General features: G+C 70.5%; 50 protein-coding genes and 2 pseudogenes (2 of these 52 running past the window's edge). 28 read left to right on the top strand and 24 right to left on the bottom strand.

Going from position 1 to position 56,482, the window contains the following annotated elements; all coding sequences use genetic code 11:
* Positions 1-1,779: the 3' portion of a glycosyltransferase gene (locus AB0D29_RS18715; protein WP_362855480.1), read on the top strand. It extends 297 nt beyond the left edge of the window; the window shows 1,779 of its 2,076 coding nt (coding positions 298-2,076); its start codon lies off the left edge, out of view; its stop codon occupies positions 1,777-1,779.
* A gap of 2 nt (positions 1,780-1,781) precedes the next feature.
* Complete coding sequence (locus AB0D29_RS18710) at positions 1,782-3,035, top strand: acyltransferase (protein WP_362855426.1); 1,254 nt, start codon at positions 1,782-1,784, stop codon at positions 3,033-3,035.
* 29 nt (positions 3,036-3,064) lie between these two features.
* Here AB0D29_RS18710 and AB0D29_RS18705 read toward each other — a convergent pair whose 3' ends face one another.
* Positions 3,065-3,748: a TetR/AcrR family transcriptional regulator C-terminal domain-containing protein gene (locus tag AB0D29_RS18705; protein WP_362855424.1), complete on the bottom strand. Its 684-nt coding sequence runs from the start codon at positions 3,746-3,748 to the stop codon at positions 3,065-3,067.
* 101 nt (positions 3,749-3,849) lie between these two features.
* On the opposite strand from AB0D29_RS18705, the gene AB0D29_RS18700 reads away from it, so the two are divergent.
* On the top strand, positions 3,850-4,572 hold the full coding sequence (locus tag AB0D29_RS18700) for a DUF4386 domain-containing protein (RefSeq protein ID WP_362855423.1): 723 nt from the start codon (positions 3,850-3,852) through the stop codon (positions 4,570-4,572).
* Here the strand turns inward: AB0D29_RS18700 and AB0D29_RS18695 are convergent, their stop codons facing one another.
* Positions 4,573-5,013, bottom strand: a complete 441-nt coding sequence (locus AB0D29_RS18695; RefSeq protein ID WP_362855422.1) for a hypothetical protein — start codon at positions 5,011-5,013, stop codon at positions 4,573-4,575.
* A 311-nt stretch (positions 5,014-5,324) separates the two neighbouring features.
* On the opposite strand from AB0D29_RS18695, the gene AB0D29_RS18690 reads away from it, so the two are divergent.
* The 3 genes from AB0D29_RS18690 (at position 5,325) to AB0D29_RS18680 (ending at position 6,555) form a co-directional block, all read left to right on the top strand.
* Positions 5,325-5,528: a hypothetical protein gene (locus tag AB0D29_RS18690; protein ID WP_362855420.1), complete on the top strand. Its 204-nt coding sequence runs from the start codon at positions 5,325-5,327 to the stop codon at positions 5,526-5,528.
* Positions 5,529-5,755: 227 nt separating this feature from the next.
* Positions 5,756-6,148: a YciI family protein gene (locus tag AB0D29_RS18685; protein ID WP_362855418.1), complete on the top strand. Its 393-nt coding sequence runs from the start codon at positions 5,756-5,758 to the stop codon at positions 6,146-6,148.
* A 140-nt stretch (positions 6,149-6,288) separates the two neighbouring features.
* Positions 6,289-6,555 carry a hypothetical protein gene (locus tag AB0D29_RS18680; protein ID WP_362855417.1) on the top strand — a complete coding sequence of 89 codons (267 nt, stop codon included), beginning with the start codon at positions 6,289-6,291 and terminating at the stop codon, positions 6,553-6,555.
* Here the strand turns inward: AB0D29_RS18680 and AB0D29_RS18675 are convergent.
* From AB0D29_RS18675 to AB0D29_RS18665, 3 genes are all read right to left on the bottom strand, one after another.
* Entirely contained in the window at positions 6,552-6,923 is a 372-nt protein-coding gene (locus tag AB0D29_RS18675; RefSeq protein WP_362855415.1) for a hypothetical protein, read from the bottom strand. The genes AB0D29_RS18680 and AB0D29_RS18675 overlap by 4 nt on opposite strands.
* Before the next feature lie 177 nt (positions 6,924-7,100).
* Positions 7,101-8,960, bottom strand: coding sequence for a serine/threonine-protein kinase (locus AB0D29_RS18670; RefSeq protein ID WP_362855413.1), 1,860 nt, complete (start codon positions 8,958-8,960; stop codon positions 7,101-7,103).
* 120 nt (positions 8,961-9,080) lie between these two features.
* Positions 9,081-9,458, bottom strand: a complete 378-nt coding sequence (locus AB0D29_RS18665) for an FKBP-type peptidyl-prolyl cis-trans isomerase (RefSeq protein ID WP_362855411.1) — start codon at positions 9,456-9,458, stop codon at positions 9,081-9,083.
* Between the two features lie 219 nt (positions 9,459-9,677).
* On the opposite strand from AB0D29_RS18665, the gene AB0D29_RS18660 reads away from it, so the two are divergent.
* The 8 genes from AB0D29_RS18660 to AB0D29_RS18625 all read left to right on the top strand — a co-directional run bounded on the left by AB0D29_RS18660 (position 9,678) and on the right by AB0D29_RS18625 (position 18,564).
* Positions 9,678-10,661 carry a hydroxyacid dehydrogenase gene (locus AB0D29_RS18660; RefSeq protein WP_362855479.1) on the top strand — a complete coding sequence of 328 codons (984 nt, stop codon included), beginning with the start codon at positions 9,678-9,680 and terminating at the stop codon, positions 10,659-10,661.
* Between the two features lie 112 nt (positions 10,662-10,773).
* Positions 10,774-12,078: a sugar ABC transporter substrate-binding protein gene (locus AB0D29_RS18655; RefSeq protein WP_362855409.1), complete on the top strand. Its 1,305-nt coding sequence runs from the start codon at positions 10,774-10,776 to the stop codon at positions 12,076-12,078.
* 199 nt (positions 12,079-12,277) lie between these two features.
* Positions 12,278-13,093: a sugar ABC transporter permease gene (locus AB0D29_RS18650; RefSeq protein ID WP_362855478.1), complete on the top strand. Its 816-nt coding sequence runs from the start codon at positions 12,278-12,280 to the stop codon at positions 13,091-13,093.
* Between the two features lie 128 nt (positions 13,094-13,221).
* Positions 13,222-14,013: a carbohydrate ABC transporter permease gene (locus AB0D29_RS18645; RefSeq protein WP_362855477.1), complete on the top strand. Its 792-nt coding sequence runs from the start codon at positions 13,222-13,224 to the stop codon at positions 14,011-14,013.
* Complete coding sequence (locus AB0D29_RS18640) at positions 14,014-15,633, top strand: glycoside hydrolase family 13 protein (protein WP_362855407.1); 1,620 nt, start codon at positions 14,014-14,016, stop codon at positions 15,631-15,633. It abuts the gene before it with no gap.
* A gap of 86 nt (positions 15,634-15,719) precedes the next feature.
* Positions 15,720-16,991: an alpha-L-fucosidase gene (locus tag AB0D29_RS18635; protein ID WP_362855406.1), complete on the top strand. Its 1,272-nt coding sequence runs from the start codon at positions 15,720-15,722 to the stop codon at positions 16,989-16,991.
* Positions 16,992-17,033: 42 nt separating this feature from the next.
* Complete coding sequence (locus tag AB0D29_RS18630) at positions 17,034-17,918, top strand: alkaline phosphatase family protein (RefSeq protein WP_362855404.1); 885 nt, start codon at positions 17,034-17,036, stop codon at positions 17,916-17,918.
* Positions 17,919-17,940: 22 nt separating this feature from the next.
* Positions 17,941-18,564, top strand: a complete 624-nt coding sequence (locus AB0D29_RS18625; protein ID WP_362855402.1) for an HAD family phosphatase — start codon at positions 17,941-17,943, stop codon at positions 18,562-18,564.
* A 60-nt stretch (positions 18,565-18,624) separates the two neighbouring features.
* Here AB0D29_RS18625 and AB0D29_RS18620 read toward each other — a convergent pair whose 3' ends face one another.
* The 4 genes from AB0D29_RS18620 to AB0D29_RS18605 form a co-directional block, all read right to left on the bottom strand.
* Positions 18,625-21,027: a polysaccharide lyase 8 family protein gene (locus AB0D29_RS18620; RefSeq protein ID WP_362855401.1), complete on the bottom strand. Its 2,403-nt coding sequence runs from the start codon at positions 21,025-21,027 to the stop codon at positions 18,625-18,627.
* Positions 21,028-21,150: 123 nt separating this feature from the next.
* Positions 21,151-22,269: a substrate-binding domain-containing protein gene (locus tag AB0D29_RS18615; protein WP_362855399.1), complete on the bottom strand. Its 1,119-nt coding sequence runs from the start codon at positions 22,267-22,269 to the stop codon at positions 21,151-21,153.
* A gap of 164 nt (positions 22,270-22,433) precedes the next feature.
* The gene (locus tag AB0D29_RS18610; RefSeq protein WP_362855398.1) at positions 22,434-23,522 is read right to left on the bottom strand and encodes a substrate-binding domain-containing protein; all 1,089 of its coding nucleotides are present in this window, start codon (positions 23,520-23,522) and stop codon (positions 22,434-22,436) included.
* 149 nt (positions 23,523-23,671) lie between these two features.
* A complete protein-coding gene (locus AB0D29_RS18605; protein WP_362855397.1) occupies positions 23,672-24,067 on the bottom strand; it encodes an Imm7 family immunity protein in 396 nt (131 codons plus the stop codon).
* Positions 24,068-24,504: 437 nt separating this feature from the next.
* Here AB0D29_RS18605 and AB0D29_RS18600 point away from each other — a divergent pair, with 437 nt between their 5' ends.
* Together AB0D29_RS18600 and AB0D29_RS18595 are read left to right on the top strand one after the other, a co-directional pair.
* Positions 24,505-25,017 (top strand): MarR family transcriptional regulator, encoded by a 513-nt coding sequence (locus AB0D29_RS18600; protein ID WP_362855395.1) that lies wholly within the window; start codon positions 24,505-24,507, stop codon positions 25,015-25,017.
* Positions 25,014-25,865, top strand: a complete 852-nt coding sequence (locus AB0D29_RS18595) for an alpha/beta hydrolase (RefSeq protein WP_362855393.1) — start codon at positions 25,014-25,016, stop codon at positions 25,863-25,865. Before AB0D29_RS18600 ends, AB0D29_RS18595 begins: the two co-directional genes overlap by 4 nt.
* 6 nt (positions 25,866-25,871) lie before the next feature.
* Here AB0D29_RS18595 and AB0D29_RS18590 read toward each other — a convergent pair whose 3' ends face one another.
* Positions 25,872-26,030, bottom strand: a complete 159-nt coding sequence (locus AB0D29_RS18590) for a hypothetical protein (RefSeq protein WP_362855392.1) — start codon at positions 26,028-26,030, stop codon at positions 25,872-25,874.
* A 17-nt stretch (positions 26,031-26,047) separates the two neighbouring features.
* Here AB0D29_RS18590 and AB0D29_RS18585 point away from each other — a divergent pair.
* Positions 26,048-26,796, top strand: a pseudogene (locus AB0D29_RS18585) (transposase).
* Between the two features lie 47 nt (positions 26,797-26,843).
* Here AB0D29_RS18585 and AB0D29_RS18580 read toward each other — a convergent pair.
* The 8 genes from AB0D29_RS18580 to AB0D29_RS18545 form a co-directional block, all read right to left on the bottom strand.
* Complete coding sequence (locus tag AB0D29_RS18580; protein ID WP_362855391.1) at positions 26,844-27,581, bottom strand: heparin lyase I family protein; 738 nt, start codon at positions 27,579-27,581, stop codon at positions 26,844-26,846.
* Positions 27,582-27,684: 103 nt separating this feature from the next.
* On the bottom strand, positions 27,685-30,120 hold the full coding sequence (locus AB0D29_RS18575; RefSeq protein ID WP_362855390.1) for a polysaccharide lyase 8 family protein: 2,436 nt from the start codon (positions 30,118-30,120) through the stop codon (positions 27,685-27,687).
* Positions 30,121-30,210: 90 nt separating this feature from the next.
* The gene (locus tag AB0D29_RS18570; RefSeq protein WP_362855388.1) at positions 30,211-31,395 is read right to left on the bottom strand and encodes a substrate-binding domain-containing protein; all 1,185 of its coding nucleotides are present in this window, start codon (positions 31,393-31,395) and stop codon (positions 30,211-30,213) included.
* A gap of 12 nt (positions 31,396-31,407) precedes the next feature.
* On the bottom strand, positions 31,408-32,001 hold the full coding sequence (locus AB0D29_RS18565; protein WP_362855387.1) for an ATP/GTP-binding protein: 594 nt from the start codon (positions 31,999-32,001) through the stop codon (positions 31,408-31,410).
* Positions 31,982-32,356 (bottom strand): DUF742 domain-containing protein, encoded by a 375-nt coding sequence (locus AB0D29_RS18560; RefSeq protein WP_362855385.1) that lies wholly within the window; start codon positions 32,354-32,356, stop codon positions 31,982-31,984. The genes AB0D29_RS18565 and AB0D29_RS18560 overlap by 20 nt, the downstream gene beginning before the upstream one ends.
* Positions 32,349-32,777, bottom strand: coding sequence for a roadblock/LC7 domain-containing protein (locus tag AB0D29_RS18555; protein WP_362855383.1), 429 nt, complete (start codon positions 32,775-32,777; stop codon positions 32,349-32,351). Before AB0D29_RS18555 ends, AB0D29_RS18560 begins: the two co-directional genes overlap by 8 nt.
* On the bottom strand, positions 32,774-35,122 hold the full coding sequence (locus tag AB0D29_RS18550) for an ATP-binding protein (RefSeq protein ID WP_362855381.1): 2,349 nt from the start codon (positions 35,120-35,122) through the stop codon (positions 32,774-32,776). Before AB0D29_RS18550 ends, AB0D29_RS18555 begins: the two co-directional genes overlap by 4 nt.
* Complete coding sequence (locus tag AB0D29_RS18545) at positions 35,122-35,928, bottom strand: MHYT domain-containing protein (protein WP_362855379.1); 807 nt, start codon at positions 35,926-35,928, stop codon at positions 35,122-35,124. Before AB0D29_RS18545 ends, AB0D29_RS18550 begins: the two co-directional genes overlap by 1 nt.
* A 564-nt stretch (positions 35,929-36,492) precedes the next feature.
* Between AB0D29_RS18545 and AB0D29_RS18540 the strand changes: the two are divergent.
* The 3 genes and pseudogenes from AB0D29_RS18540 to AB0D29_RS18530 form a co-directional block, all read left to right on the top strand.
* Positions 36,493-37,148: pseudogene (locus AB0D29_RS18540) on the top strand (lipase family protein); the annotation flags it as partial.
* Between the two features lie 210 nt (positions 37,149-37,358).
* Complete coding sequence (locus AB0D29_RS18535) at positions 37,359-38,780, top strand: DUF5685 family protein (protein ID WP_362855377.1); 1,422 nt, start codon at positions 37,359-37,361, stop codon at positions 38,778-38,780.
* Between the two features lie 281 nt (positions 38,781-39,061).
* A complete protein-coding gene (locus tag AB0D29_RS18530) occupies positions 39,062-40,561 on the top strand; it encodes a DHA2 family efflux MFS transporter permease subunit (RefSeq protein ID WP_362855375.1) in 1,500 nt (499 codons plus the stop codon).
* Positions 40,562-40,619: 58 nt separating this feature from the next.
* On the opposite strand, the gene AB0D29_RS18525 is transcribed toward AB0D29_RS18530, so the two are convergent.
* Positions 40,620-42,140, bottom strand: a complete 1,521-nt coding sequence (locus AB0D29_RS18525; protein WP_362855373.1) for an IMP dehydrogenase — start codon at positions 42,138-42,140, stop codon at positions 40,620-40,622.
* 508 nt (positions 42,141-42,648) lie between these two features.
* Here AB0D29_RS18525 and AB0D29_RS18520 point away from each other — a divergent pair.
* The 3 genes from AB0D29_RS18520 (at position 42,649) to AB0D29_RS18510 (ending at position 46,783) form a co-directional block, all read left to right on the top strand.
* Entirely contained in the window at positions 42,649-43,212 is a 564-nt protein-coding gene (locus tag AB0D29_RS18520) for a dihydrofolate reductase family protein (RefSeq protein ID WP_362855372.1), read from the top strand.
* Between the two features lie 186 nt (positions 43,213-43,398).
* Positions 43,399-44,115, top strand: coding sequence for a DUF6333 family protein (locus AB0D29_RS18515; RefSeq protein WP_362855370.1), 717 nt, complete (start codon positions 43,399-43,401; stop codon positions 44,113-44,115).
* A gap of 211 nt (positions 44,116-44,326) precedes the next feature.
* Positions 44,327-46,783, top strand: coding sequence for a hypothetical protein (locus tag AB0D29_RS18510; protein ID WP_362855368.1), 2,457 nt, complete (start codon positions 44,327-44,329; stop codon positions 46,781-46,783).
* Between the two features lie 189 nt (positions 46,784-46,972).
* Here the strand turns inward: AB0D29_RS18510 and AB0D29_RS18505 are convergent, their stop codons facing one another.
* Positions 46,973-48,076 (bottom strand): NlpC/P60 family protein, encoded by a 1,104-nt coding sequence (locus AB0D29_RS18505; RefSeq protein WP_362855367.1) that lies wholly within the window; start codon positions 48,074-48,076, stop codon positions 46,973-46,975.
* Between the two features lie 132 nt (positions 48,077-48,208).
* On the opposite strand from AB0D29_RS18505, the gene AB0D29_RS18500 reads away from it, so the two are divergent.
* From AB0D29_RS18500 to AB0D29_RS18480, 5 genes are all read left to right on the top strand, one after another.
* A complete protein-coding gene (locus AB0D29_RS18500; RefSeq protein WP_362855365.1) occupies positions 48,209-49,177 on the top strand; it encodes a GlxA family transcriptional regulator in 969 nt (322 codons plus the stop codon).
* A 318-nt stretch (positions 49,178-49,495) separates the two neighbouring features.
* Entirely contained in the window at positions 49,496-50,626 is a 1,131-nt protein-coding gene (locus tag AB0D29_RS18495; protein WP_362855363.1) for an adenosylhomocysteinase, read from the top strand.
* The gene (locus AB0D29_RS18490) at positions 50,623-51,192 is read left to right on the top strand and encodes an NUDIX hydrolase (RefSeq protein WP_362855362.1); all 570 of its coding nucleotides are present in this window, start codon (positions 50,623-50,625) and stop codon (positions 51,190-51,192) included. Before AB0D29_RS18495 ends, AB0D29_RS18490 begins: the two co-directional genes overlap by 4 nt.
* Before the next feature lie 32 nt (positions 51,193-51,224).
* On the top strand, positions 51,225-52,631 hold the full coding sequence (locus AB0D29_RS18485; RefSeq protein ID WP_362855476.1) for an MFS transporter: 1,407 nt from the start codon (positions 51,225-51,227) through the stop codon (positions 52,629-52,631).
* Positions 52,628-53,293, top strand: a complete 666-nt coding sequence (locus tag AB0D29_RS18480; RefSeq protein WP_362855360.1) for an HAD-IA family hydrolase — start codon at positions 52,628-52,630, stop codon at positions 53,291-53,293. The genes AB0D29_RS18485 and AB0D29_RS18480 overlap by 4 nt, the downstream gene beginning before the upstream one ends.
* 199 nt (positions 53,294-53,492) lie before the next feature.
* Here AB0D29_RS18480 and AB0D29_RS18475 read toward each other — a convergent pair whose 3' ends face one another.
* From AB0D29_RS18475 to AB0D29_RS18460, 4 genes are all read right to left on the bottom strand, one after another.
* Positions 53,493-54,377, bottom strand: coding sequence for an ABC transporter permease (locus AB0D29_RS18475; protein WP_362855358.1), 885 nt, complete (start codon positions 54,375-54,377; stop codon positions 53,493-53,495).
* Positions 54,374-55,009 (bottom strand): ABC transporter ATP-binding protein, encoded by a 636-nt coding sequence (locus AB0D29_RS18470; RefSeq protein ID WP_362855357.1) that lies wholly within the window; start codon positions 55,007-55,009, stop codon positions 54,374-54,376. Before AB0D29_RS18470 ends, AB0D29_RS18475 begins: the two co-directional genes overlap by 4 nt.
* Positions 55,010-55,101: 92 nt before the next feature.
* Entirely contained in the window at positions 55,102-56,364 is a 1,263-nt protein-coding gene (locus AB0D29_RS18465; protein ID WP_362855356.1) for a cytochrome P450, read from the bottom strand.
* A gap of 46 nt (positions 56,365-56,410) precedes the next feature.
* Positions 56,411-56,482: the 3' portion of a beta-ketoacyl-[acyl-carrier-protein] synthase family protein gene (locus AB0D29_RS18460; protein ID WP_362855355.1), read on the bottom strand. Its footprint extends 1,152 nt past the window's final position; 72 of the gene's 1,224 nt are visible here — the last part of the coding sequence; the start codon falls outside the window, past its right edge; its stop codon occupies positions 56,411-56,413.

The following is a 56,482-nucleotide window of genomic DNA, read 5'->3' as shown; positions in this document are numbered from 1 at the left end:
GTGACCGGCGGGATGACCGCGCGCCATCCCGAGCTGATCCGGCAGATCGTCGCGGACGGCCACGAACTGGGCGTGCACACCTTCACCCACCCCGACCTGGTGTACCAGTCCCACACCCGGACCAGCTGGGAGCTGGCGCAGACGCAGCTGGCGCTGGCCGGCGTCGCGGGTGTCCACAGCTCGTTGTTCCGCCCGCCGTACTCGTCCAACGCCGCGGCGCTGGACGACTGGACCTATCCGGTGATCAAGTACGTGGGCGCGCGCGGCTACCTCACCGCGTTCATCGACCGCGACACCGACGACTGGAAGCGTCCCGGCGTAGAGGAGATCGTCAAGGCGGCGATGCCGTCCGAGCCCGGTGCGGGCGAGATGATCCTGCTGCACGACGCGGGTGGCGACCGCAGCCAGACCCTCACCGCGCTCGTCCAGATCATCGACAGGCTGCAGGCCCAGGGCTACCGCTTCACCACCATCTCCGAGGCGCTCGGCGCCTCCAGCGCCACCACGCCGGTGCACGGTTTCCAGCTGTGGGCGGGCAAGGGATATATCTGGGCCACCCAGTTCGCCGTGCTCACCCTGCCGGTGCTGATCGGGCTGCTGGCCGTCGTCGGCTTCCTCAACTTCGGCCGGTTCGCGCTGATGCTCGTCCTCGCACCGATGCACGCCCGCCGCTCCAAGCGGCGGGACGCCTGGGGCGCGCCCGTCACCGAGCCGGTCACCGTACTGGTCCCGGCCTACAACGAGCGCGAGTGCATCGCCAACACCCTCAACTCCCTCGCCGCGAGCGACCATCCGATCGAGGTGATCGTCATCGACGACGGCTCCTCGGACGACACCGCGGAGATCGTCGAGGAGATGGACCTGCCCTTCGTCCGGCTGATCCGCCAGGTCAACGGCGGCAAGCCCAGCGCGCTCAACACCGGCATCGCGGCCGCCTCGTACGACATCATCGTGATGATGGACGGCGACACCGTCTTCGAGCCGTCCACCGTGCGCGAGCTGGTCCAGCCCTTCGGCGACCCGTCCATCGGCGCGGTCGCGGGCAACGCCAAGGTCGGCAACCGCGACAGCCTGATCGGCGCCTGGCAGCACATCGAGTACGTCCTCGGCCACAACCTGGACCGCCGGATGTACGACATGCTGGGCGTCATCCCGACCATCCCCGGCGCGGTCGGCGCCTTCCGCAAGGAGGCCCTGCGGCAGGTCGGCGGGATGAGCGACGACACCCTCGCCGAGGACACCGACATCACCATCGCGGTGCTCTGCGAGGGCTGGCGGGTCGTCTACGCCGAGCACGCCCGCGCCTGGACCGAGGCTCCCGCCAGCCTCCAGCAGCTCTGGTCCCAGCGGTACCGCTGGAGCTACGGCAGCATGCAGGCGATGTGGAAGCACCGCGGCGCGGTGACCTCCCGCGGCCCGGCCGGACGCTTCGGCCGGATCGGGCTGCCGCTCGTCGTGCTGTTCGGTGTGGTCGCCCCGTTGCTGGCGCCGCTGGTCGACATGTTCTTCCTGTACGGCGTGCTGTTCGCGGACGCCCCGATCACCCTCACCAGCTGGGGCGGTTTCATCCTGCTCCAGGCCGCGCTGTCCTGGTACGCCTTCCGGCTCGACCGCGAGAAGCCCTGGCATCTGATCAGCCTGCCGATCCAGCAACTGGTCTACCGCCAGCTGATGTACATCGTCCTGTTGCAGTCCGCGATCACGGCGATGACGGGTGGCCGACTGCGCTGGCAGAAGCTCCGGCGCACCGGCGAGGTCGCTGTCCCGGTGGAGGCCTGACCATGACCGCATCCATCGAGTTCGGGCGCACCCAGGACACCGTCCAGTTGCGCATCCCCGCCGTTCTGCGACAGGAACCGGAGCCTGAGCCGGAGGCACCGCCCGAGCGCAAGGGCGGCCGGGACCGCTATCTCGACCTGCTGCGCGCCCTGGCCCTGGGCCGTGTGGTGCTCTACCACAATTTCGGCTGGTTCTGGCTGCCCCTCGTCTTCCCGTCCATGGGCGTGATGTTCGCGCTGGCCGGCTCGCTGATGGCCCGCTCGCTCAGCCGTCCCGCGCTCGGCGTGATCCGCGGCCGACTGCGCCGGTTGCTGCCGCCGATGTGGCTGTTCGGCGCGATCGTGATCGCCCTGCAGGTCCTCGACGGCTGGGGCCCCGACTCCGAAGGCCACCCCACCTGGTGGTGGGCCAAGCTGGGGTTCTGGATCCTGCCCCTGAGCACTCCGCCGTACGCGGACGAGCTGGCCGGTTTCCAGCATCACGTGGAACACGCCTGGGCCGCGCAGATCATCGTCCCGCTCTGGTACCTCCGGGCCTACCTGTGGTACGTCCTGCTCTCACCGCTGATGCTCCGGGCGCTGCGCCGTTTTCCGGTGGTGACGCTGTCGGCGCCGCTGGCGGTGGTGATCGTCATGAACGCGTTCTTCGCCGACCAGGAGTTCATCTACAGCCGGGTCTGGGAGACCGCCAACGACTTCGCCACCTTCGGCGCCTGCTGGATCCTCGGCATGGCCCACCAGGACGGGCTGCTCAAGAAGATCCCGCAGTACGTACTGCCGTCCATCGCGCCACTGATCATGGTGGCCGGCCTCTGGTACCTGCAGACCCGGCCGTCCGATCCGGCCGAATCGACCGACATCGAGTCCTGGCCGATCGCCCAGGCCCTGTGGTCCCTCGGCTTCGTCGCCATCCTGCTCCACGTCAGCCCCTCCTGGGAGCAGTGGCCCAGGCGGTTGGAACGCTGGAACGGCCTGGTCAGCCTGCTCAACGCACGCGCTGTCAGCGTCTACCTGTGGCACGAGGTCGCGCTGGTGCTCGCCGTTCCGCTGATCGACCCCCTCTGGACCGTCCGGTTCCTCTCCACGAACTTCCGATGGCTGCTGGCCAGCCCGTCGTTCACACTGCTGGTGGCGATCCCGCTGATGGGCTTGCTGGTGCTGACCTTCGGCTGGATCGAGGACGTGGCCGCCAAGCGCCCGCCACGGCTGTTCCCGTACCCGCGCCGCCGACGGGGCAGGCGCCGGGCCGCCGACTGACGGGGCCGCGCGCACCGCCCGAGCACCTGTTACGCCTTCCGCGCGGAGGTCCAGCCCTGGCGGCGGAGGCTTTCGAATCCGTCCAGGAGGAGGTCCAGGGCGAATTCGAACTCGAACTGGTCGTCGCAGCCGCCGCCGACCGCGGACCCTTCGTCGTGTGCGGCCGTCGCGGCCAGTTCGGCGATGTGCGGGTAGCGCGCCGCCAGCCCGGGGTCCGGCGGGCCGGAGGGGCCCGAGGTGTCGAACAGCTCCTGGCTGAAACCGAGCAGGCGGCTGCCCATCGCGTGCATGACGTGGTGCGTGAGGTCGGCGGAGAGGCCTCCGGCCCGGAAGCACCCGGCCATCGAGTCCAGGTACGCCAGCACGGCCGGGGTGGGGCCGGTCCGCGACTCGATGACCCTGGCCGCCCAGGGGTGGCGCAGCAGGACCCGTCGGGCCGAGAGGATCCGTGCGCGGACCACGGGCCGCCAGTCGGGGCCCTCGTCCGGCGGGTCGATCTCGCCGACGACGGCGTCGGCCATGCCGTCGAGCAGCTCCTCCTTGTTGGCCACGTGCTTGTAGAGGGCCATCGGTACGACGTCCAGCTCCTGCGCGAGCTTGCGCATGCTGAGCGCGTCGATGCCCGTGGCGTCGGCGAGCGCGACGGCGGCGCGCAGGACACGGTCCTTGCTCAGGGGCATCCGTTGCGTGTGCGTGGCTTCATCCCGGGTCATTCCGGTTCGGCCCCTTCCTTCCTCGACAGCACCCTCTCCTTGACGAGTGTACGGCGTACACCTATGGTTGGCGCCAGGTGTACGGCGTACACCATCAGGGAGTGAGGGGTGCCGAGAAGATGAATCCGGACCGGAGAACCGCAGTGGCCGCCGGGTCGCTGTTCCTGCTGACCGAGGTCGCCGCGATAGCCGGGGCGGTCCTTTACCGCCCCCTGCTGGGCGCGGCGGACGGTCGGCTCGCACAGGGCGCCGACACGCAGGCGATGCTCGGGGTGCTCTGCGAGGTGGTGCTGGTGGCGGCGGTGGTCGGCACCGGGGCGGCGCTGTTCCCCGTCCTGCGGCGCCACGGCGAGGGGCTCGCGCTCGGGTATGCCTTCGGGCGGTTGCTGGAGGCCGCCGTCATCGCCCTCGGGATCGTCGCCGTCCTGGCGCTCGTCACCCTGCGGCGGGACGCGGGGGCGTCGGCGGGCGCCGACGCCGCGCTGGTGGCCTTCCACGACTGGACGTTCCTGCTCGGGCCCAACATCGCCCTCGGTCTGAACACCGTCGTGCTCGCGTACCTGGTGCACCGTGCACGGCTCGTGCCGCGCTTCATCGCCGTGCTCGGGCTCATCGGCGGGCCGCTGATCTGCGCCTCGGCCGTCGCCGTGATGTTCGGGGCCTACGCGCAGCTCTCCGTGGCGGGGTCGGTCGCCGCGCTCCCGGTGTTCGCCTGGGAGCTGGGCCTGGCCGGGTGGCTGATCGCCAGGGGGTTCGGGCCCGGCTCGGGCGCCGTGTCCGGCGCCAAGGGCGGGAACGCGGGCCGAGGGGCCTCGGCGGGGTGATCAGTGCCGGCTGTTCCAGAAGCCGATCGCGACCGCGCCCCACCAGGCAGCCTGCGATACGGCTGCCGTCACAGCGCCGCGGATCAGCAGCGAGCGGGGGACGGGGCCGCCGTCGACGGCGGCCAGCCGGTGGTGCAGGGCCGACGCCTGGACACCGTTGAGCGAGAGCACCAGGACGAGGCCGAGCTTGACGCACGTCAGCGGTGAACTGAGATCGGGGTGGAGGAAGGCGCCGCTGAACAGCAGGCCACCGAGACCGGCCCACACGGGCATGTGCAAGGGGGCGGTGAAGTCGAGGACCTCACGCAGGGTCTTGCGGCCGGTGAGCCACAGCGCGCCGTAGTAATCGATGGCGAGTACGGCGCCGAAGCCCAGGATCAGGGAGGCGAGGTGCACGAACAGCGCCGCGGTGTGCAGGGTGACGTCGGCGCGCAGGTGCACGGCGATCCACGTCGTGGCCGCCCACCCGAGACACACCGCGAGGGACGCCGCTGCCGGCCCACTCCAGGAGGGGAGGCGGAGAAGTTCTGCTTCCCGTCCAGGTCTTCGGGGGGCCGCGGTGGCGTCGGCGGTGGACATTGCTGCTCCAGGGATCTTCTGCGGGGTGTGCTCACACCGGCGAGGAGCAAGCAAAGGTAAGGCTGGCCTAAGTGTCCACGGGCGTCAAGGTGACCGTCCGCACTCTGGGCACGGCCCTGCGGGGAGGGGGGATGGGGGCCGGGAACCCGGGGCACACGGCGTAGCGACGGCTCGTGTCTCAGGAGGTGGTGGCGGTGCACGGTACGAAGGTTCTGGATTCCTTTCCCGCCGGTGATCCGTACGGGAGTTGGCCCGCCGAGGAGTACGCGGCCCGGTGCCGGGAGCGGGGTCAGCGGGCGACCGTCGTGATGGACCTGGACCGGGATGCCTTCCTCGTCGTGGCCCCCGAAGCGGACGCGATGCGCAACGCCACGTAGCGGCGATGGCCTCGCGCACCGCCCGTAACCCGCCCGCGAGGCTTGCGCGGACGGGTGAGCTCAGGGGCGGCCCGGCACGAGCGGGGCGACACTGGCGGAGTGGTCGACGGCGAACGGCATGCGGAGCCGAACCGGATCCGCCGCCACCGATGAGTTTCGCAGCGGCCGCCGGTCTACCCCTTCGTCAGCGCGCAGAGCGGAACGCCAGCCCCGGAAGGGTGAGGAACATGCAGTACATGATCCAGATGAACGTACCGACGGCCGAGTGGGACGCCGTCATGTCTTCGTACTCCGACGAGGACATGCAGGCCATGTTCGCCCACATGGAGGCCCTCAACAGCGAACTCACCTCCGCCGGGGAATGGGTGGACGGGCAGGGCCTCGGAGGCCCCGCGCAGGTCAAGACGGTGCGGGCCGGGAGCGACGGCCGGCCGCAGGTGAGCGACGGGCCGGCCCGGCAGGGAGACATCCTGGCCGGGTACTGGGTCGTCGACGTCAAGAGCGAGGAACGGGCCCTGGAGATCGCCGCACGCGCGTCGGCCTGCCCCGGACCGGGTGGGAAGCCCGGTAACGACCCGGTCGAGGTGCACCCGATCTCCGAGGCCCCCACCGCAGCCTGAGCCGCGCTGCCCCGACATCCCCGTCGTTGAGGTGAACCTGTACGCCGGACGGCGGCGGGGCGGCCGGCAGCGGTGGCAGACCGCCGGGGCGCAACCGAGGCTCGGTTCCGGGGGCGAGCGCGAGGAAGGGGCAGCAGGCAATGCCACAGGCCAACGAGGAGGGCGTCGCCGACCGCCCGACCGGCACCGCGCAGCAGCGTCGCGGTCGAGCCGGACACCTGCGGACCGCGCTCAGGCGGACCAATCTGCTACCGGCGTTCCTGGTGCTCACGGCCATGACGGTCGCCCTGTGGCTGATGGGCATGCCGTTCCTCCAGGCCCTGACCATCTCCACCGGAGTGAAGATCGCGGTGGCCCTGCTCGAACTCCGGCGGCCACCCACCCCTGCCGACGAGCCGCCCGCCTAGGCGGACCTGCGGCGCAGCGCCCGGCGGACCCCGTACAGGACGACGAGCAGCACGATGACGACGACCAGGACGATCAAGAGCATCTTGAACAGGCCGCCCTTCTTCTTGCTCTTCTTCTTGCCCTTCTTGTTCCCGGTGGTGGCCCGGACCTGGGACGACGTCGGTGCCTGGACGCCGGTTGCCACACCGGCGCCGGCGAGGAGACCGCCCTGCGGCAGCGCCGCGGCAGCCGGAGCCTGACGTGCGGCCGGAGCGGCCGCCGAGGCCGCTGCCGCAGGACCCAGTAGCAGCCCGGCGAGCACGAAGAGCGGGACGATCGCCGCCGCGACCATCGAGCGAGGCTTCTTCGGATTGCTGTTCGTTGTCACTGTCTCCCCTGTTCTCCCCTGCCCGAGCCGGGGCCGGTGGGATCCGGAAGGCCGGGCTTGAAAGCATCGTCGACGAGTTCGACCGCCCCTGCAAGGACATGGGCTGCGCGAGGTCGTCGAATGCGCGAGCGGCGGGCCGGCCGAACCCGTGGGAAGGAGGGGCTCCTTGCCGTGGGCTCAGTTCTTCGCCGCGGCCTCGGCATTGCGCCAGACCGTCAGGTCGAGGGTGATGTAGGAGGTCTCGTTCTTCGCGCCCGACCTGCCGCGGAAGGTCGCCAGCGCGATGTGGCCGGCCTTGCTCAGCACGCAGACCTGAGACCCGTCCGTGAGCTGGTCGAGGCCGACCTTCTCGGTGAAGCGGGTCACGGCGCGGCAGGTCTCCAGGGAGCCCTTCTCGGAGTTGTTCAGCAGGACGAGCTTGCCGTTCGTGGTACCGAACTTCTCGTCCCCGAACAGGGTGTCCCGGTAGTAGAAGAGGTCGGCGTGCCCGTAGAGCACCCCGGCGCCGGTCGGCTCCTCGGCCGGGCGCGGCGGATTGTCGGCGAACATCAGCTCGTGGTTCATGGGCACGTCGATGCCCTGGTACGAGACCGGCTGCGGGTCGGGCCGCTGCTGCGAGGCGCTGCCGCCGCCCGACGCCTTGTCGCCCCCGCCCTTGGCGGAGCCGTCCGGCAGCAGGGACCCGATGACCGCGAGCCCGATGACCGCCGCCGCAACCGCCCCGACCACGATCAGCCCCGTGCGCTTGGGGCGCGGGGGAGCGGGCGGACCGGCAACGAAGCCCTGGGGGTGGAACGACGGCTGCGTGTACTGGGGTTGGTTGTACGGCGGCTGGTTGTGCTGCCGCTGGTTGTACTGCGGCTGTGGGTACGAAGCCTGCGCGTACGGGGGCGGCGTCGGGTAACCCGGCGGCACGGCCGCCGCCGGAGCCCCCGGAGCCGGAGCCGCGGCTGTCTGCGTCGGCGCGGCGGCCACACCGGTCGGCGGATGTCCGGGCGCGGCGGCGGGTGCCGCAGGCGCACTCGGGGCCGGTGACTGCGGCGACACCTCGGTCGGAGTCGGAGTCGGAGTCGGAGTCGGCGCGGCCGTCGGCGGCTGCGGCGGCGGGGTGGGCGCCGGCGCGGGCAGCTGCAGCCGTTCGGTGATGGAACCGGCGACGGCCTGCGGCAGCCAGTCCTCGCCCTGGCGAAGCGGGGACTCCGAGGCCGCGTTGCACAGCTCGATGACCTCGGTCAGGGTCGGGCGGTCGGCCGGATCGCGACTGAGGCAGCGGGTGACCACCGGCCGCAACTCCGCGGGCAGGGCGCTGAGGTCGGGGTCCTCGTGCACGATCCGGTAGAGCACCGCGTGGGAGGGCCCGTCGCCGAAGACGGAGGCCCCGATCGCGGTGTAGGCCGCGATCTGCCCGAGAGCGAAGACGTCGGTGGCCGGGGTGACCGTGCCGGCCGAAGCCTGTTCGGGCGCCATGAACGCCGGGGTGCCGACGCTGACGCCGGTGCTGGTCAGAGCGGTGGAGTCGGCGGCTCGGGCGATGCCGAAGTCGATGACGCGCGGGCCGTCGGAGGCGAGCAGCACGTTGGCGGGCTTCAGGTCCCGGTGGACGATGCCCGCGCCGTGGATGACGTGCAGCGCCTCGGCGACCCCGACGGTCAACAGCAGCACGCTGCGCACCGGCAGCGCGCCGTGATGCGCGACGGCGTGGGCGAGCGAGGGGCCGGGCACGTAGGCCGTGGCCAGCCAGGGCTGGGGGCCCTCGGTGTCCGAGTCGATGACCGGCGCGGTGTAGAGCCCCTGGACCCGCTCCGCGGCCCGCACCTCCTGTTGGAAGCGCCGCCGGAACTCGGGGTCCTCGCTGAACTCGGGCCGGATCACCTTGATGGCGATGGGCCGACCGCCCGGCGTGTAGGAGAGGTAGACCTTGCCCATGCCGCCCGCGCCCAGCACGGCCGCCAGGCGGTAGCCGCCCACGACGGCCGGGTCGTCGGCCCTGAGCGGCTGGAAGAAGTCGGCGGAAGGTGCGCTGCCCATGGGATCCATCTCTGATTGCGGCGATTCAGCACCTGCCGGCGCCCCGAAGTCAACCGAGAGCGTACCCAATCCCCGAACCACCCGCCCGGACCACCGGACCGGCTCCGGCAGTTGGCGGACCGGCCTTCCTCAGACCACGGAGAGCAGGTCCACCACGAAGACGAGCGTGGAACCCGGCGGGATCAACGGCGAGGGGGACTGGTCGCCGTAGCCGAGGCGCGGGGGAATGATGATCTCGCGCCGACCGCCGACCTTCATCCCCCTGAGTCCCCGGTCCCAGCCCTTGATGACCCTGCCACCCCCCACGGCGAACTTGAACGGCTGGCCCCGGTCCCAGGAGGCGTCGAACTCCCTTCCGGACTCGAAGGTGACCCCGACGTAGTGGACCCGGACGACCCTGCCCGGCTTCGCCTCGGCCCCGTCGCCGACGACGAGGTCCCGGATGGTCAGCTCCTGCGGAGCGTCACCCTCCGGAAGTTCGATCTCGGGTTTCGTCAGTTCACTCATCGCAGCCTCATCGCTCTCCACCGGAATGCTGATCGACTGAAGTACATCAGACCCCAGGAGCACGGCGCGGCCCGCCGGAATCGATCGTTTCGAGCGAGTCGAGCCATTTGATTGATGGATCTTGACGGTCGGATCGTGACTTCATAGAGTCAGCGTGGCCTCACTCAGCCGCAAGGAGCACCCGAGATGTCAGTTCGCCGCCCGCGGGCCCTGCTCGCGATGGCCCCCGAGCTTCTTCCCCGCCTCTTGGACGAGGCCACCGCCCGCCGGCTCCACGCGGTGGCCGAGCTCGACCTGGAGATCGTCGCCGACGACTTCGGCAGACCCGAGGTGGTGGCGGCCCTGGCCGAGGCGGAGATCCTGCTCACCTTCTGGGGAGCCCCCTCGATCGATGCCGGCGTGCTCTCGGCCGCACCCCGCCTCAGGGCGGTCGTCCATGCCGCGGGGTCGGTCAAGCACCTCGTCACCGACGCCTGCTGGGAGCGGGGCATCACCGTTTCCTCCGCCGCCCTGGCCAACTCCCTCCCGGTGGCCGAGTACACCGTCGCCATGGTGCTGCTCTCCAACAAGCGGGTGCTGCAACTGCGCGAGGAGTACCGCAGCGTCCGAGGTGGCGAGCACGCGTGGCACCTGCGGTACGGGCACGCGGGCAACTACGGCAGGACCGTCGGCATCGTCGGCGCCTCCAGGATCGGCCGCCGGGTGATCGAACTGCTGCGCCCGTACGATCTCGAACTCGTCGTGTACGACCCCTATCTGACCCCTGATCAGGCAAGGTCACTCGGCATCCGCAGTGTGGGCCTCGACGAACTCTGCAGGATCTCCGACGTGGTCAGCCTGCACGCGCCCGCCCTGCCCGAGACGGAGTCGATGATCGACCGCCGACGGCTGGCGCTGATGCGCGACGGAGCGACCCTGATCAACACGGCCCGCGGTTCGCTGGTCGATTCGGCCGCGCTCACCGACGAGGTGACCTCCGGCCGGCTGCAGGCGGTCATCGACGTCACCGAGCCGGAGGTGCTCCCGGCCGACTCACCGCTGTACGACCTGCCCAACGTGCTGCTCACCCCGCACATCGCGGGTTCGCTCGGCAACGAACTCCACCGGATGGCCGATTCGGCGATCGAGGAGATCGCCCGCTACGCCTCCGGCCTGCCCTTCCTGCACGGGGTCCGCCGCGAAGATCTGGACCGCACGGCGTAGGGGAGTACCGGTGAACTGATCGTTTTGATCAATAGTTCACTTGGTCTTGACGTTCAAGATGCGTGGGCGAATGATTCAAGTCGTTCAGCCCACTCGCCAAGGAGCAGTACAGATGAAGGCTCAGTCCTTGCGTGTCTACGGCGCGGTGGCCGCAGCGGTATCCCTCGCCCTGCTGACCTCCGCCTGCGGTTCCGGCTCCACCACCTCGTCGGCCGCGAAGGACGACGGCAAGCCCGTGACGATCACGTACTGGACCTGGACCACCGGTGCCGAGGCCGCGGCCGCCGCGTTCAACAAGACGCACACCGACATCCAGGTCCAGTTCTCCCAGATCCCGGGCGGTGCCGACGGCTACAGCAAGATCAGCAACGCGATCAAGGCGGGCGGCGCGCCGGACGTGACGACCATCGAGTACGCCATGGTCCCGGAGTTCGCGAGCCAGGGGTATCTGGAGGACCTCACCGCCTCCTCGGGCGAGCTGGTGAAGAAGAGCTTCCCGGCCGGCGTACGGGACCTGGTGACCTTCGGCGGCAAGACCTGGTCGGTCCCCTTCGACGCGACCCCGCAGGTGTACTTCTACCGCAAGGACCTCTTCGAGAAGTACGGCGTGACCGTGCCGAAGACCTGGGACGAGTACCGTGCGGCCGCCGAAAAGATCAAGGCGGCCGACCCCGATGCCCGCATAGGCAACTTCCCGACCGACACCCCGCTGGAGGCGACGCTCTCCTGGCAGGCCGGCGCCAAGTGGTTCCAGATCAAGGACGGCGCCTGGAAGCCCGAGATCAACGACGCCCCCTCGCAGAAGGTCGCGGCCTTCTGGCAGGGGATGCTCAAGGACGACCTGGTCTTCAACTACGGCTCCGGCACTCCGGAGGAGAACAAGTCCAGGGCCGACGGCACGTCCGCCAGCATCGTGGGCGCCGCCTGGACCGGGGGCGGCCTGACCTCCACCATGCCGGACCTCAAGGGCAAATGGGGCATTGCCCCGATCCCGCACTGGGGCACCCCGGCCAGCGGCATGTTCGGAGGCACCAGCTTCGCCGTGCCCAAGGGCAGCAAGCACGCCAAGGCCGCCGCCGAGTTCATCAAGTGGGTGACCACGGACCCCGCCTCGATGGAGGCCCGGCTCAGCGCCCTGAAGAACCCGAGCACCGCCCTGCCCGCGAACCGGGACATGGCCGCGGTGGCGGCGAAGGCCTTCGACACCTCCTACTTCGGCGGTCAGGACTTCTACAAGCTGACCGGTGAACAGATCGACACGATCGTCCCCGGCTGGACCTGGGGCCCGGTCTGGGGCAAGGTCAACGCCGACTTCAAGGACGAGGCGGCCAAGAACGGCCTGGCCGGCGGCCTGGTGAAGGCCCAGGAGTCAGCCCGGACGGCGATCGAGAGCCGCGGTCTCAAGCTCGCCGAATGACCCGGCGGGGGTGGCCGCCGCACCCTTGCGGCCACCCCCGCCCCGGAAGTCGGAAGTCCGGACCACCCGCACCGCCAAGGAGCCTCCCGTGGCATCACCTCCCCTCGCTCCGGCACGCGCCGGAAACACGCTGCGCCGCAACCAGCGCGGCGCCGTGGGCCTGTTCCTCGTCCCGTTCTTCGTCCTGTTCGCCCTCGTCATGGTCGCTCCGGTCGTGTACGCGGGATGGATGAGCGTGTTCCGGGAGCAGTCCTCGGGACTCGGCTTCGGAGGCGTCGAACGGACCTTCGCGGGCCTGGCGAACTACTCGGCGGTGCTGGCCGATCCGGAGTTCCGCACCTCCTTCCTGCACGTCGCCACGTACTGCGTGCTGTACATCCCGGTGATGATCGGCGGGGCGCTGGGCCTGGCCCTGCTGGTCGACTCGGCCCATGCCCGGGCCAAGCGCTTCTTCCAGCTCGCCCTCTTCCTGCCGCACGCCGTGCCGGGACTGATCGCCGCGATCATCTGGATCTACCTCTACACCCCCGGACTCAGCCCGGTGATCGAGTGGATCGACGGCGCGGGCGGCAGCTGGAACTTCTTCTCACCCGCCAACTCCCTCTCGTCGATGGTCAACATCGCCGTCTGGCAGTGGGTCGGCTACAACATGGTGATCTTCTTCGCCGCGCTCCAGGCGGTGCCCCGCGAGGTCATCGAGGCCGCCACGGTCGACGGCGCCGGCGCCTGGCGCATCGCCCTGCGCATCAAGGTCCCAATCATCCGCTCCTCGGTGGTCATGACCGTCCTGTTCACCTGTGTCGGAGCGGTCCAGCTCTTCACCGAGCCCAGGCTGCTCTCCGACAAGGCGCAGGCCCTCGGCAACGACTGGTCGCCCACCATGTACATCGTCAGCAAGGCGTTCATCGACCAGGACTACGCGGGCGCGGCCGCCGCGTCGCTGCTGCTGGCCCTGGTGGCCGGCGCCCTGTCCTACGTGGTCACCCGGATCGGGAAGCGGTGGCAGGAATCATGAGCACGCAGGCCCTCACCTCCCGCACCGCCGAGCGGACCACCGGGACGCCCGTCGTTCCCACGACGCCGAACCGGCCCCGCGCCCCGCACGCCTGGGCCTCCAAGGCCGCCGTCAACGCCGTACTGGTCATGCTGGCGCTCTACACGCTGATGCCGATCAGCTGGCTGCTGATCGCCGCCACCAAGAACCGCCGCGACCTCTTCGCCACCAACGGCTTCACCTTCGGGGAGTTCAACCTCTTCTCCAACATCCACGACGTCTTCACCCACAACGACGGCATCTACGGACGCTGGCTGCTCAACACCGTCGTCTACGCCGTCGTCGGTTCCGCCCTCTCCTCGCTCATCTCGGTCGCGGCGGGCTACGCCTTCGACAAGTACGCCTTCGCCGGCAAGGAGAAGCTCTTCGGCGTGGTCCTCGCGGGCGTGCTCGTACCGGGAGCGGTCCTGACCCTCCCCACGTACCTGCTGGCCTCCGAGGCCGGGCTCACCAACACCTACTGGGCGCTCCTCATCCCCTCCCTGGTCAACCCGTTCGGCGTCTACCTCGCCCGGGTCTTCTCCGAGGGCTACGTCCCGTACGAGGTCATCGAGGCCGCCCGGGTCGACGGCGCGGGCGAGATACGGACCTTCCGCACCATCGCACTGCCGATGCTCGCCCCCGGATTCATGACGCTGTTCCTCTTCTCCTTCACCGCCAGCTGGAACAACTTCTACGGCGCCCTCGTCATGCTGAACGACAAGGACCTGTACCCCGTCAGCCTCGGCCTCCACATGTGGAACATCTCGACGACGGAGAGCCCCGAGATGTACTCCCTGGCCATCACCGGCTCTCTGATCGCGGTGATCCCGCTCGTGATCGCCTTCCTCTGCCTGCAGCGCTTCTGGCGCTCGGGACTCACGGCCGGAGCGGTGAAGTAGATGAAGACGAAGGACTGGCTGCGCGGCGCCGTCGTCTACCAGATCTACCCCCGGAGCTTCGCCGACGGGAACGGCGACGGCGTCGGCGACCTGGCCGGCATCCGCGCCCGCCTGCCCTACCTGGCCGAACTCGGCGTCGACGCCCTCTGGATCAGCCCCTGGTACGTCTCCCCGATGGCCGACGGCGGCTACGACGTGGCCGACTACCGCGACATCGACCCGCTCTTCGGCACCCTCACCGACGCCGAGCAGCTGATCGCGGAAGCCCACGCCCTGGGCCTGCGCGTCATCATCGACATGGTCCCCAACCACTGCTCCGACCAGCACCCCTGGTTCGCCGAAGCCGTGGCCGGCGGCCCCGGGACACCGCAGCGGGCCCGCTTCCACTTCCGCCCCGGACGCGGAACCGCCGACGAACTCCCGCCCAACGACTGGCAGTCCCACTTCGGCGGCCCCGCATGGACCAGGGTCTCCGACGGCGAGTGGTACCTGCACCTCTTCGCCCCCGAACAGCCCGACTTCGACTGGGACCACCCCGACGTCCGCGCCGAGTTCGAGGACGTCCTGCGGTTCTGGCTGGACCGCGGCGTCGACGGCTTCCGCATCGACGTAGCCGACCACCTGGCGAAGGCCCCCGGACTGCCGGACGTCCGCGACTACCAGGCGCGCGACGCGAACGACAGCCCGTGGGCCGACCAGGAAGCCGTGCACGAGGTCTACCGCTCCTGGCGCGCCGTCGCCGACTCCTACGAAGGCGAGCGGGTTTTCGTCGGCGAGATCTGGCTCGAGGACCGAGACCGGTTCCGCGCCTACCTGCGCCCCGACGAACTCCACACCGCTTTCAACTTCCCCTTCCTCGGTACCGCCTGGGACACCGACGCGCTGCGCACCGTCATCGACCGCACCTTCGCGGACCACGAGCCGGTCGGCGCGGCGGCGACCTGGGTGCTCTCCAACCACGACGTCATCCGCCACGTCACCCGCTACGGCCGCGCCGACACCCGGCACAGCTGGGACCCGGTCACCGAAGGCGTTCCCGTCGACCTCGGCCTCGGCAGGCGACGCGCCCGCGCCGCGGCGCTGCTCACCCTGGCCCTGCCCGGCTGCGCCTACGTCTACCAGGGCGAGGAGCTCGGCCTGGCCGAGGTCGAGGACATTGCGGCCGGACTGCTCCAGGACCCGAGGTGGCCGCGCTCCGGATTCACCGACCGGGGCCGGGACGGCTGCCGAGTGCCGCTGCCCTGGTCCGGGGACAGCGCCCCGTACGGTTTCAGCCCCGAGGACGCGACGAACACCCCCTGGCTTCCACAGCCCCCGGACTGGGCCGGGCTCAGCGCCGCCGCCCAGCAGGGCGACCCGGCGTCCATGCTGGAGCTCTACCGCTCCGCCATCGGCCTGCGCCGCCAGGAACCCGACCTCGTGGCAGGGGAGTTCGCGTGGCTCCCGGCCCCCGACGCCGTTCTCGCCTTCACCCGCGGCGCCGGGTTCACCTGCCTCGTCAACCTCGGGGCCGAGGCCGTCGAACTGCCCCCGTGCTCCCGTCTCCTCCTGGCCAGCGGGCCGCTCACCGAGAGCGGACTGCTGCCGGGAGGGACCGCCGTGTGGATGCGCGCCGCCTGACAGCGCTGCCGTTCCCACAAGGAGCCGGCCCGTAGCCGTGGGGGCACACGGGCCGGCTCCGTCCCATCTCCCGAAGGACGGACGACATGACCACCCGCCCCACACCCACACAACTCGCCTGGCAGCGGGACGGCTTCGCGCTCTTCCTGCACTTCGGCGTCAACACCTTCAACGGCCGAGAGTGGAGCGACGGCACGCTCGACCCGACCACCTTCGCCCCGACGGACCTCGACGCCCGCCAATGGGTGAGGACCGCGGTCGAGGCCGGGGCCGGGTACGTCGTCCTCACCGCCAAGCACCACGACGGGTTCTGCCTCTGGCCGACCGCCACCACCACGTACTCGGTCGCCTCGTCCCCCTGGCGCGACGGCGAAGGCGACGTGGTCGCCGAACTGGCCGAAGCCTGCCGGGAAGCCGACATCGGACTGGGCCTCTACCTCTCGCCCTGGGACCGCAACGCGGCCTGCTACGAGGACCCCGAGGCCTACGACGCCTTCTACCTGGAGCAGCTCACCGAGCTCTGCACGAAGTACGGCCCGCTCCACGAGCTGTGGTTCGACGGCGCCGGGTCCGAGGGCAGGACCTACGACTGGGCCGCCGTCACGGCCGTCATCGCCGAACACCAGCCGGACGCCATGGTGTTCAACATGGGCGCCCCGACGATCCGCTGGGTCGGCAACGAGGACGGCCTCGCGACCGACCCCTGCTGGTACACCGTCGACTCGACCGGCATCAGCATCTACGACGACGGCGCGGCCGCCCTCGACCGGGCCCGGTACCTGCCGCCCGAGTGCGACGCGCCCATCCGGCGCCACTGGTTCTGGCAGCCGGACGACCTGCACACCCTCAAGAGCCGCGAGCACCTCCTCGCCATCTGGTACCGCTCGCTCGGACTCGGCGCCGGCCTGCTCCTGAACGTCCCGCCGGACCGCACGGGCCGCATCGACCCCGCAGACCGTGCGCGCCTGCTCGAATTCACCGCGGAAGTGGAGCGGCGCTTCTCCCGGCCGTTCATCCCGCTGCTGACCACCGCACCGGACGGCGGGGTCGAGGCCCGCTTCACGAAGCCCGTCGTGCTCGACCACCTGGAACTGACCGAAGAGCTTACGGACGGCCAGTTCATCAGCGGGCACGAGATCCTGGCGGACGGCGAGGTCATCGCCTCCGGCCGGACCGTCGGCGTCCGCCGCGTCCACGCCTTCCCGCCCGTGGAGGTCACCAAACTGAGCCTCCGGCTCGCCGGCCCCGGCGGCCGACTGACCGGCCTGTCCGGCTTCTTCACGGGCCACGGCGCGGCCCCCGCGCTCGAAGAGCAGCCCCGCTCCGCCACGGAGAAGTTCGACGACCCCGTCCACTGACCGGCCCTCTCCATCCACCCACCGAAGACGGGAACCCGACCGTTGTCCACCTCGCCCGACCTCCGCCGCCACGTCCTCGTCGTCGGCATCGACGGAGTACGACTCGACATGCTGCCCGACGTGGCCACGCCGCACCTCGATGCCGTGGCCGCCGCCGGATTCCTCGGCCCGATCGAGATCGACGAAGCCACGCCCACCATGTCCGGGCCCTGCTGGGCCACCGTGGTCACCGGAGTGGCCGTCGCCAAGCACGGCGTTTACGGCAACCACTTCGCGGGCCACCGCCTCGACGTGTTCCCGGACTTCGCCACCCGGCTCGCCCAGGAGGACGGACGCAAGACCTTCGTGGCCGCCGGCTGGGAGCCGCTGCTCCTCGCCCGCCAGGGCGGCCCGCTGTTCGCCGCCCCCAGCCGGCTCTCGTACATCGCACCGCGCGCGGACACCAGTGAGGACTGGCAGGTCTGCGACGACCAGGTCACCGCGGAGGCCGTCCACGTCCTGGAGACCGACGACCCCGAGGTCTCCTTCGTCTACCTCGGCTCGGTCGACGAGACCGGACACCTGCTCGGCTGCGGCGAGGCGTACCTGCGGGCGATCGAGCGGGCCGACGAACGCCTCGGCCGCCTGCTCGACACGGTCCGGGCCCGCCCCGGGTACGCACAGGAGGCCTGGACGGTCATCGTGGTCACCGACCACGGCCACCGGGACTCCGGCGGGCACGGCGGTCGGAGCGTGGCGGAGCGCACGGCCTGGGTCGCCTGCTGCGGCCCGGACATCCGCACCGGACCTCCCGCCCGGAAGCTGCGCTTCGAGGACGTCGCCGCGCAGGTGTACGCATCCCTCGGCCGCACGTCCGACTCGCACTGGACACTCGACGGACTGCCCTTCTCCACCCCCGTCCACGACCCCGCACCGGCGGGGGTCTGACGTGCGGGCGGTGTTCTTCGACATGGACGGGACACTGATCGACTCGGAGCCGCTGTGGTGGCGGGCGGCCGAAGCCGTGGCCGCGTCCCTGGGGCACACGCTCACCGAGGCCGACGTACCCGCCGTGGTGGGACGGTCGGTCGCGGACACGGCCGGCCACCTGCACACGGTCAGCGGCGCCGCGCAGACGGAGTCGGAGATCGGTGAGCTCCTCCTGACGGGATTCCACGAGCAGGTCGCCCGCGGTCCCCGGCCCATGCCCGGGGCGCTGGAGCTCCTCGACGCGCTGGCCGGGGCCGGCGTCCCGCTCGGGCTGGTCTCCGCGTCCCCCCGCTCGATCGTGGACCTGGTCCTGGCGGGGCTCGGCGCGCACCGGTTCGCGGTGACGGTGGCGGACGGGGAGACCCCGAGGACCAAGCCGCACCCCGATCCGTACCTCGCCGCGGCGAAGGCCCTGGGCGTCGATCCCCGATCCTGCGTGGCGGTGGAGGACAGCCCGACGGGTACGGCCTCCGCCCAGGCGGCCGGCTGCGCCGTGCTGGTCGTCCCCTCCACGGTGCCGGTCGAACCCGCCGAGGGGCGGCTGGTCCTGGAACGGCTGACCGGGGCCGATCCGGAGCTGCTCCGTTCTCTCGTGGCCCGCTGAACCGGAACACCGGGACGGGGAGGCCGCCCGCTGCCCGCGGGCGGCCTCCCCGTCGTCCGGTCAGCCCAGAACGACCTTGATCTCCTGGGTGGTTCCCGCCTTCCCGGTGAGGTCCCCGAAGGTGAGCGTGAGGGCGGAGCCAGTGGTCGCGGACGTGACCGTGGCCGGCTTGGACAGCACGGAGGCCACCGGGCGGTTCCAGGTGACGGTGAGAGCGGCCTGCATCCGCATGGGGTCCGACACGCAGAGGGTGGCCGTGCCGTCACCGTGCTCCCGGACCAGGACGCACGCGGGGTTGTCGGCCGTGAGCGTGCCGACCGTGCCGGCGAACCAGAAGTTGACGGCGGTGACGCCGAGCGAGGAAATCGCCACGCCCTGCTGGTTGTTGTCGTTGGCGAGGACCGTCAGCCAGCCGGTGGCGGCGGCCCGGGCGGAGGTGGCCGCGGTGGTGGCACCCGGCATCAGGATGTAGGCGCAGGCCGCATCGACCGGGTCCACGCCGTGGTCGAACCAGAGAGTCAGGTAGCGACGGGTGATCGGGTCGGTGGTGCCGCCGGTGTTGATGTCGTGCCAGGAACCAGTCCTGGCCTGGCGAAGTGCCTTGACGGTGGCTCCGCCGGGGAACACGTACCCGCCGTGGCCCGCGATCTGCGCCCAGTCGGTGCCGGTGAGCGTGGCCGACCAGCCGAGGGCGGTGGACTGGGCGGCACCGTCGACGGTGAGGGCCTGGGTGCCCGTGGCACCGAGGTTGCGGTTCTCGACCACCGTCTCGACCGTGGTGCCGTCGGCGCCGCGGACGGCACCCGTGAGGCAGACGATCGAGTCGGCCAGACAGAACCAGGACTTCTTCGCGTACAGCGTGCTGGACAGCCCGCGGATGAACTGGCCGAGGGCGGCGTACTCCCCGTCCGTGGCCCCGCCGACCCAGTTCGCGTCCGGCCGGGGCAGCCCCCAGGCGCCGCCCTCGGCGTCGGCGAGCGGCTTCTTCGAGACCGTGGTCCCCGGCAGCCGGTACGGGTCGACGGTGGGCCAGAAGGCGTCGGTGTACTGGCCGTTGCCGTACGTGTCCCCCCACCACTGGAGCATCCCGGCACCGGCGTGCCAGCCGCGCAGGTTCTCCCCGTTGCCCGTCTCGTAGAGGCCCATCCGCTTGGAGGCCATGCTGATGGAGGCCGCCCAGCCGGGTCGGCGGTGGACGGCCCGGTCCATGGCGGGGAAGAGCCGGTGCGCGGTCGGCTCGGCGATCGCGGTGACGGCGTTGTCGTCCTGTACGGCCTTGAGGCGGGCCAGTGCCGCGACGCTCAGGTCCGTGTCCGTGAGGACGGGGCTGTAGTAGTCGCGCTGGATCCAGCCCTTCACCAGACCTCGCCAGCGCTGGTTCTCCGCGCTGCTCGCGGCGGTGCCCAGCAGGGCGATGGAAGCGAGGACGCCGTGCCCGCGGCCGTGGTCGCCGCCCTGGAAGCCGTAGGCGTTCGTCCTCGGGTTGCCCCGGCTGGTGGAGCGCCCGGAAACCGCGTCCATCATCGCGCCGTTGTAGAGGAACGGGGCGTAGGACCGTTCCACCGAGTCGAGGATGATCTGACGGTTGGTGTCGTTGACCGCCCAGGCCGAACCGTTGAGGAGGGCGAAGAGGCTCGCCAGTCCGCCGAGCAGCACCGCGCCGTAGGATCCGGTGTAGGCGAGGTAGGTGTGCTGGACGAACGAGCCGTCGACGTAGAAGCCGTCCCCGTTGGTGACGAAGGGGAAGACGGGGGAGAGGGCGCTCCGTGCGAGCGTGATCTTGGCGTCGTTCTTGCCGAGGACGCCGCGCAGGGCCAGCGAGCGGCACAAGTCGACCCGGTTGGCGCCGGTACTGGTGCCGGTGTAGTTCGCGACCGAGGAGTCGGGGACGAACTTGTCGACGGCTGCCAGGTGGTTGGCGAGCTGGGTGGCGGAGAGCTGGTCGTGGAGGACCGTGCTGATGTCGAGCAGGAGCTGCGGGGAGCCGATCTGGAAGTCCCACCAGTTGCCGAACTGGCTCTTCGACGGGTTGTAGGACTGGGCGTACAGATGGTCCAGACCGGTCTTGATCTCGGCTATCAGCGCCGTGTCGCCGGTCAGACCCGTGCCGGGTTGGGCGTAGGCCTGGGCCATGGTGGCCAGCCGGGCGTAGCTGTTGGTGATCGAGCCGGAGACGGTCAAGGGCAGATCCGGCCAGAGAGACCCGTTGACGGCGGCCATCGTCGAGCGGGCCTCGCCGGCTTGGGTGCCCAGCAGGGCCAGTTTCTCCGCGAACGGGGCGGCCGCCGGGGCGAACCCGGTGCCCAGCAGCATGCCCCGCCACTTGAGCCGGAGGGCGTCGTACGCGTCGGCGGCGAAGGCGCTGCCGGCCGGCGCGAGGAAACCGGTCGAGGAGACCGATCCGAGCAGGAAGGTGTTGCCGGACAGACGCAGGAAGGAACGGCGGGACCATGAACCGGACATGGAGCCTCCAGTGAGGCGGCGACACGGGTGGGAGCGGGGAGCCGGCCGCCCCGCTGAACGAATTTCTAGCATGCGATCGAAATATCGCTCAAGAGTCGCGTAGAGATCGATTCGTTCAAGCGGTCACATGTGTACGCGGGCGGCGCCGCACGAGTCCCGGACGCGCAGCTGGGGCAGGAGGTCGATGTGCTGTCGGGGCGCGGGCTCCGCCTTCCCGGCGGCGGCCCGGCCGTCGAGCCGGTCGAGCAGCAGCCCGGCGGCCGCCGCGCCGACCGCGCGCCGGGGCGGGGCCACGGCGGTCAGGGCCAATTCCGACAGCCCGGACACCTCGTCGTCGTAGACCACGAGGGCAAGGTCCTCGGGGACGCGGATCCCCAGGGCCTGGAGGCGCGGAAGGAGGACGACGGCGTCCGTGTCGGTGTGTACCAGCGCGGCGGTGACCCCGTGCTCGCGCACAGCGGCACGCAGGTACTCCAGGGTGAGGTCGTAGCGGTGCGACTCGGAGGCCGGCGTCCTCGGATCGGAGCGGGGAGCCGCCGCGGGAAGCCCGAGGGTGGCCAGGGCGGTCTCGAAACCCTCCTTCAACTGCTGTGCGTGCGGGCTGTTCTGGAGTGCGTGCGCGATGTTCCGGTGGCCCAGGGAGGCCAGGTGGTGGACGGCGGAGCCCGCCCCGTAGGCCGAGTCCGAACGCACCCGGTCGAGGGCATCGACCGGGCTGCCGGTCCTGGTCCACCGCTCGACCAGGACGGTCGGCACCGGGGCCTCCAGGACGGGGTCGGCCTCCCCCGGACCGAGTGCTCCGTCCTCCCAGCTGGGGGTCACCAGAAGGCCGTGCACCCCGGATGCCACGAGTCGCCGGATCTGGTTGCGGTCTTCATCGGCGAAGTAGTCGGAGAGCGCGAGCACGAGCCGCGCCCCGCGCATGGCCAGGACGCTGCGGGCGCCCTGGACGATCTCCGAGAACGAGTAGTGCATGGTCGGGACGACCATCCCGACCACGGTCCCCTCTCCGGCCTGCCGGGCGGCTCGTGCGGAGGCCGGTGCCGGCCGGCCGGTCCCCGGCCACACCACCGAGCCGTGCACCCGTCCGAGCCGGCCCTCGGACGCGAGGATCTCCGCGTCGCGGCGGGCGGTGACCCTGGAGACGTCCAGCAGGGCGGCGAGGTCGGCGATGTGCAGGCTGCCGTGGGTGCGGACGAATCCGATCGCTCGTTCGTGTCGCTCGCGGACGTGGTCGCGCACAGGGCCCCCAGCTACTCGGACACAGGTTACGTGCTCTCGGCCCCATGGTATGCGATTGTTTTGATCGATCGTTCTTTACGCTCGCATCGACCACTGTGGATTCCCGCGCGGATCACCACCCCGCGCGCCGAGCCCCGTACGCCGCCGCGAGCGGACCGGGTCCCTCAGGTACGGACGGCCAGGTGCGGGAGCAGCTCCAGGTGCTGGCGCGGACCGTCCTGCGGGGCACCCGCCGACAGCCGCTCCAGCAGGAGCGCCGCCGCCCGCGCGCCCACCTCGCGCTTGGCCGGGGCCACGGCCGTCAGCGGCACGTCGGCCAGTCCGGCGACCTCGTCGTCGTAGGTGATCACCGCCAGGTCCTCGGGCACGCGCACGCCCCGTGCCTGGAGCCGCGGGATCAGCATGATCGCGTCCGTGTCGCTGTGGATCAGAGCGGCGGTCACCCCGCCCTCGGTCACCGCGTCGCACAGGTAGTCCAGCGTTCGGGCGAACACCTCCGCCTCCGACGAGGGCCCCGGGCCGGCCGTGGGCCACGGCGGCGCCGGTTCCAGCCCGAGCGCGGTCACGGCGGCCTCGTACCCGGCGCGCAGCCGCGCCGAGGTCGGTGTCTCCCGGCTGGCGAGGGCGATCCGCCGGTGGCCCAGCTTCACCATGTGCTGCACGGCGCTGGCCGCGCCGTGCGCGTGGTCGGAGGCCACCCGGTCCAGCCCCGCCGCCGGATGCCCCGGTGGAGCCCACCGCTCCACCAGGACCGTCGGAACCGAGAGCTCCGCCGTCCACGCCCCCTCGCCGGGCCCGGGCGACCCGGCGTCCCAGTTCGGGGTCAGCAGCAACCCGTCCGCCCCCGTGGACAGCAGCCGGTCCGCCTGCGTCTGGTCCTCGCCCGGCAGATACCGGGTCAGCCCCACGGTGAGCCGCGCCCCGTGCGCCTCGATCACCTCACGTGCCCCGCGCACGACATCGGCGTAGTAGTACTCGGTGGTGGGCACCACCATTCCGACCACCAGTCCCTCACGACGGCCACCGGCCGGAGCGGGCGCCGACGCGGCCGTGGCGGTGCGCCCCGCCGCCACCCGGCTGATCACCCCGTGCATCCGCTGGATCTCGCCCCGCCCCGCCATCGCCTCGATGTCCCGCCGCAGGGTCACGGGGGAGATGCCGAGCTCCTGGGCCAGCTCGGCCACGCGCACGCTGCCCCGCACCCGCACGAGCTCGCGCACCTGCGCCTGCCGTTGGTCTACATGCGGTCTCATGTGGTCCCCCTGCGGTCGTGACGTACGGGTGGTGCGATCCGATACACACCATCATAGGGAACCGAAGCGATCGATACGATCGCTTGCGCTGGGGCCTGTCCGGCTGATCGTGTGGCTGTCGGATCGGGGCCTCGTTCGCCGGACGGGACCTAACCGGTGAGGGGATCTTCGAGTGTCGGGATGCACGGCGACAGCAGCGTCTCCGTGTGCTCGGTGACCGTGCCCCGAGCGAGTCTCAGTACACGTACCTCGTTCTCATGGGTGGGGTCCTCGTCGTCGCGAATGTGCAGAAGGCCGTAGGAGCCGGGAGCAACCTTCGCGACATGCTCGAACAGACCGACGACGTCGAGCGACGAGCGGTGATTGGAATGGCCCCCCAGGTGGATGAACGGCTCGCCGTTCATCCACCTGAGATCAAGGAGGTAGGGACTGGCGATCCGGGCGATGCGAAGCCGAAGCTCATCCACGACCTGCCGCAGTCGGACGTCATCGTCGTCATCAACTGCGGTCTCCCTGACGGTGATCCAGCCGTGATATTCGAACACGCCGCGATTCTAGAGAGGTCGGCCGGGCCGCAGCAGCCCCGTCCTCGGCATGACCCGCCGGACAGTGCCTAAGAGCTGTCCCCGCAATCCCCACGAGGCTGAGGGTCATGCCGTGTCCGGGTCAGCGCCGATGGCACCGGCCGAGCGAAGTGAACGCCCGAGGTCTCCGGTGAGGATGCGGGGGTGGCGCCGCCACCACCACAGGTCGGGGCCGGGCAGTTGTGGAACTGATCGAGTGCTTGACCGTCGTCGTCGATAGTCACGGCCTTGTACTGGTCGTCCAGAGCTTTGATCCGCGGGGTCCAGAGCTGGACGACGTGTTCGTCCAGCTGTCGGCGTACGACTCAAACTGCCCAGTCGCGTACGAGTGAACGTGCTCAGGCTCTGCTGCTCTGAACCTATGGCTACGTGGACATAGAAGATGTCATGATGACATCATGAGTGTCGATGAGCGTACGAAGGATGAGCCCCCGTTGGGGCCTCTGCTGTACGAAGTGATCCGCAGCCTGTGGCCGCTGCACCGCACGGTCGTGCGTGCCGTGGAGCGGGAGCTGATGGGCACGGGGATGACAGCTGGTCAGCATGCGGTGATGGATGAACTGCGCAGGGGCGGCCCCCGAACGGTTCCTCAACTGGCCCGCTTGCTGGGGCTGGACCGGCAGCCGGTCCAGCGTCTGGTGAATGATGCGACAGCCCTGGGGCTGGCCGAGAGCGCCCCGAACCCGGAGCACCGGCGCTCGCGCTTGATCCGGCTCACCCCGAAAGGGGAAGCCATCATCAGGGGCATCCAGGAAGCCGAGGAAACCGAACTGCGGCGCCGGCTGTCCGATCTGACCGCCGGTGACGTCACGACGGCTCTTCACGTGCTCCGTCGCCTTGGCGAGGAGTTCAAGGACCTTGCGCAGGATGCCCCGCCGCACCCCACGGATCGAGGAGACGACCCACGATGACGCATGCGCGGACACACGCGGTCACAGCCACCACCGTACCCGTCGAGGCGGGCGAGCTCTTTTGCGAGTCGGCCGGCGAAGGCCCCCCCGTCGTACTGCTCCGCGGCGGCATGCTCGACCTGAACATGTGGAACGAGCAGTTCTCGTGGCTCGCGAGCCTGGGGTACCGCGTCATCCGCTATGACGCCCGCGGCCACGGGCGTTCCTCCACAGTGGCTGGGGACTACGCCAACCATGACGATCTGCACGCTCTGCTCACCCATCTCGATGTCCCGTGCGCCACGCTCGTAGGGCTTTCCCTCGGGGCGCGGACCGCCGTCGATACGGCGATAGCTCATCCGGAGTCTGTGTCGGCACTGGTCCTTGCCTCGCCCGGGGTGAGCGGTCGGCCCTTCGCCGACCCCTACGTCGCGCACCACACCGCACAGCAGATGGCCGTGATGGGTGACGCGGACGGCGGAGCGCAACGGTTCGTGGAGCACTTTCTCCGGATGTGGGTGGACGGGCCGTACCGTGAACCGTCCCAGGTCAGCCGCACGCTGCGCGAGCGGATGCATGCGTCGGCGTCTGCCAATGTCGTGCGGCACGCCCGCGGGTTGGGGGCGGGGATGCCGAGAGAAGTCGGTGCGGCGGACCGGCTGGCCTCCATCGGCGTGCCCACCCTGGTTCTCGACGGAGAACTCGACAGCAGTGACATTTCGTCAAACGCTCAGGCCATCGCCCGAGCCGTTCCCGATGCCAGGCACCAACGGTTCGCCTCGGCGGCCCACATGGTCAACCTCGAGAGCACGGCACCCTTCAACCTCGCGGTCGAATCCTTCCTCGTGTCCACGACTGACCTTAACTGAGCGTGTTCACCTGTACCGGCGTGAGCACATTCGGGGGTACGCCGACACCAGCAGGAGCCACGTCTCATGCAGCCACTTTCGGCAGTAGAGGTCATTGGTGTACTCGTAGACGTCGTCGCGGTAGCCGCGCTCGATGACGCTCACCAGGGCAGCCCATGCGTTCACCTGTTCAGTGACCATGAATGCCGTCCGCCAGCCGCGCTGGTGCAACTGCTCTGAGCCCGAGGCAGTTCGGAAAGTTGGTGACCGTTCTGCGGCGCCAGGGTGCGGACGCCGCCCGCAGGGGCCGGCCGTGGAGCCTTCCGCTGGAGGACCGGGCCCTGCTGGTCACGGCCTACTGGCGCACGAACCTGACCATGCGGCAGCTCGCCCCGCTGTTCGGGGTGTTCAAGTCGGCGGCGGACCGCATCATGACCACCTCGGGCCGATGCTCGCGCTTCAGCCCCACAAGAGGTTCGCCAAGGACACCGCGCTCATCGTGGACGGCACCCTGGTCCCCACCCGCGACCACGCCATCGCCGAGCGGTCGAAGAACTACCGGTACTCCACCAACCACCAGGTCGTCATCGATGCCGACACCCGCCTGGTCGTCGTGGTCGGCCGGCCACTCGCCGGAAACCGCAACGACTGCAAGGCATGGGAGGAGTCCGGCGCCAAGGCCGCCGTCGGCAAGACCATGACGATCGCCGACGGCGGCTACCCGGGCACCGGACTCGTCATCCCGCACCGCCGCGAACGCGGCCAGGCCGGACTCCCAGACTGGAAAGAGGAACACAACAAGTCCCACAAGCAGGTCCGGGCCCGCGTCGAGCACGCCTTCGCCCACATGAAGACCTGGAAGATCCTCCGCGACTGCCGCCTCAAAGGCGACGGCGTCCACCACGCCATGCTCGGCATCGCCCGGATGCACAACCTCGCCCTCGCCGGATAGGAGAGCAGGCCGCACCGCGGCCGGCCATGCCCGCAGCGTCTCGGAGATCATTTACGGGACAGCCCTTGGTCGTCGACGTCGTCCCGTGTGCTCCCCATCCTGAGCCCGTCGACCCAGTTGACCGATTCGACGTCGGAGATGGTCGAGCCGTACGTCCCCCAGCGGGGGACGTTGCCCTTGAGGTCCCAGGTGCGCACGTCGTGCTTGTCGACCACCAGTTGGCCGTTGACGTAGAGGGCGAAGGAACCGTTCGTGGACGACTGGCTGTTGATGCCCAGTTCGATCTTGTTCCAGGTGCCCGGAGTCCAGGGGACACTGCCGGCGGCGATCCATTCCTCGCCCGGTGCGACGTACCAGATCTTCAGCCGGCTGTCCTCCACCTTCATGAGGACGGGGTAGTTCTGGTCCTGCTCCGCGTCGGTACCCCATGACTTCCACTGGAAGACGGTTTGGGCGTTCCCCGTCTTGGTCATGGACTCCCAGCCGAACCAGTAGGTCCGGCCGGAGGTGAGGGTGTGGCCGGCCAGGCCGAGCCCCTCGCAGCGCTCGGATCCCGGCATCTTGCTGAAGCCGAAGATCTTCCCGCGGCCGTCGCCCCAGTCCGGCTGGTAGACGTACGACGGGTCGTCGCAGAGGACCGAGGCGAAGACGCCGGTTCCGCCGGTGTCCGCGTCCCCGTCCCACTCGACTGCCGCGTGCGCGGGGGACGTCGTCATCAGGGTGAGGGCGGCGACGAGGGTGGTGACGGTGGTGGGGGTGAGGAGTCGGACGTTGCTTCGTTGCATGGTGTCCTCCTGGGGAATGGGGGCGGTGCCGGCGCAAGGCTGGCAACGTTGTCAAGATGGTGACCAGGGGCACGCCGGCGGTGGTGGGCCCCTGTGGGGTGGTTCAGCCGAGTCGGACGGTGATGCGCTGTGGCCCTCCGGCCTGGGTCGTGAGGTCGCCGAAGACGAGGGTCAGGGCGTGGCCGGTGGCAGCGGCGGTGACGGTGGACGCCCTGGAGAGGATCTTGGAGACACGCCGGTTCCACCTGACTTCCAGGGAGGTGGCCTGGCGGGCGGGGTCCGAGACGACGATGGTCGCGGTGCCGTCGCGGTGCTCCCGGATGAGGACGGAGGCGGGGGCGTTCGCGCTGATCTTGTCCACGGTGCCCGGTGCCCAGAAGTTGACGGCGGTGAATCCGAGCTTCGGGACGCGGATGCCCTGTTGGTCAGCGGTGTTGGAGAGGACCTTCAGCCAGCCCTTGTCGCAGGCGCGGTGCGCGGTCTCCCTCACGCCCGCGCCCGGCAGGAGGACGTAGGCGTATCCGGCGTCGGTGGGGTCGGTGCCGTGGTCGGTGAACAGGGTGAGGTAGCGGCGGGTGACCGGGTCTGCGGAGCCGCCGGTGTTGATGTCCCTCCAGGCGCCGGTGCGTTCCTCGCGTACGGCGCTGAGCCCGGCCCCGCCGGGGAAGACGTAGCCGGCCTGGCCCGCGATGTGCGCCCACCCGGCGTCCTCGAAGGTGGCCGTCCACCCTTGCGTCGACGGCTGTTGCCTGCCATCGACGGTCAGGGCGGGTGCGCCGGCGGTTCCGAGGTGGCGGTTGTCGATGGTGGTCTCGACGGGGAAGCCGTCGGCGGAACCAATGCCGGCGCCGAGGCAGACGATGGAGTCGTCCAGCCAGAACCAGGACTTCTTGGCGTTCATCGTGCCGGCCAGGCCCTTGAGGTGCTGTCCGGTGGCGCCGAACTCGCCGTCGGTGGTGCCGCCGACCCAGGCGGCATCCGGCCGCGGGCCGCCCCAGTTGCCCCCTTCCCCGTCGGCGAGGGGCTTGCGCGAGGCGGTGATGCCGGGCAGCCGGTAGGGGTCGACCGTGGGCCAGTACGCGTCGGAGTACTGCTCCAGGCCGAAGTCGCTGCCCCACCAGGACAGCCAGCCGGCGCCCGTGTGGTAGCCGCGGGCGTGCTCGCCGTTGCCGAACTCGTAGTGGGCTATGCGCTTGGACGCCATGCTGACGGAGGCGGCCCAGTCGCGGCGCCGATGGGTGACGCGGTCCATGTTGTGGAACAGCCGGTGCGCGACGGGCTCGGGAGCCGCCTTCACCGAGGTGTCGTCCTGCAGGCCCTGCAGCAAGGAGCCACGGATCAGGCTCAGGCCCGGGTTCTTGAGAGCGGGGTAGTGGTAGTCCCGCTGGAGCCAGCCCTTGACCATGGCGCGCCACCGGGCGTTCTCCTCCGGGGAGGCGCCCTGGCCGAGGAGTACGAGAGTGGCCAGCAGGCCGTGGGCGCGCAGGTGGTCGCTTGTGCCCTGACGGCTGATGCCCCGGGAAGAGACGTTGTCCATCATCACGCCGTTGTAGATGAACGGTGCGACGGCTGTTTCGACGGTGTCGAGGAAGAGCTGGGTGTTGGGGTCGTTCAGTTCCCAGGCCGATCCGCGCAGCAGCGCGAGCAGCCGGCCCACGCCGTCGTGCAGCACCGAGCCGTAGCCCCCGATGTACGGGACGGAGGTGTGCTGGATGAAGGAGCCGTCGGCGTAGAAGCCGTCGCCGGCGGTGACGTACGGAAAGACGGGGGCCAGCGCGCGGGCGGCCAGGGCGATCTTGTCGGGGTGCCTGCCGACGACACCGCGCAGGATGATGCCGCGGCACAGGTCGACCCGGTTGGCGCCCGTGCTGGTGCCGGTGTAAGCGGCCACCGCCGAGTCGGGCAGGAAATGGTCCACGGCCGCGCAGAACCTGGTCGTCTGGTCTTGCGTCAGGTGCTCGTGAATCAGCACACAGGTGTCCATGAGGGCCTGCGGGGCGCCGATCTGCCAGTTCCACCAGTTGCCGTACGGGACGGTGGTGGGGTTGTACACGTCGTCGTGGATGTGCTCCAGTCCGGTGATGACCGCTTCGAGCAGTGCGGTGTCGCCGGTGAGCCCGGTTCCGGGCTGGCAGAACGCCTGGGCCATGACGCTCAGCCTGCTGTAGCTGTCGTTCATGCGGGACGAGAAGGTGTACGACTCCGCGTCGAGATCCGGATCCGGGTCCGTCCAGATCATGCCGGGCCACAGGGAGCCGCCGGTGGGGGCCATCGTCGACAGGTACCCCCGCGCAGTGGTGCCCAGGTTGGCGAGCAGCGTCTTGAACGGTTCGGCGGTCGGGATGAATCCGGTGCCCAGGATCAGGCCCCGCCACTTCGCGCGCAGGGCGGCGAACTCCTCGTCCGTGGCCGCCGGTTCGGCGGCCGCCGTCTCGGCCGCCCCGGCCGGGAGGGACGTCCACCCGGTGAGCCCCAGCGCGAGGGCGGTGCCACCTGCTGCGTGCAGGAAGGCGCGACGGGGCCAGGCGGAAGCAGTCATTGAGGACCCAATCTGGTGCGGCGGATGGTCTCGCTGGTTGGCCAGAATTGGATTCCGATGACCGGAAGTCAATGCTCCGCTCTCACTCGGTCAAGAAGCGGTCAATGAGGTCCCGTTCGGCGTCAGCGGGCCGTGGTCCGGGCGTGGTCCGGGCGTGGTCCCGGCCGTGGTCCCGGAGGCTGCCGGGGCGCCGCACGACTTCCGGACCTTCAGCCTGGGCACCAGCGCGACGTGCGAACTCTCGGCCCCGGGGTCCTCCAGCCGACGCAACAGCAGCTTCAGGGCGGCCTCGCCGACCGCTCGCTTGGCGGGTCCGACCGAGGTCAGGGGCACATCCGCCAGCGCGGCCAACTCGTCGTCGTAGCAGACGATCGCGAAGTCCCCGGGCACGCGCAGGCCACGCGCCGTCAGCCGCCGGAGCAGGTCGATCGCGTCGGCGTCGGTGTGCACGAGCGCGGCGCGCACCTCGCCGGCAGCGGCGAGTTCGAGCAGCCGGTCTGCGTGCCGCCGGAAGTCGTCGTCCCCGCCCCACTCCCTCCCTCCGGCCGGGGAGAGGTCGTCATCGGGCAGGCCGAGGGAGTCGACCGCCACGCGGTATCCCTGCCGCAGGGCGGGCGAGGTGTGCGTGGTGCGGCACAGCAGGGCCACGCGGCGATGGCCGAGAGCGGCCAGATGGCGGACGCCTGCGGCGGCGCCGTCCGCATGGGCCGAGCTGACCCGGTCGATCTCCGTTCCGGGGGAGCCCGTCGGCACGTACCGCTCCACCAGCACGGCGGGGACCGGCAGGTCCGCGAGCTCCTGGAGGTCGCCGGCATCCGGGCCGGCCACGCTCCAGCTGGGGGTGAGGAGCAGGCCGTTGGCGCCTGCCTCGACGAGGGTCTCGATCCGTGTCGTGTCCTGGGCCCTGTGGTACTCGGTGGTCGCGACGAGCAGCCGCGCGCCCGTGGCGGCAGCCGCGTTCCGGGCGCCGCGAATGACCGACGGATAGAAGTAGCCGACCGCGGGAACCACCATCCCGAGGACGAGTCCGCAGGGCGCGACAGGCGGTGCCTCGCGGGCCAGGCGTGCCTCGCGGGGGCTCAGTTGCGCCGTGGGCCACAGGGCCGACCCGTGTAGCCTCCGTACCAGGCCCACGTCGGACAGCGCCGCGACGTCCCGCCGCGCGGTCTCCACGGAGATCCCGAGCTCCGTGGCGAGGTCGCAGACCCGCACGCTCCCGTGCTCCCGCACGAGTCGCAGTACCCGCTTGTGCCGCTCGTCCACCCTCTCCCGCATGGTCTTCCCGTCCTACGCAGTCGCCGTGCCGCCGGCACCGAGAAGGTCGCCCGCCAGCTCGACGAGTGTGATCAGGACCTCCCTCCCCGACTTCCGTTCGCGCGCGTCGCACAGCACCACCGGCGTCCGCGCGTCCAGGTCGAGAGCCGCCGCCACTTCACGGGCGGTGTATTCGCGTGCTCCGTGGAAGCAGTTGACGGCGACGACGAAGGGAAGCCCGCGCCGTTCGAGGTGGTCGATCGGCGCGAAGCAGTCCCGCAGGCGCCGGGTGTCCGCGAGGACGACGGCCCCCAGGGCGCCCTGGGCGAGTTCGTCCCACAGGAACCAGAACCGGTCCTGACCGGGGGCGCCGAAGAGGTAGAGGGCGAGATCGTCGCCGATCGTGATCCGGCCGAAGTCCAGTGCCACGGTGGTGGTGCGCTTGGCGGCGACCCCGTCGAGGTCGTCGTCCGCCCGGCCCGCCTCGGTGAGCACCTCTTCCGTGTTCAGGGGCCGGATCTCGCTGACCGAGCCGACGAATGTCGTCTTGCCCGCCCCGAAACCTCCCGCCACGAGGATCTTGAGGGAGAGGAAGGGCGTGGCGGGGTCAGAGGTCGCGGAGTCCATCGATCACTCTCCTGAGGATGCGGGCGTCGGGGAGCTGTGCAACCGGTACGGGGGGAGTCGCGCGGATCAGGCCGGCCTGCAGCAGATCGCCGAGCAGGACGCGGACGACGGCCAGCGGGAGGTGCGAGTCGGACGCGATGTCGGCCACCGGGCTGGGCCGGCGCGCGCACAGCCGGAGGATGGAAGCCCGCTCGGGCGAGAGCCCTGGCGCGGGTACGACGGGCGGCGCGGCATGGATGACGGTCATCAGGTCGAGGTGCTCGCCGCCGGTCCGCGCCCGGCCGGAGGTCACCGCGTAGAGGCGGACCAGGGGGCCGGCCTCCGCGTCGTACCAGCGGCCTTCCTCGTCAGCCATGGGCGCCGTACGTTGCCCCGGCATCATCGCGTGCAGGTGCGCCGAGGTGCGCACCGACCCGCTTGACCAGCCGCGCCATCTCGTACGCGACCAGGCCGACGTCGGCGTCGGTGTCGCTGAGCACGGCGAGGCAGGAGCCCTCGCCCGCCGCGACGACGAACAGGAAGCCGTCCTCCAGTTCGACCAGGGTCTGTACGACCGGGCCCATGCGGAAGTGGCGTCCGGTGCCCTTGGCGAGACTGTGGAAGCCGGCGGCGATCGCGGCGAAGCGCTCCGCGTCGTCCCGGTTCAGGGACGCCGACCTGCCGACGGGCAGACCGTCGCCGGAGAGGACGATCGCGTGTCTGATCTCCGGCACGTGCGCGACCAGTTCTTCCAGGAGCCAGCCGGGTTCGGAGGGGTGCTGCGGGTCGCCGGTCATCGGTTCTCTCCTTCGCCTGCCGTGTCGTTCTCACCCTTGTCGCCCTTGTCACCGTTATCGGCGTTCTCCCGGAGCCGCGTCGCGGGCGGGCTGGCGGCCCGTCCCCGTGTCCAGCCCGCGCGGAAGGAAGCCATGGTGGTGCGGGCCTGCTCCGGGGTCCTGCGGGCGCCTTCCCGCTCCGGCTCGTACGGGTCGTCCCCGTCGGCCTGCCCGGACACCGGACCCGCGGCCCGTATCCGGCGGGGCAGCTCGGCCCGGGCGGCGTGTTCGGCCGGGGCCGGGGCCGGAGCCGGGGCCGCACGGGTCGCGACCGCGGGAGGCGGGACCACGCGCTCCAGTGCCGGGAGCGGGCGGGCCGATTCCCGGCGTGGCAGCCCCGAAGCCGTCTGCTCGGATCGCTTCGGGCCGTCCGGGCCGTCGGCCTCCTCGATCGTTTCGCCCGCGAGCCGCCCGGGAAGCAGGACCACGGCGACGACACCCCCGTACACGGAAGGCCGCAGCGTGACGGGCAGCTCAAGTCGGTGCGCGAGCCGGTTCACCACGAACAGCCCGAGCTGGCCGCTGTCGAGCAGATCGACCCGCTCGGTGTCCTGGATGCGCCGGTTCGCCTCGGCGAGCGCGTCCCGGTCCATACCCAGCCCGCGGTCCTCGATCTCCACGGCGATACCCGATCCGACCCGCTCCGCGGAGACACGAACCGCGGTGTGCGGCGGCGAGAACGCCGTCGCGTTCTCGATGAGTTCGGCGAGCAGATGGATCATGTCCGCGACCGCGGTCCCAGGAAGCCTGACCTCCGGCATGTCCGTGACCTCCACCCGGTCGAAATCCTCGACCTCGGCCGCAGCGGCCCGCACGACGTCGAGAAGGGGAACGGGCTGCCGCCAGCCACGCCCGGGCGCCGCTCCCGAGAGGATGATGAGGCTCTCCGCGTGCCGCCTCATGCGGGTGGTGAGGTGGTCGAGCCGGAACAGGTCCTCCAGCTCGACCGGATCCTCGTTGCGGCGTTCCATCGTGTCCAGCAGTGCGAGCTGGCGGTGCAGCAGGGTCTGACTGCGCCGCGCCAGATTCACGTAGACACCGGAGATGCTGTGCAGCGCCTCGGCCCGCTCGGCCGCGGCCCTGACCGCGGACCGGTGGACGGCCACCAGCGCGGCACCGACCTGACCGACCTCGTCGTCGCGATGGGCGCGCATCGGCGCCACCGCGTCGAGGTCCACGGCCCCGCCCGCGTGCAACTGCGCGATCGTGCGCGGCAGTTCACGGCCGGCGAGCCTGAGAGCGGAATTGCGCAGTTCGACCAGTTCGACGACCAGGCCCCGGCCGATCCTGACCGAGATGACCAGCGACAGCAGCACGCCGACCAGGCCGAGCGCCACCGCGACCCCCGAGCCGCCGAGAGCGGCGAACGACAGCGGGTCCACGCCCTCGATCGCGACGGTGGTGGCGTGTTGCTGGGCCTGTGCCAGATCCTGGAGGACAGCGCGCGCGGGCGCGTTCCAGCGCTCGGACGCGGCAACCGGCCCGGCCTTGGCCGCGTCGCCCGCCTCCAGCATCTCGTCCTCGAAGGCCCGCAGGTCGCGCAGCGCGGTCCCGGCGAGGAGCTTCTGGTACGCGGCCGCCTCGCCCGGTCGCGGTTCGTCCGGGGAGACGGTCAGGAGCCGGCGCTGCGTATGGCCCGCGCCGATGAACTCCTGGTACAGCTCACGGGTGATGCGGCCGGACACTTGCGCCGCGCCCATCAGGGCGTCCTCGCGGGCGATCATCTCGCGGGCGCGTGCCAGGGCGAGGGAGGTGCGCGCGGCCGAGGCGCCGTCCGGCTGCAGGGCCGGACCGCTCATCGTGACGAAGGCCCCCTGAACGGCCAACGCCAGGCCGATGGTGTCGTTGTAGGAGTCGTACGTGTCCTGCCACCCGGAGTCCCGGCCGCTCAGCCGCTCGCGCTGAGCGGGCAGCCCGTCGAGGCGGGCTACCAGCAGATCGGCCCGTTCGGCGAGGTGGCCCTCCGCCGCGGCGCGATCGAGACTGGAGGCGCGGACCGCGCGGCGGACCGCGGAGGCGGCGGCATCCGTGTCCTTCGCGCGGTCCGCCTGGTACTCGGCGCGTTCGCGGCTGGGCGCGGTGACGTGGCGCATCGCGGCGGAACGCTCGGCCTGGACGGCGAGCACGAGAGCGTCAACGGGTCTCAGGAGGATGGAACCCGCTTGTTGGTACTGGTTCAGTTCCGAGACGCTACGGGCCGCGGTGACGGTCGCGAAGGCCCACAGCGCCATGAGGGAGACGGCCGGGACCATCAACAGGCAGACGATCTTCGCCCGGATGGACCGCGGCGCCAGGGGTGCGCTCATCAATTCCTCGATCGGGCAGTCAGGGACGGACCGGGGGGATTCAGCACGGTGGCCTCAGCCTCAGCCTCGGCGCTCTCGGCGGACTCGCGCGCGGTGGGGGACAGGGCGACGAACGCCGAGGCCAGGAACAGGAACGAGCCGAGGACCACCGCGAGCGGGAACGCGAAGTCCATGGCCGCGACGCCCTCCAGCGCGGATTGCTGCGGGCCGAGTTCGATGTGCACGGCGGCCATTCCCGTGTAGTGCATGCTGCACACGGCGGCGCCCATGACCAGGGCGGCGACCGAGGCTCCCGCGGCGCCGCGGACCACGAGGGCGGCCCGGAGAGCGGTGGTCGCCGCGGCGACGGAGATGACCAGCGAGAGGAACACCGTCCGCAGGTCGTAACCGACGCTCCCGTGCAGCCGGAGGGCGGCCATCCCGAGGTAGTGCATCGCGCCCACGCCGAGGCCGGTCCCGAGTCCGCCGAGCAGGAGCGAGCGCCCGCGCGAGCGGCCGTACCCGACCGTGAAGACGCCCGCCCCGACGACGGCCATCGCCACCAGCAGGCTGAGCAGTGTGAGGGGTACGTCGTAGCGGATCGCGGATCCTTCGACGCCGAAGCCGAGCATGGCGACGAAGTGCATCGTCCAGATCCCGGATGCCATCGCGGCCGATGCCGTCACCAGCCAGTTGCGGCGCGAGCGCCCGTCCGTGGCCAATGCCCTTACGGTGCAGCGCAGTCCGAGCGCCGACCCGATGCAGGCCATGACGTATGCGAGGACGGGTGAGGGCCATCCGGTGCTGAAGTGGTGCAGGTGTGCCACGAGTCCCTCCGTTCGCTCATCAACTCCAAGGCCGTGGACGCTAACACTCCGTTTGGCGACGCGGCTCGGGCGTGGGATCGGCGTGTGCGCCGCAGGACAGTAAGCGCTTACTGTCCGCTGTCCTACTCCTGAGTTCGGTGATCATCAATGCGCGTCACTCGGACACTTCGCCTCGGGGGCGGGGGGCCGGCATCCGCTGGAATTGTGACGTGGATCACAGGGGCGTCGGCTCCGTCGACCGGCGGGCGGGTGGCTGGTGCGGGAGTTCGCGTACCTCCGCCCGTACGTAGCCTCCGTACGGTTCTCCCGTAGTGGTGAGGATGCGGTGGCGGCGGGCCGGGACCGGGCGTCCCCGGGCGGGTGTCGCGCGCAGGGAGAGAAGCAGGGCCGCACCGAGTCGATCGCCTGCAGCCCACCACCCTCGCGCGCCGTGGCGAACTGCTGCGCAAGAGTGAAGATCACGCGCGTCGCCGATCGCACAGCGGTCAGGACCGATACGACAGACCTGTCGAAAGCCACCGGCCCGCCGCCCGCAGCCCGCAGCCCGCAAACGGTGGCGGGGCCACGCCGCCCTTCCCGCTTCAGGACACCCAGGCGTACACCATCGCCAGCGACCGCATGATCATCACCGGCTTCCGGGGCACGGAACCGGCCCAGATCCGCGACTGGCTCTCCGACGCCGCCACCCCACCCTGGCCGGGCCCCGCCGAGACCGGCTACGTCCACTACGGCTTCGGTGAGGCTCTGGACTCCGTCTTCCCCTCCGTCCGCGGCACCCTCGCCGACTCCGCGACCACGACCAGAGCGTGTGGTTCACGGGGCACAGCCTCGGCGGCGCCCTGGCGATGCTCGCCGGATGCCGGCTCTACCTGGAGGAACCCCGCCTGCAGGCGGACGGCATCTACACCTTCGGCCAGCCCCGCACCTGCGACAGGCTGCTGGCCGCAGTTTGCAACAAGGGCTTCAAGGACCGGCTGCACCGCTTCGTCAACAACAACGACATCGTCCCCCAGCTCCCGCCAGAGCCCGCGTACACCCACGTCAACACCCTGCGCCACATCGACTCCGCGGGCCGCATCCGCACCTCCATGCCAGCGCTCGGCGCCCTCGCCGACCGTGCGAAGGGCATGACCGCCGACCTCCTCGCACCGGCCGCCGACGCCGTACGCGACCACCCCATCAAGCAGTACGTCGCCGCCCTGGAGAAGAACCTCACCTGACACCGCCCGGGCGAGCGCGGCCAACGACCTCGGAGACTGTCGTACTCGACTCCGCGGACACCCCTCGAAAGGCACCATCTAGGATGTCGGCCGCGCGTGGATGTCACATCAGGTTGACGTCACGCCGGGCCGTGCCTCATGTGCGGCCTTGCGTCCGTGAGCCGTCCGACGGATGCGTGCGGGTAACTGTTCCAACGGGGGAGAACTTCGGTGTTCGGAATCATCAGGCCATGCCGTCATCGCCTTGGCGAGGGCTTGCGTACCGAGTGGATGGCGCATCTGTGCGGGCTGTGCCTGGCTCTGCGCAGCGAATACGGGCAGTTCGCGAGAGTGGCCACCAACTACGACGGCCTGATCGTCTCGGTGCTGACCGAAGCGCAGTCGGAGCGTACGGGGGACTGGCGGCGGGGTGCCGGTCCGTGCCCGCTGCGCGGGATGCGGTCGGCGGACGTGGCGCAGGGTGAGGGCGCGCGGCTGGCCGCGACGGTGTCGCTGGTGCTGGCCTCAGCGAAGATGCGTGACCATGTGGCCGATGGCGACGGCCTGGTGGGGCGCCGCCCGGTGGCGCTGGCGGCACGCCGCATCGCCCACAACTGGGAGCGTGCCGGCGTCGCAGGCGGCGAACGACTCGGCTTCGACACCGCGCTGCTCCTCGGGGCGGTCGAGCGCCAACCGGACATCGAGCGGTCGACCGGCCCCGGTGGCTCCCTGCTGACGGTCACGGAGCCCGCGGAGACGGCGACCGCGGCCGCCTTCGCGTACACCGCTGTGCTCACGGACCGCCCGGGCAACGCCGAACCGCTGGCGGAAGCCGGCCGCCTGTTCGGTCGGCTGGCGCATCTGCTGGACGCGGTGGAGGACCTGGACGCGGACGAGGCGTCCGGCGCGTGGAACCCGATCGCCGTGACCGGCGCGGACCGCGCCGAGGTGCGGCGGCTCTGCGACGACGCCGTCCGTGGAGTCCGACTCGCCGTGTCCGACGCCGTGTTCGTCGACGGGCGGCTGGTGCGGGCGCTTCTGGGCGGCGAGTTGGAGCGTGCCGTCGATCGAGTCTTCGACCCCCGGCATCGTCACCATCAGCACCGCCGCCAGGTGCCGGGCCTGCGCATGGTGCCCTGGCTGGGACGCCGTACGGAGACGGAATCGCCCTCGGGCACCGGCACCGGCACCGGCACGGGCGCGGCCTGCGGCGTAGGGGAGCTTGCGGGCGCTGCCCCGGCGGGCGGGGTGATGGCGTCGGACAGGCCGTCGGACGGGCAGTGCCGGCGGTGTCGCGAGTGGGGCCGGTTGTGCGGCGATTGCAGGTTGTGCACCAGATGCTGCCGCTGCAGCGATGACTCCGGCCAGGATGACGGAGAGTCCTGGCAGTTCGGCGACGGCAACCGCAACGGCGGCTCGAGCCGGGACGGTTCCAGCAGGGACGGTTCCGGGAGGGACGGTTCCGGGAGGGACGGCTGGTTCGGCGGCCAGGGCGGCGGCAACTCGGGTGGCTCCTCCGGTGGTTCGGGTGGCGGTCACGGGTCCGGTGGCTCTGGTGGTTCCGGCGGCGGCTCGGGTGACGGCTGCGGTGACGGCTGCGGCGGTGGTGGCTGCTGCAATCCGTGCAAGTGCTGCTGCGACTGCTGCGACTGAATGACGCACTAGCCCGGTTCCCCGCCCGGCGGGGAACCGGGTGCTGATCCCCCCGTCGCTGTGTGACCTGGAGGGTGGGCGGCAGATCGCCGAGCTCGGCGGTGATCAAAAGCTTCGGGCCCGCGAAGAAGCGCGTCCTCGGCCGTCCCGGGTCGGCAAAATGGTTTGAGCTCGGGCGGTGGCACCGTCAGGATCGGGGAAGACCGATGAGTTCTTCCCGGCGCCGCAGTCTGTCAGTGTGACCGCCACGCGCGGAGGACACTCAGATGACGGAAGGCACCATGCCCGCACCACACGAAACACTCATCCCCTCGCCCGCCCGCGTCACCGCAGTGCTGCGGATTCTCGTGCTGTCCACGTTCGTCGTCCTCCTCAACGAGACGATCATGGTGAACGCGATCCCGCGGCTCATGCGCGAGTTCGAGGTCACCGCAGCCGCCGCGGGGTGGCTGTCCACGGCCTTCATGCTCACCATGGCCGTCGTCATCCCGGTGACGGGTTGGTTCCTCCAGCGCGTGACGACCCGGACCGCCTTCGGCCTCGCCATGGCACTGTTCCTCGCGGGCACGGCTCTGGCCGCGGCCGCGCCCACCTTCCCCGTACTGCTGGCCGCACGCGTCGTCCAGGCCGGCGGCACCGCCGTCATGATGCCGCTGCTCATGACGACGCTGATGACCCTCGTGCCCCCGCACGACCGCGGCCGAGTCATGGGCAACATCACCCTCGTCATCTCCGTCGCACCCGCCCTCGGCCCCGCCGTCTCCGGCGTGCTGCTGCAGCTGGGGTCATGGCGCCTGCTGTTCTTGGCCGTGCTTCCCATCGCCGGAGCCATGGCCGTGTTCGGCCGGCGCAAGCTGGTCAACATCGGCGAGCCGCAGGCCGCCCCCATCGACTGGATGTCCGTCCCCCTGGCGGCAGCGGGCTTCGGCGCCCTGGTCTACGGCCTGAGCGGGCTCGGTGCCGAGAACGCGGCCCGAGCCCCCGTGCCCCCGGAGGCCGTCACCCTGGTCGGCGCCGTGCTCGTAGGCCTGTTCGTATGGCGACAGCTGGCACTGCAGCGCTCGTCCGCACCACTACTGGACCTGCGCGCACTGACGTATCGTCACTTCTCCGTGGCGCTCGCCCTGATGTGCCTGTCCTTCATGGCCCTCATGGGTGCGTTCATCCTGCTGCCGATCTATCTGCAGGAGGTGTGCGGTCTGACCTCACTGCAGACCGGGCTGCTCCTCATCCCCGGCGGCCTGACCATGGGCCTGCTCGGACCACAGGTCGGCAAGCTCTACGACCGACTCGGCGCACCACGCCTGGTCGTACCCGGAGCCGTACTCACGGCGCTGTGCCTCGCGCTGTTCGCCTTCACGGGCGAACAGACCTCGCCGTGGGTGGTGCTCGCCCTCCACGTGGCCCTGAGCGCGGGCATGGCGTTCGTCTTCACCCCAGTCTTCACCTCCGGCCTGGCCGTACTGCCGCCGCACCTCTACCCCCACGGCTCCGCCATCCTGGGCTCGCTCCAGCAGGTCGCGGCCGCCGCCGGCACCGCCCTGGTCATCAGTGTCATGTCGGGACGCGCCGCTACGGCAGCAGCCGAGGGCGCCGACGCCACCGGCGCCCTCGCCACGGGCATCCGGTGGGGATTCGGCATCGGCGCCGTGCTCGGCGCCCTGGCCGTGCTGGTGGCCTTGCTGATCCGTACCCCGCCCGTTCCGCAACAGCCTGCCGCGCCGGAGGCCCAGGACGAAGACGGCACCGCGACGAACAAAACCGCCCACACACCCACCTGATCCCTGGATGACCGGCCCGGCCGCTCCGCACTGCTCCACGCGGCCCGGGCCGGTCAGATCACTCCCCGGGGTCGAGGGTGGGCTGGCGGAGCTGTACCTCGGCGCCCGTCTGCTTGAACGACTCGGCGGACACCGGCACGAGCAGCGCATCGCGGTGGAAGTCCCGCAGGTTGGTCGACCCGCAGCTGATCATCGTCGAGATGAGCTTCGCCCGGGTCCGCTCCACGTTGTCGTACAGGCTGCCGGCGTACGGCACGTAGCCGTCGACGCCCTCTTCGAAGACCATCTGGCCGCGCTGGCCGTACCGGGCCGCGTTCTGCGCGCGCCGCGAGCCCTCACCCCAGTACTCCTTGTACCACTGGCTGCCGATCTGCAGCTTCCGCGACGGGCTCTCGTCGAGCCGGGCGAAGTAGCGGCCGAGCATGATGAAGTCCGCCCCCATCGCCAGCGCCATCGCCATGTGTGAGTCGTTGAGCAAACCGCCGTCGCAGCACAGCGGCACGTACACACCGGTCTCCTGGGCGTAGGCGTCGCGCGCCTGGACCACATCGAGCAGCGCGGAGGCCTGCCCGCGGCCGATGCCCTTCTGCGCCCGGGTGGTGCAGATGGCCCCGCCGCCGATCCCGACCTTCACGAACGCCGCGCCCGCATCGGCCAGGTAGCGGAAGGCCCTGCCGTCGACGACATTCCCCGCGCCGACGAAAACATCATCCCCGTACGTCTCCCGGGCGAATTCGAGGGTCCTCGCCTGGTACACGGAATAGCCGTCGGAGGAGTCCAGGCACAGCACGTCCGCGCCGGCCTCCATCAGGGCGGGAATGCGGTCCTTGAAGTCACGGGAATTGATACCGGCACCCACACGCAGCCGCTTTTCGCCGTCCACCGTCGCACGGTGATACGTCTTGTGGGCCTGATAGTCCTTCTTGAGGACCAACGAGAAGACCCGGCCGTCCTCGAGCACCGGCAGCACGTCCAGATGGTGCTGCCAGATCAGCTCATTCGCCTCGGACAGGGAGACCGAGGCCGGCGCGGTGACCAGGCCGGCGCGGGCACGCATCCGGTTGCCGGCGGTCTCGGAAGCCCCGTGACGCTCCAGATGGAAGTCGTCGAGGCTGATGATCCCCAGGAACTCGCCGTCCGCGTCCCCGCTCTGCGTGACCACCGCCACGCCCTGCTCGGCCTCGGACAGCTGCCGTGCGACTTCGCCAAGAAGCGTCCGCGGTGCCACGGTGATCTCACTGGTCCGGAAGCCGGCCTTGTGCCGCTTCACCGCCAGCACGTCCGCGACCTGGTCCTCGACCTGCTGATTCTGGTGGATGAACGACAGCCCGCCGACCTGCGCCAGTGCCACCGCCAGCGTCGGTGACGACACCGCCTGCATGATGGCGCTCACCATGGGCGTGGCGACCCGAATTCCCGGCTCCTCGCCGACCCGGTGGCGCACCAGCGGCGCCCCGAGATCCACATTGTCCGGCGTGCAGTCTTCTGTGGTCAGGCCCGGGATGAGGAGGTATTCGCTCAGCGTACGAGAAATCTCGGGGAGGATTTTCACATTGTCTCCAGCAAGGAGCCTGCGCACCGATCAACGGCGGATCGGCGAGGCTCGTACGGGCAGTGCGGATCGACCCCGGCCGGTGGCGCACTGTCGGAAGAATGCGCTCTGGAGATCCTCAGAGCGGGCGCACCCGGCGGAGCAGTGCTCGCACGCGCGGCCGAATCGGCGGCGAAGGCACCGCAGACCCGGATCCTCCGCGCGGTGCTGCACAGGCGCTGACTTCCATTGCGCCATACGTGATCTTACCGCACCGCCCCCGTCGCCCCGTCGGCACGAAAAGCACCGAAGTCGGCCTCCCCTCCGCGCACTTGGCCGCCCCGCCCCGCCCGTGATTGCAGTGGGCGAGCTTGCCGCCCCAGCTGTGGTGGGTGAGCCGGAGCGGCTGTACGTCGTGCACCGCGACGACGTCGCCGACGCCAAGCGGTCTCGGTGGTCATGGGCGGGTGTGGTCAGCCACGTCGATCCGCACCGATTGGTTTCCCGCGCCGCGCCGGTCTCCACCCGTGAGACCGACTCATGGAAGGCTGACGCCATGCGGAAACTGATCTACGGCATGAACCTGACCCTGGACGGCTACATCGCCGCGCCCGGCGACGACATCGGCTGGAGCGTGCCGAGCGACGAGCTGTTCCAGTTCTGGTCCGACCAGTTGCAGGCGACCGAACTGACGCTGTACGGGCGCAAGCTGTGGCAGACGATGAGCTCCTACTGGCCGACAGGCGACGAGCAGCCGGGCGCCACCCCGGCGGAGATCGAGTTCGCGCGCCGCTGGCGGGACATGTCGAAGGTGGTGTTCTCCTCGACGATCGACACGGTCGACTGGAACACCCGCCTGGTCACCGGCGACGCGGTCGCCGAGATCACCCGGCTCAAGGCCGAGGACGGCGGCCCGATGGACATCGGCGGCGCGACGCTCGCAGGGGCGGCCATGCGGGCCGGGCTGATCGACGAGTACGTGCTGGCCACCGCGCCGGTCCTGGTGGGCAGCGGCACACCGTTCTTCACCGCGCTGGACAGCTGGGTGAACCTGAACCTGGTGGAGACGCGGACGCTTCCCTGCGGCGTGATCCTGACCAGGTACGAGACGAGGCGCTGAGCGCCCGTCACGCGACTCGACCGCCGACAGGGTCGACGCGCATGACCATGCGGGAGAAGTCCGTCCCGCCGGCTGGACGCGTTCGGAATGGGCCAGGCCCTCTATGCGCACCCCGCACCCCGCGCACATCTGCCGAGTGGCCGGGTGGCGGCCCTCCTGTCACCGCCGGCCGTTACCGTGGCCCGCATGAACGAGAACACGTACTGGACCTCCGCGCCGGACCGGATCGTGCGCGGCTCGATGAGCCTGTGCCACCTGACAGTGTTCGAAGCGCCGTTCAACGTCGACGCCCGTAGCCTGCCCCCCAACGACCCTGAGCGCGCACGCGCGTTCGTCGAGTCGTTCGAGGGCATCGAGGCCGTCCTGGAGGACCTCGGGCCGCGCTCCGCGCAGACCCCGCTCCCATCGGCGGCACGGTCCGATCTGGACATCGTGCACGCTGCCGCGTGGGGCGGCATGTTGAGCATCGTGACTCCCGCGTTCGCGACCGACGGCAACGACGAGCCGCTCCGGTCGGCGGCGAAGGAGTTGCGGGAGCGGTTCCCGGATGCGCGGATCGTGGGACGGGTCTCCTACCACGGGGGGATGGAACACACCGAGAACATCGTGTGGTTGCCGGACGGCGCGATGTTCCACGCATCGGGGTGGCCGGGTGATGAGCCGTTCGTCGTCTCGGGCGATCCGCGTGCGGTGATCGCGTCCCTGGATCTCAGGGGGTGGATGGTGGACAACGCCGGCGTCGACCTGGACGTGCCCGCGAACGAGGTCTACTGGGCGGGCCTGGGGGGCTTGGCGCTCGGGCATTCGGACCCGTGGGGGTGGGAGGAGATGGAGACGACGGCGTTCCGTGTGCGGCACTCCGAAGACGCGGTGAGGGACATGGAGAGCCTGTACTTCGTCTAGGCGGAAGGCGGCGGGCGCCCCTGAGGTCGAGGGCCGCTTGCGTATGAACTCACCGACTGCGTACGGGTTTTGACGCTTCGTCGACACGCCTTAACTCTTCTTTACTTGTGGCGGGTGGGGGCTATGGTGGTCGGGCGGCGCGTACACGTCACGGGGGCCCACGCGCCGCCCACACCCCCTCAGGCCCCACCGGAGAGGGAAGAACGAGCTCTTGAACAAACACATTCGGATACCGTCCAAGTGGCGATTAGCGGCCAGGTTCGCCGCCGCTGTCGGCCTGACGGCCGCGATCGTCACCACCGGACTCCAGGCCGTCGAGGCCGCACCACCGAAGCTTCCGCCGGTCTCGGCAAAGCTGAAGGCGGGATCCGGGAAGCGCTGCGACACCCGCAACGGCCTCCCGACCGCCCCGACGACACCGCCGGACTCGGGGTTCCCCGACAACCCGACCGGGAACCTGTACAAGGACACCGCCCTCCCCAAGAACTTCGACTTCGACCTTCCGGGACAGGCGTACGACGGCCTGCAGACACCGACGGCCGCCCAGAAGACCGAGGCCCTGTCGAAGGTCCCCGGGGACCTGGACAAGAACGTCGAGGCATGGAAGAAGATCGCCAACGCGTCGGGGAAGCCCGCGGACCGGGCGATGGAGATCTACGCCCGGTACTTCGCGAACAAGGAGAACCTGGGGTTCAAGCACTGGTTCGACAAGCGGTACATCCGCAACCAGATCAACAACCACAAGGGCTCGGGCTTCGAACGGCAGCTCGTCAAGGACTACAAGCTGATCGGCCCGGACTGGCTGTGTGAGGTCACCGTCGAGCTGTTCGACAAGAACGGCGACAAGGTCGGCGAGCGCCGGTACGACGCCTACAACCAGAAGAGCAAAGAGTTCAACGAGTTCAAGTCGAACTCGAAGCTGACGGCGAAGCAGCTTGCGAACGACCGGGTCGTCGCCAAGTCGCTGCCCGACCACAAGTTCCGCTTCACCGGCGCGAAGCCCTTCACCAAGGGCCAGGTCAAGCTCATCGACGACCTGGAGCGCGACGTGCGCAACATGCGGAACGGGAAGGCCGGGCAGGTGCGCGGAAACCAGCGCATGTACAACCCGGTGCCCAAGACCACTCCGATTCAGGGGTATTCGGACCATCAGCGGTGGTTCGCACCCGCCTGTCAGACGGGTACGACGCAGCTCGCGGCGACCGGCGCCAACACGTGCGGCACCCGCGGCCCCGCCAACGACCGCGCCCTGTCCTCCGGGAAGACCCTGGAAGAGGCGAAGCGCTTCCAGCGCGACGCCAACCGCCTCGACCCGAGGGGCACCCTCCCCAGGGGCGGCCCGGGCGGCGTCGACTTCACCACCATGGAACTGCGGTACGTCGGCGGCCTCGAAAAGGGCAAGGGCATGACCTACTCCATGCGCGCCGACCAGATGCCCGACCCGGACAACAACCCCGGTTTCGGCGGCGAAGCCCGGATGCAGCTCTCCTCCGACGCCCTGTTCACCTGGCTCGCCCTGACCCCCGAAAAGTTCTGGGTCAACCTGAACCCGGACCAGCCGGACAAGGTCATGGACGCCAAGTTCGGCAAGACCGACGCCGGCCGCGTCCTCCTCGACGCCGACCTGGTCATGAAGCACGACTTCTCCGAGGCCCTGAACCCCGACAAGCATCCCGGGGGCAAGCTGTACTGGGACACCGCGCCGCGCCGCAACGGCATCCCCTGCTTCCCCGGTACCCGCTTCTGGATCGAGCCCGACGAGGCCAAGGTCCGCGAGCAGGACGGCGGGATCTACATCCTCGACTCGCCCATGGACGTCTCCGCCCAGTGGCTGGACGTCGACTACACCGTCCCCGGCTCCACCGAATGCACCGACCTCTCGGACGCCGAGAAGAAGGCCATCGAACGGTCGGTCAACGCCAACATCGTCCCGGTCATCCAGGAACGGGTGAACAAGGACCCCAAGTACGCCGAGCTGCGCGCCGTCTACAACGCCCGCGTCGCCGCCGAGTACATCCGTCAGCAGGACGCCAAGTCCCCGACTGACTTCCACGACGTCATCAACTCCAACGACGTCTCGGCCTGGCCGATCCGCGCTCCGCACGAGGACTGGACCCGTGAAAAGGTCTGGGACGCGTACATGCAGTCCATCAAGGAAGGCATCGAGTGGTTCGAGCTGGAGTACGGCGGCAAGCTGTACAAGCAGGGCGTCGGCGGCGTCGACTTCTCCAAGCAGCCCAAGCAGAACATCCCCAAGGCCCAGTTCGACGCCCAGAACCAGGACCTGGACAACACCACCGTCAACTCCGCCAAGTCCGATGACACCTCCTACCGGGACCTCGACACCCTGTACCTCGGCGCAGGCCCGGCCCCGGACGGCAGCGGCGAGGACCCGGGCGGCGAAGATCCCGGAGGCGACCCCACCCCGACACCGACCCCGTCGGGCACCGGCAAGCCGACCAACCCTCCGACGACCCCGGCCCCGGACCCCACCAACCCCGGTGGCGGTGACAACACGCCGCCCACACCGGAGGACCCCGACGGCGACCTCGCCGACACCGGCTCCAACACACCGGTGGGCCTCATCGCCGCTGTCGCCGCTGCCCTCGCAGGGGCCGGCGTCACCCTGACGTGGTGGATGCGGCGCCGCCGCACCGCGCAGGAGTAGTCCGACCAGGCAGTCACGTCTCACAGTGAAGGGCCCCACCCGTACGCACGCGCCGGGTGGGGCCCTTCACCGTCCCCGGCCGGCACGACCGGCCGTGATGTGCGCACCCGGACGTTCTTCGTCCGCCGTTGGCGCAGCAACCGGAAGCGATCCGATGGGTGGCTCGACCTGACTGCTGTCGTACGGGCGTCAGCGGGTGAGGAAGCGGGTGGCGCCGACGTAGACACGGCCGGTGGAACCGATGGGTTCCTCCCGTACGGGGTCACCCGTTCGAGGCGAGTTGATCATCATGGGTTCGCCGTTCCGCGTGCCCGAATAGATGCCGACGTGAGTGACCTCGGTGCCGGTGGCAGGACGGAAGGCGACGATGTCGCCGGGCCGGAGGTCCTCCGTGCCGGTGATCCGCACCCCCGCCGCCGAGCCGGCGGGTACCTGCCCGCCGCCCGCGTCGAACTGCGGCTCAGCGTCCCGGGGGATCGTCACGCCGAGCGCGGAGTGGATCTGGCTGGTGAGGCCGGAGCAGTCGTAGCCGAAGCCGGAGGTGCCGGACCACAGGTAGGGCAGGCCCAGGAAGGCGCGTGCGGCGGTGACCACGTCCGCGCCGCTCGGTGCGGACGGCACCCTCGCCAGATCGCCGGCCCGGAAGAACACCCGGACACCGCTGGGGGAGTGGGCGGTGACGACTCCGGGCAGCGGACCGGCCTCCACCGGGAAGGAGGTGTTGTACGAGTACTCGCCGACCTGCTCGGATCCGCGGCCGGCGAGCGCGGCCCGGGCGGTGGCGAAGCCCAGGGCCGTGGGGCTGACGACGCGTTCCTCGTGCGTCGTACCGGCGGGTGGGCGGTGGTGCTCCGAGGTGAGCTGCCGGTCGGGAATCCAGCCGGGGTAGGCGCCCCGTCCGGCCTGGTCCCTGGGGGTGGGCTGGCCGTGCACCCATACGTGGTCCCAGCGCAGGCCGCCGTGCCACTCGCTGCGGTCAACGGTCACCCGGATGCCGTGCAGGGCCTGCGTCTCCCCGGCGACCTCACGCCGCTCGTCCAGGGACATTCCGGCCAGCCAGCCGCGGACGTCAGCGGGATTGGTGGTCGCCTTCGCGTCCACCGGGCGAACCTGTTCGGGGCTGACCCAGACCTGGGCGACCGCCACGTCGACGTAGCAGGTCGGGGCGGCGTCACAGGGGCGCCGCGCGGCGGTGGGTGCGTCGGGGACCGCGGTGGCCGGAGAGGCGAGGGCGAAGGCGAGGGCGAGGAAGGCTGTGGCAGTGGCCGTCAGGACGGTCTTCACGGAGTACATGCGTCGATCCTGTCCAGCACGCCGCACCCCCGAACCCCGCCGCCCCGGCCTGCCCCCAGCTCCCAGCTGGGTGGCGCAAAAGGTGGGATATTCGACATTGCGGACGCCGGGATGCAGGGGCAGGCTTGTGTCATGAGGAGCCGTACCGCACTCGTCGTGCTCTTCGACGGCATGGACGCGTTGGACGCGGTCAGTCCGCTGGAACTGCTGTCCGCGGCGAACGCGTACGCCACGGAGACCCGGGGGCAAAGGCTGCCTTACCGCATCCTCACCGCCAGTCCGGGCGGCAGGCCGGTGCGCAGCCCCAGCGGTCTGACCCTCGTGCCGGACGCCGTCCTGGAGAAGACCGTCGCGCCGCACACCGTGCTCGTGCCCGGTCCGTACAGCGGCGCAGGCGTGACCCCCGTCAATACGGACGTGGTGCGCTGGCTGCGGCAGCACGCGGCGCGGTCCCGGCGGGTGGTGGGCCTGTGCACCGGCACTTTCGTGCTCGCCGCTGCCGGACTCCTGGCCGGCAAGAGGGTCACCACCCACTGGAGCATGGCCGCGCAGCTCGCGGCGGCGTATCCCGAGGTCCGGGTGGACAGCGACCCCATCTTCATCCGGGACGGGCGCATCGCCACCTCCGCGGGCGGCACCAGTGCCATGGACCTCATGCTCGCCCTCATCGAGGAAGACCTGGGCCACGACGCGGCCACCGTACTCGCCCGCCATCTGGTCGTCTTCCTGCGCCGTCCCGGTACCCAGCGCCAGTTCAGCACCCACCTGCGCGCTCAACTCGCCGACCGGCAGTCCCTGCGCGACGTACAGGACTGGATCGCCACCCACCCCGGCGCCGACCTCACCGTCGGGACCCTCGCCAGGCGGGCCAACCTCTCACCCCGCCAGTTCACCCGCGCCTTCACCGCCGAAACGGGTACGTCCCCCGGCCGCTACGTCGACCAGACCCGGCTCGAAACCGCTCGCCGCCTGCTGGAGGACTCGAAGCAGAGCGTGGAACGCGTCGCGAGCGGCAGCGGCTATCCCAGCCCCGAAGCGATGCGCCGCGCCTTTCAGCGCACGCTCGGAATGTCTCCCCAGCAGTACCGCCAACGGTTCTGAGGAGCCTCCCGAGCCGAGGCCCAGCCGCCCTCGGAGGCCCAACTGCCCTCGACGCCGAGGTAGTTGCCTCAGGCATCTCTCGAATGCCGGGGTGGACGACCTTCCCACCTTTCGCGCCCTTCCTGAGCCAACCGGCCCCCGTGCCGCGACCCCGCAACGCCCGTGGAATCAGGCGCGAGAGGCCGGATGGAGCGGGATTTCGCCCCCTTCGGCGGACGCCCCGGGCCATTGATACTGGGCCGACTGCGCGGGGCCCTCGCCCGACAGCCGCAGCCACAGCCGCAGCCACAGCCACATCATGAAAGAGTCAAGCATTCCGTGAACAACCAAGAAATGCGGCGCCTCGGCTCCTATTTCGATGACATCGTGGCGCAGTTCCCGGTCGAACAGCCGACGGCCAGTCTCCTGGTCACGCACCTGCTCCCGGAGCGCCCGGCGTTCGTGCGGGCCGTCGCCCGCATGTCGGACCTCCGGGCCGTGCTCCCCAAGCCGAAGTCGATATCTCCCCACGCGCTGGCCGTCGTACGGCGCTCGACACGGTGCGATCCCTTGTCCCGGGAGGCCTTCGGCGATCCGGACGCGGCCACCGCGTACCTGGAGGAGCTGGCGGCGGGGATGCCGGTCGTCCTCCTCGACATCGGCGGGTATTTCGCCCCGGCGCTCTCCGAGATGTGCGGGAAGTTCTCCGGACGGATCCTCGGAGTCGTCGAGGACACCGAGAACGGTCACCAGAGGTACGCCGAGATCGACAAGCTGCCGTGCCCGGTCGTCACCGTGGCGCGTTCCCCGCTGAAGGATCCCGAGGACTTCCTCGTCGGCCAGTCGGTGGTGTTCTCCACCGAGGCCCTCCTGCGCACGCGCGGCGCAATCATGGTGGGCCGCAGAGCGGCGGTGATCGGTTTCGGAAAGCTGGGGTCCAGCATCGCCCGCCTGCTGCACGCCAAGGGGGTCCCGGTCACGGTCTACGACACCGACCCCGTGCGCGGCACGCAGGCCCTGTCGCAGGGCTTCCCGGTGGCCGCGTCACTGGAGGCCGCCCTGGAGCGGGCCGACGTCACGATCTGCGCGACCGGGGCCAAGGCCCTCGGGCACGAGGACCTCGCGCTGCTGAAGGACGGCTCGTTCGTCGCCAGCGTCACCAGCGCCGAGGACGAGCTCGACCTCGAACGGCTGCCGCAGACGCACACACTGACGCCCGTGGGCGAGCACATCACCCGGTGCACGTCGGGCGAGCGGCACTTCTACCTGTGCAACGAGGGCAACGCGGTGAATTTCCTGCACGGTGCCTCCGTCGGCCCCTTCATCTTCCTCGTCCAGGCCGAGATCCTGGCCGGCCTGAGCGCGCTGTCCCGCGGTGACCTCGCCCCCGGCCTCCACGAGATGCCGGCGCGGGACCGCGCCGCCATCGCCGCCACCTGGCTCACCCACTTCAACGACCGGACGTCATGAGCATCGACAAGCAGCACATACGGGCCGTCCTGGACGCCCACCTCGACCGCCACCCCGAGGACGCCCTCCCGCTCGCGGGCCTGCGCGAGCTCCTCGACGTGACGGACGCCCTCCCGGACTCGCGCACGGAGTTCCGCGGGCACGTCACGGCCGGCGCCGTCCTGGTGAACGAGCAGGGCCACGTCCTGTCCGTCCGGCACCGTGCCCTGGACCGGTGGCTGTTCCCCGGCGGCCACCTCGAGGACGGCGACGCTTCGCTCGTCGACGCCGCACTGCGCGAACTGTGCGAGGAGACCGGGATCCCCGCCGCCTCGGTGGAAACCGTGGACCGCCGGCCCGTGGACGTCGACGCCCACACCATTCCCGCGAATCCGGCGAAGGGCGAACCCGCCCACACCCACTTCGACTTCCGCTTCGTCTTCCGGACGCACGAGACCGGTACATCGCTGCAGACCGAGGAGGTCACCGACGCCCGGTGGCGCCCCGTACACGACATCCGCGACGAGCAGCTGCGGTCCCGCGTGAGGGCCCGCCTCGATCGTGCGGGCCTGCGTGACCTCTCGTGAACCGGGCACAGCGAACGATCCTCGTCGTGACCATGCTCGCCGCCTTCCTGGCGGTCATGGACCAGTTCATCATCAACATCGCGCTGACCGACATCCGTGACGACCTCGGCGCTTCGATGCCCCAGACGGAACTGGCCGTCAGCGGCTACGCCCTGGTGTACGGCGCCGTACTGATCACGGGCGGACGGCTGGGCGACCTGTACGGCCACCGCCGCCTCTTCGCCGTCGGCGTCGCGCTCTTCACCGCGGCCTCGTTGGCCTGCGGCCTGGCCCCGTCGGCCGGGGTCCTCGTGGCCTTCCGCGTGGTGCAGGGGATCGGGGCGGCGCTCTTCTACCCCCAGGTCCTCTCCTTCCTGCAGACCGATTTCGACGGGACCGCCAGGAGCCGGGCGTTCGCCGTCTTCGGCACCGTGGTCGGGCTGGCCTCGATCAGCGGGCAGGTGCTGGGCGGGCTGCTCGTGGGCCTCGACCTGTTCGGCCTGTCCTGGCGCCCGGTCTTCCTCGTCAACGTTCCCCTGGGTCTGGCGGCCCTGGCCGGAGCGGCGCTGCTGCCCGCACGCCGGGGTACCGACCGTCCCCTGCTCGACCTGCCCGGGGTCCTCCAGCTCATGTCGGCGCTGGTCCTGCTGACGCTGCCACTGGTGGCCGGGCCGGGGTGGGGCTGGCCCTGGTGGTCGTACGTCCTGCTCCTCCTGTCGGTTCCGACGGGCTTCGCGTTCGTGCTCTGGGAGCGCCGGGTGGCCGGCCGCGGAGGTCTGCCGCTGCTCGACGCCGAGTTGTTCCGACAGCGCGTCTTCGCCGCGGGCAACGGGCTGGCCCTGGCCTTCTTCGCCGGCAACGCCGGTCTGTTCTTCATCCTGACCCTCCACCTCCAGCAGCACCTCGGCTTCTCGCCCCTCCAAGGCGGCCTCGTCTTCGCGCCGCTCGCGGTGGCCTTCATCGTCGCGTCGGCCCTGGCGCCGCGGATCCGTGCCCGGGTGGGACTGCACCTCCTCACCCTGGCCTACGCCGTCAACCTGCTCGGCATCCTCACCCTGCTGGCCGTAGCCGTCACGGTCGGCGAGTCCGCGTGGCGCGGTGTTCCCTGGGCCCCGCTGGCGGCGCTCACCGTCATCGGCGCGGGACAAGGGCTGGGCGTGAGTCCGCTGATGGCCGCAGTGCTGACGGACGTACCGCACCGGCATGCCGGCGCGGCTTCCGGAGTGGTGGAGAGCACCGCCCAGGTGGGTGCGGCCCTGGGCACCGTCCTCGTCGGCCTCGTTCTCCAGACGTCGTCGGCGGACGGCACGCCGGCCTTCACCCGGGCGCTGAGCGCCGACGCCCTCCTCGCCGGGACGGCCCTCCTGTTGACGATTCCGCTCGTACGGCCCCGGAGCCGGCCGGACCGACCGCTGCGCCGTACTGCTTCCGCCCACCACCGGACAGGTGTCTCCTCATGACCGGAACGACGACCCGACATCACGGCACGGCCGTCCTGTTCGATCTCGACGGGGTCCTCCTGGACAGCAGGCAGGCCATGCGCAAGGCGATCCGGGGCACCGCGACTGCCGCGCTGGGCAGGCGCGTGGAGGACTCCGAGCTCGGCCCCGAGGCCGATCGACTGCCGCACCACGCCGTGCTCGCCCGGCTGGGCGTCCATGACCGGGAGACCGTCCTGGGAGGCGCCTGGGAGAGCGCCTTCGCGGTCGCCGCGCAGGACGTCGCACCGTTCGACGGCGCCCTGGAAGTGCTACGGGAACTCCGGTCGCGGGGCACCGCCGTCGGCGCCGTCACCCTGCAGCCCCGCAGCCGCCTGACCTGGCTCCTGCCGGCGGAGCTCACCGGGCTCCTCCAGGTCGTGATCGGCTGGGGTGACGCCGAGCCGAAGCCCTCCGGCGAGGGCATCACCCTCGCCCTCGAACGACTGGACGTCCATCCCTCCCGGGCGTGCTTCGTCGGCGACAGCCCCAGCGACATCGAGGCGGCGAGAGCGGCCGGAGTCGTCCCGGTCGGGGCGTCCTGGGGCTACACCGGCCCCGCCCTGGCCGCGCACCGCCCCGCCGTCCTCCTCCACGCGCTGTCCCAGGTCCCCGAGGCGGTGGCGGAGGTCCTGTCCCAATGAGCCCGCCCGCCCGCCCGCCTGCCCGCCCGCTACAGCACCCGAGGAGACGCCCCCAAGCCCGACCCGATCGGCGCACGTCGGGCAAGGCTCTGCGTGTACCGGCCGGGGGACGCTTCGAACCCGGCGAGGTCGAGGCCGTGTCGTATGCCTCCTTGGAGGGAGGCGGTCCGGGAACGGTCCGGATCTTGGCCGCGCGTGGTCAGGGTGCCGGTGACGGCGCGGAGGATCGCTTCGGTGGTGTTTCGGCACTGTCGATGCGTGCCGTGTGCTCCGCGGCAGGTGTGGGGGAGGGACGTGCGCCGCTGCTACGGGGAGGGAGCGCGTTGCGGGTACGCCGGTGAAACGTGATCAGGGCCAGCAGGGCCGTTGCTGCGAACCAAAGGGCCTGCAGCGCAAGGTAGGCGGGGGTGTTCGCGGTGGAGAACGCGCTGGCGGTGGCGGTCTGGATGGCTCCGTGGGAGGGCAGGAACTGCACGAAGGGGCTGTCGGCACTGGAGCTGCGTGAGGGGTGTTGCAGGGTGATGTCGACGACGCTGGTCATCGCGACGGCGAACATGCCCTCCACCTCGCGGCGCAGGACCGATCCGAAGACGACCCCAAGGGCGCCATAGGTCATGGCACTGGCGAACAGTGCGGTGGCGAGCTGGAAGGGCTGCCGCGGCGACCACGTCGCGTGGATGATGGCCGTGGCGTAGGCGGCGACGAATGCCGAGGCCAGGATGAGGGTCGCGGCCTTGGCCAGGACGAGGTGGGTACGGGGGTATCCCGCGAGGGCGAGCCGTTTGTCGAAGGGCCCTCCGGAGAAGGTGGCGGCGAACATCATGAACCCGGTGATCAGGGACACGGCGTTCAGCGCACCGGTGAGCTGGGTCATCCGATTGCCGGGCGGGGAGAGGAGCTGCCCGGTGGCGCTCAGGTGGAAGGGGACGGCGGTCTCGGGGATGACGAGGTAGGCCACGATCGTCCAGGCCGGGACGAACGCCATGACCAGGACCATGGCGAACTTGTTGCGGGAGTGCTCGATCAGGTTGTAGCGGACGGCCGTGGTGAACCAGGTCAGGTGTCCTCCGGAGCCGTTGCTCATACCGTTGTTCCTTCCGGGGCGGGGGCGGGGGAAGGAACCGGGGTGTGCGACTGGAGGCGGCCCTCTTCGAGACGGTAGAGGCGGTCGAGGCGTTCGGCGTCGTAGGCCAGGTGGGAGACCACGAGCACGGACCGCCCCGAATCGCGCAGTCGGGCGGCGAGCTCCCAGAAACGCTGGTAGGTGTCCCAGTCGAAGCCCTGATAGGGCTCGTCCAACAGGAGCACCTGGGGATCGTGCATGAGGGCGAGGGTGAGGTTCAGCTTCTGGCGGGTGCCGCCGCTGAGGACCCCGCTGCGGACGTCTGCGTATTCGGTGAACCGCAGTGCCGCCATGATTTCTTCGGCCCGCCGCAGATCCGTCAGTCCGTAGGCGGTTTTGAAGAAGGCCAGGTGCTGGCGCACCGTGAGCGCGTCGTTGAGCACCACGTCCTGGGGGCAGTATCCGAACCGGCCGCCATGGGTCACGGTGCCGCTCGTAGGGCGCATTTCACCGGAGAGGATCTTCAGCAGGGTCGACTTCCCTGCCCCGTTCTCGCCGACGATTCCCGCCAGAATCCCCGGGGGAAGGGACAGGTCGATGCCGCGCAGCACAGCATGGCGGCGGTAGGCGTGGTGCAAGCCGGTGACCTGCATGGCGTTCCCTCTCTGCTCGGGTGGGGCGTGCGGCGGCGCGCCAGGTGACCGCTCCGGCAGCGGCAGCGGCAGCGGACTTCGGTGTTCTGCGGTCAGTGGGTGACGGCGGAGCGGGGGCGGCGGGTGACGGGGAGCGCGACGAAGGTACGCAGGTTCAATCCGGGTGCCCGGGTGGCCGGCCCGTCGCTGCGCAGGGTGGGGAAGCGGCGCAGGAACTCAGGGAGGAATTCGGAGGCGTTCAAGCGGGCCAGGGGCGCGCCGAGGCAGTAGTGGACGCCGGCTCCGAAGGCGAGGCTGCGTTGCGGGGGGCGCTGGAAATCGAGGGTGTGGGGATCCGTGAAGTACGCGGAGTCGCGGTTGGCGGCGGCGAGTGAAGCGTGGACGAGGGTGCCGGCCGGCACGGGGATGCCCCCCAGCGTGGTGTCCTCGCTGGGGACTCGGACGGCGTTCTGGACGGACGGGTCCCACCGGGTGAGTTCCTCGATGGCCTGGGGCAGGGCTTCCGGGTGAGCGGCAAGCCACCGCGCCTGGTCCGGGTGCTTCTCGAATGCCAGGACGGCGGTGGCGAACAGGGACGAGGTGGTCTCCGCCCCGGCGCCGACGAGGAAGACGATGTGGGCGGCCAGCTCTTCGTGCGGGAAGCGTTCGCTGCTCGGACGTTCGAGTTGAAGCCACTGGGACATCAGGTCGGTGCCGGGCGTACCTGCGCGTTCGCCCAGGAGCGTCTCGATGTAGGGGTGGAACTCGGCGGCTGCCGCGTCTGCGGCGGCGAGCTGGGCGGGAGCGGCGAAGGGTTCGGTCAGTGCCGCCGTTTGGAGGCTGTACCGGGCGATGAGGGCCCGGTCCTCGGTGGGCAGGCCGAGGATTTCGCTCATGACGGCGACGGGCAGTGCGCGGGCGACCGTGTCGATGAAGTCCGCGTGGCCGTGCTCGGTGAGTTCGGCGTCCAGCCGGTCCAGGTGCGCGCGCACCAGCAGCCGCACCGTGGGGCGCAGACGTTCCAGCGCGGCGGAGGTGAATGCGCCCGTCTGGAGGCGGCGCACCCGGCTGTGCAGAGGAGGGTTGAGACGCGGAAGGGTGTTGAGGACTCGCGCGCTCATGCCGTCGGTGTCGAGGCCTCGTCCGGCACGCCATGTGTGGTCGGGCACGTGCCAGATCCGATCGGTGAGGATCTGGAGGCATTCGGTGTAGCCGGTGACCAGCAGAGCGTGCGGGCCGAGGCTCACCACCGGCCCGGCATCGCGGATCTCCTCGAAGAGGGGGAAGGGGTTCTCCCGGCCCTGGCGGGACTGGAGTCTACGGATGACGCCGCGCGGTGCGGGCGGGGCGGCCAGGGGTGCAGTGGCGGTGTCCATGAGCGGCGTGCTCCTGTCGCGCGGGTAGTGCCCTGTGCGGTGTGGTCTATGTGGTGCGGAAGGCCAGGACGACGTTGTGGCCGCCGAACCCGAACGAGTTCGACAGTGCCGCCCGCAC

The organism is Streptomyces sp. NPDC048424, assembly GCF_040651555.1.
Classification (GTDB): domain Bacteria; phylum Actinomycetota; class Actinomycetes; order Streptomycetales; family Streptomycetaceae; genus Streptomyces.
The sequence above is the reverse complement of the archived record's forward strand: the minus strand, read 5'-3'. Positions and strand labels throughout refer to the sequence as shown.

Excerpts from the sequence above, each read along its gene's own strand:
- AB0D29_RS18710 (WP_362855426.1), top strand. The coding sequence starts at position 1,782 with ATGACCGCATCCATCGAGTTCGGGCGCACCCAGGACACCGTCCAGTTG.
- AB0D29_RS18705 (WP_362855424.1), bottom strand. The coding sequence starts at position 3,748 with ATGACCCGGGATGAAGCCACGCACACGCAACGGATGCCCCTGAGCAAG.
- AB0D29_RS18685 (WP_362855418.1), top strand. The coding sequence starts at position 5,756 with ATGCAGTACATGATCCAGATGAACGTACCGACGGCCGAGTGGGACGCC.
- AB0D29_RS18680 (WP_362855417.1), top strand. The coding sequence starts at position 6,289 with ATGCCACAGGCCAACGAGGAGGGCGTCGCCGACCGCCCGACCGGCACC.
- AB0D29_RS18670 (WP_362855413.1), bottom strand. The coding sequence starts at position 8,960 with ATGGATCCCATGGGCAGCGCACCTTCCGCCGACTTCTTCCAGCCGCTC.
- AB0D29_RS18665 (WP_362855411.1), bottom strand. The coding sequence starts at position 9,458 with ATGAGTGAACTGACGAAACCCGAGATCGAACTTCCGGAGGGTGACGCT.
- AB0D29_RS18660 (WP_362855479.1), top strand. The coding sequence starts at position 9,678 with ATGGCCCCCGAGCTTCTTCCCCGCCTCTTGGACGAGGCCACCGCCCGC.
- AB0D29_RS18655 (WP_362855409.1), top strand. The coding sequence starts at position 10,774 with ATGAAGGCTCAGTCCTTGCGTGTCTACGGCGCGGTGGCCGCAGCGGTA.
- AB0D29_RS18650 (WP_362855478.1), top strand. The coding sequence starts at position 12,278 with ATGGTCGCTCCGGTCGTGTACGCGGGATGGATGAGCGTGTTCCGGGAG.
- AB0D29_RS18645 (WP_362855477.1), top strand. The coding sequence starts at position 13,222 with ATGCTGGCGCTCTACACGCTGATGCCGATCAGCTGGCTGCTGATCGCC.
- AB0D29_RS18640 (WP_362855407.1), top strand. The coding sequence starts at position 14,014 with ATGAAGACGAAGGACTGGCTGCGCGGCGCCGTCGTCTACCAGATCTAC.
- AB0D29_RS18635 (WP_362855406.1), top strand. The coding sequence starts at position 15,720 with ATGACCACCCGCCCCACACCCACACAACTCGCCTGGCAGCGGGACGGC.
- AB0D29_RS18625 (WP_362855402.1), top strand. The coding sequence starts at position 17,941 with ATGGACGGGACACTGATCGACTCGGAGCCGCTGTGGTGGCGGGCGGCC.
- AB0D29_RS18620 (WP_362855401.1), bottom strand. The coding sequence starts at position 21,027 with ATGTCCGGTTCATGGTCCCGCCGTTCCTTCCTGCGTCTGTCCGGCAAC.
- AB0D29_RS18610 (WP_362855398.1), bottom strand. The coding sequence starts at position 23,522 with ATGAGACCGCATGTAGACCAACGGCAGGCGCAGGTGCGCGAGCTCGTG.
- AB0D29_RS18600 (WP_362855395.1), top strand. The coding sequence starts at position 24,505 with ATGAGTGTCGATGAGCGTACGAAGGATGAGCCCCCGTTGGGGCCTCTG.
- AB0D29_RS18595 (WP_362855393.1), top strand. The coding sequence starts at position 25,014 with ATGACGCATGCGCGGACACACGCGGTCACAGCCACCACCGTACCCGTC.
- AB0D29_RS18580 (WP_362855391.1), bottom strand. The coding sequence starts at position 27,581 with ATGCAACGAAGCAACGTCCGACTCCTCACCCCCACCACCGTCACCACC.
- AB0D29_RS18575 (WP_362855390.1), bottom strand. The coding sequence starts at position 30,120 with ATGACTGCTTCCGCCTGGCCCCGTCGCGCCTTCCTGCACGCAGCAGGT.
- AB0D29_RS18570 (WP_362855388.1), bottom strand. The coding sequence starts at position 31,395 with ATGCGGGAGAGGGTGGACGAGCGGCACAAGCGGGTACTGCGACTCGTG.
- AB0D29_RS18565 (WP_362855387.1), bottom strand. The coding sequence starts at position 32,001 with ATGGACTCCGCGACCTCTGACCCCGCCACGCCCTTCCTCTCCCTCAAG.
- AB0D29_RS18560 (WP_362855385.1), bottom strand. The coding sequence starts at position 32,356 with ATGGCTGACGAGGAAGGCCGCTGGTACGACGCGGAGGCCGGCCCCCTG.
- AB0D29_RS18555 (WP_362855383.1), bottom strand. The coding sequence starts at position 32,777 with ATGACCGGCGACCCGCAGCACCCCTCCGAACCCGGCTGGCTCCTGGAA.
- AB0D29_RS18550 (WP_362855381.1), bottom strand. The coding sequence starts at position 35,122 with ATGAGCGCACCCCTGGCGCCGCGGTCCATCCGGGCGAAGATCGTCTGC.
- AB0D29_RS18530 (WP_362855375.1), top strand. The coding sequence starts at position 39,062 with ATGCCCGCACCACACGAAACACTCATCCCCTCGCCCGCCCGCGTCACC.
- AB0D29_RS18520 (WP_362855372.1), top strand. The coding sequence starts at position 42,649 with ATGCGGAAACTGATCTACGGCATGAACCTGACCCTGGACGGCTACATC.
- AB0D29_RS18515 (WP_362855370.1), top strand. The coding sequence starts at position 43,399 with ATGAACGAGAACACGTACTGGACCTCCGCGCCGGACCGGATCGTGCGC.
- AB0D29_RS18505 (WP_362855367.1), bottom strand. The coding sequence starts at position 48,076 with ATGTACTCCGTGAAGACCGTCCTGACGGCCACTGCCACAGCCTTCCTC.
- AB0D29_RS18500 (WP_362855365.1), top strand. The coding sequence starts at position 48,209 with ATGAGGAGCCGTACCGCACTCGTCGTGCTCTTCGACGGCATGGACGCG.
- AB0D29_RS18490 (WP_362855362.1), top strand. The coding sequence starts at position 50,623 with ATGAGCATCGACAAGCAGCACATACGGGCCGTCCTGGACGCCCACCTC.
- AB0D29_RS18485 (WP_362855476.1), top strand. The coding sequence starts at position 51,225 with ATGCTCGCCGCCTTCCTGGCGGTCATGGACCAGTTCATCATCAACATC.
- AB0D29_RS18480 (WP_362855360.1), top strand. The coding sequence starts at position 52,628 with ATGACCGGAACGACGACCCGACATCACGGCACGGCCGTCCTGTTCGAT.
- AB0D29_RS18475 (WP_362855358.1), bottom strand. The coding sequence starts at position 54,377 with ATGAGCAACGGCTCCGGAGGACACCTGACCTGGTTCACCACGGCCGTC.
- AB0D29_RS18470 (WP_362855357.1), bottom strand. The coding sequence starts at position 55,009 with ATGCAGGTCACCGGCTTGCACCACGCCTACCGCCGCCATGCTGTGCTG.
- AB0D29_RS18465 (WP_362855356.1), bottom strand. The coding sequence starts at position 56,364 with ATGGACACCGCCACTGCACCCCTGGCCGCCCCGCCCGCACCGCGCGGC.